The organism is Adhaeribacter aerolatus (assembly GCF_007991635.1).
Taxonomy (GTDB): Bacteria; Bacteroidota; Bacteroidia; order Cytophagales; family Hymenobacteraceae; genus Adhaeribacter; species Adhaeribacter aerolatus.
This window is the reverse complement of record NZ_BJYS01000036.1, coordinates 1-57,671: the sequence shown is the minus strand read 5'-3', so window position 1 is coordinate 57,671 and position 57,671 is coordinate 1. Positions and strand designations below refer to the sequence as shown.

Below are 57,671 nucleotides of genomic sequence, written 5' to 3'. Positions count from 1 at the left end.
CCTTTAGTAAATAAAGCGGTGGACCACGGCGCTGCGCCACCGTTCGGGAAAAATATAGAATATAATATACCATGGCTGCGGTATACTTACGAGAAGAAAAATGCTTTGCAGGGTTTTCAGGCGGAATTAAATTTTGACTTATTACCTACTGATACCACTGCCGGCCTTACCCGCTCCGGTCAGAACGTTCTGGCAGGCAAATTATCGCTGGCCTTTGAACGTTATTACGCGGCGAAGAAACGTTTGGCCATAAGGGTGTTCGGGGGTAACTTTTTCGGAAACGCCAGTACAATACCGCCTTGGTTCCAGTTAGGGATGAGCAGCAGCCTCGATTACAAAAAAGAAACAATATTCCTGGATCGGTCGCAGCGACAAGATAATCTGGCGGCTTTTATCCGGCAAACCGATGGGCGCGATGGCGGCTTCCGCCATTTTATTCCGGTATTCTCCAGCCGCTGGCTTACCGCCGTTAACTTAGATGCTGATATTCCGGTGGTGCCTGTAACCGCGTTCCTCGATTTAGGTACCGCTCATGGTGCCAAAGAGCTGCTTTACGGAACCGGATTAAGTGTATCTTTGGCAAAAAAATTCCTGCAGATTTACTTTCCGGTAGCCGGTAGCAATTATGCGCAAAATATTCCTCAGAACCTTAAAGAATTCCAGCACAACATCCGTTTCCAGTTGCAACTCAACGCACTTAACCCATTCCGGCAAGTGGCCGACGCCTTGCGTTAAGCCTCGCCTAAATTATACGAGCCTGGTATGGGTGTTGCTTTTTTTGGTTGCGGGCTGCAAAACCGATTACCAGCATTTACCAACTTTTTCGGAGCAGAAGCAATTACAGGTAGTAATTTTAACGCCGGCTGGCAGTAATCACCCGCAGGCCTACGACGCTCAAAAAAAGACTTTTGTAAATATGCAGGATGCCGGTTTACCCGCCAGCATTAAGTTTTTACCAGCTCCGGCCAACCTCGGGTTTATTCCTTCTACCGCTTTAAAAAACGCTGAGACCGCCGAAAGTTATCCCCTACAGGCCCTGGTTCTCGCCGAAAGTGTGGCCACCGGCACAGTAGTAGAAGTTATTCCCATCGGAACCTTAACTTTACAGATTGCCGATGAAACCAATTACGTAATAGTTACCATTCCGGCCAAGCCCAGCGAGCAGGTAGTAGCGGCCGCAACCTTAGCCGAATTAAAAACAAAATACCCGGCCGCTAAAGAAATAATTCAGCAGTGGTTTTTGCATCATAACCCCAATCAAAAAGCCCGTTTGGGCGGTTGGCACGACGAAAAATATACCGAAGATTTAATCCGGCGGTGGTTGGAATAAAGAACAAATATTACCGGAGGTGTTCCTGGCCCGAAACAGTTTACCCGTCCTTATCTTAATTATTAATCTTTTCGGATACAGCTTAATTTAGGAATAAAACGTATCTTAAAATCCTTGTAGCAGTAGGTATTAAAGGTTCTTTAAACTGCTAAAGAAAAATTTAATATCTTTTAGAATTCGCCCATTTGACTTAAGCCTTATCTGTACATACGGCTTTAAATTTAAAACTCAGAACATTAATTCACCTCCGCTTGTTAAATCGTTATGAAGGTTACAGTTTGTAGAAAAGAACACTTTAATGCGGCCCACCGCTTGTACAATCCTGCCTGGAGCAAATCTAAAAACAACGATTTTTTTGGTAAGTGCAGCAATGAGAATTTCCATGGGCATAATTACGAATTAATCGTAAAGTTAACCGGTAGCATCAACCCCGAAACGGGGTACGTGTACGACATGAAGCAACTAAGCGAACTGATTAAGAAGGAAATTCTCCGTAAATTTGACCACCGGAATTTGAACCTCGACACCGAAGAATTTAAGGATTTAAACCCAACGGCCGAAAATATTGCCATGGTTATCTGGAACCGGCTGCGGGAACGCATTTCGCCGGAGTACGCCTTAGCTGTAACTTTATTTGAAACCGAACGCAACTTTGTAGAATATAATGGACAAATATAATTTAGACGCGGAAGATCTCGAACACGAAAATTCTTCGTTGCATACGCCACTGCGCGAAGATGCTTTTAAAATGACCAATGATTTAAAAATCGAACTCATTGAAAAGCATTTCCGGGAAATAATGCACATTCTGGGCCTGGACCTAACTGATGATAGTTTGCAGGGCACACCGCACCGGGTGGCTAAAATGTACGTAAACGAAATTTTCCGGGGTTTAGACCCGGAAAACAAGCCGCACGCCAAGCTTTTTCAAAATCGCTTTGCTTATAACCAAATGCTGGTAGAGCGCGATATTACCCTTTATTCTTACTGCGAGCATCACTTTGTGCCTATTATTGGCAAAGCTCACGTAGCTTACATTCCGGATAAGCACGTGGTAGGCCTCTCTAAACTAAACCGCATTGTGCAATATTACGCCAAACGCCCCCAGGTACAAGAACGGCTTACCATGCAAATTGCTGATGAACTTAAGTCGACGCTATTTACGGATAATGTAGCCGTATATATTGAGGCCGATCATTTGTGTGTGATGAGCCGGGGCGTGAACGACGTAAGCAGCAGCACCATTACCACCGAATATTCAGGTTTGTTTCAGCAGGATCAGTACCGGAATGAGTTTCTGACTTATATCCGGAAATAAGACTTTTATATAATACTAAGCCCGTACCTTAATTTTAAGCTGTACCTTTTGGCTTTTTGCACGTAAAAACCTCTTTGTATCAGATACCTGGAGTATTATACCTAAATAACTACATGTCCGGAAGAATACTAATTACGGGAGGCACCGGTTTAATAGGCAGCCGCCTCTCAGAACTGCTCATAGACCAGGGCTACGAAGTAGCCCATTTAAGCCGGCAAGCCAACCCGCACGCCCGTTATAAAACTTTCCGGTGGGATATCCAAAATCAGTTTATAGACGACAACGTTCTGGGCTATGCCGATTATATCGTTAATCTGGCCGGTACCAGTGTTGCCGAAGGCAAATGGACCCCGCAGCGCAAAAAAGAAATTCTGGAGAGCCGGGTCCAGGGCACCCAATTATTAAGAACCTGCCTGAGTAAAACCAAACACCACGTTAAAGCTTTTATTTCGGCCTCGGCAGTTGGTATTTATGGCGATACCCACGACCGCCTGGTAACCGAGGAAAGTGCCTACGGTGATGATTTTTTAGCCAACGTAACCAAACAATGGGAAGCTGCCGCCTGGCAAATTCACGAATTAAATATTCGTACCTGTATTCTCCGGATTGGCGTGGTGCTCAGCGATAAGGGTGGTGCCCTGCCCCAGATGGCCCGGCCGGTAAAACTAATGGCGGGGGCTCCTTTGGGCTCCGGCAAACAATATATGTCCTGGATTCATATCGATGATTTGTGCCGGTTGTTTATTCAGGCAATAGAAAACACCAGCTACCAGGGGGTGTTTAATGCCGTAGCGCCCAATCCGGTTACGAACAAAGAATTTACCCAGGCTCTGGCCGATGTAATGCACAGACCGCTTACCGGCTTAAAAGTACCAGCTTTTGGGCTAAAAATGGTACTGGGCGAAATGAGCGAAGTGGTGCTGGAAGGCCAGCGCGTTAGTTGCGATAAATTAACTAAACAAGGTTTTACCTTTGAGTACAATACCATTCACGAAGCCTTGGAATCTTTTTATACCACCCAAAAAGCCGAATAAAATCCACAATTACCACTTATACAAAGGCCTTTCTAATAACTCAGAAAGGCTTTTGTATGATAAGGCTATCAGAATTGCCGTTCAGCTTATAACTGAGCGGCCCTAACACTCTAAATGCCGGGTAATGGTATGTCGTTTAATTCTTCCAGCATTAAATCGGTACTAATAGAATCTACTACGGGCGGTGGTGGAGCCAGTCTTGGGGTTGGGCAATGATAATTCTTCCGGATTTTTACAGTGGGTTTCGGGAAAGGCCCCATTTTATAGCCTAAATCTTTGCTTTTATAGACTTTCTCCATGTAAGTTCCAAAAATAGGCAGGGCCAATTTAGAGCCTTCACCAGTATCGGAAGTACGGAAGTGGATACTGCGATCTTCGCCGCCAACCCAAACGCCCGACACTAAATCTTTGGTAATACCCATATACCAGGCATCGGAATAATTAGAAGTAGTACCGGTTTTGCCGCCAATCTGATTGCCGTTTTTCCAGAGGTCGTATTCCCACAGCGCCTGCGAGGTTCCGCCGGGCTCTTCCATGCCGCCTTTCAGCATGTGTACCATTAAAAACGCCGCTTCTTCGCTGATTACCCGCTTTTGCTTAGGCGTAAAGCTTTGAATTATATTTCCGTTCCGGTCTTCTATCCGGGTTACAAACATGGGTTCGCTATGGAAACCATTGTTCACGAAAGTAGCGTAAGCCCCCACCATATCGTAAACCGAAACATCGCCGCCCGATCCCAGGCCAATGGATGGTACTGCTTGTAACGGGCTGGTAATACCTAGCTTTTTGCCGTATTCCGCTACTTTCTCCCAGCCTACTCTTTCGGTTAGCTGGGCTGTTACAGAGTTTACCGAACGGGCCATGGCTTGCCGCAGGGTCATGTTAATACCGGTGTACGAACGGGTAACATTATCGGGCTGCCAGTTCATGGGTTTACCATTCTCCACATAATCAATGCTAACCCGCTGGTCGCGGATGCGATCGCAGGGCGTATAACCATTATCGATGGCCGTTAAATAAACAAAGGGTTTAAACGTAGAACCGGGCTGCCGACGGGCTTGCCGCACGTGGTCGTATTTAAAGTATTTAAAGTTAATACCGCCTACCCAAGCTTTAATGTGGCCGGTAAACGGATCCATGCTCATCATGCCGGCGTGCAGAAAATGCTTGTAATACCGCAGCGAATCCAATGGGCTTAAGGTTGTATCTTTCTCACCCTGCCAGGTAAACACCCGCATCTTACGCGGGGTATTCATTAACGTATCTATTTTCTGCTGGTCGTCGCCGTAAGCCCTTTTCAGCTTTTTATAGTATTCCGTGCGCCTGGCAATATTTTCAATGAAGTTCGGAATCTCATTATGCTTCTCGTCGGTCCAGGGATTCTTACCCCGCCAATGGCGGTAAAACTTGGCCTGCAGGCTCTTCATTTTCTCTTGCACCGCTTCCTCGGCTAGTTCCTGCATTCGCGAATCTATAGTAGTATATATTTTCAGGCCGCTGCTGTAAACATCGTATTTATCGTAACCTGCTTTTTCGTTTTCTTTTTCGCACCATTCTTTCACAAATTCGTTTACCGCTCCCCTGAAATAAGTTGCCGGGCCGTCGTAATGGTTTTCCACGTGATACTTCAACGTAATGGGTAACTGGCTAAGTGAATCGGCCTCGGCCTTGCTGAGAATATTGTACTTGGCTAACTTAGCTAAAACAAAATTCCGTTTTTCTAAAGCCGCTTTGGGGCGAAAACGGGGGCTGTAACGCGTAGGGGCATTTACCAAACCCACCAGCATCGCGGCCTCTTCGGTTTTGAGACTATCCGGCGACACGCTAAAAAAAGTTTTAGCCGCCACTTTTACCCCAAAAGCATTTGATCCAAACTCCACGGTATTTAAATACATAGTCAGGATTTCTTCTTTGGTGTATTGGCGCTCCAGCCGGATGGCCGTAAGCCACTCTTTGGTTTTGGCAATAATGGTACTCACTACGGGTATATACCCCAGCAAACCTGTGGTTTCTTTCCGGCGGGTTTTGTATAAATTTTTGGCTAACTGCTGCGTAAGCGTACTACCGCCCCGTTTATCGCCCTGTAACGTAAAATAAAAAACCGATAAAAGTGCTTTGGGATCAATACCGGCGTGTTCGTAAAACCGGACATCTTCGGTAGCTACCAATGCTTGTATGAGCATGGGCGATATTTTCTGGTAAGTAACCGGGCTGCGGTTTTCGGTGAAATATTTACCAATTAAAACGCCATCGGCAGTATATAATTCCGAAGCTAATTCGGTGCTGGGGTTTTCCAGTTTTTCGGTACTGGGTGTATCGCCGAAAAGAAAAAGAAAGTTAGTGGAAACACAAAAAATATAGATAAAAACGGCCGCTAGCCCTACCGCAAATATTCGCCACATACCCCGGATAAAGGTCCGGTACCCTGTTTGTTTTTTTACCTGTGCTTTTACGGACATTCCTGCAAACTAAACCTGTAAGAACCAAACCAGTGGCTCTTTAAAACTTTACAAATATAACCTATGAGAATTATTTTAAGTTAAGATGCACTTAAATAAAATAGTTCCCAAAATACCTTACCTAAACCCGGCAACTTAATATTTTAGCTTAATAATTAAGTTGTTACGAATATTTTTGAGCCAAATCATCCTTCCTGAACGTAAAAAAGTTAAAAATATTCTTTCCTTTACCATTTGTGACGAAACGATATCAATTATTCGAATTTGAGGATCAGCCCTGGTTCCCGGACTTTTTGCGGCAAAATATGATGGATTTTTTACGCTTCTCCATCAGCAAGTTGGGGGTGTATGAACCCATTGTACCTTTATTAAGAGAATTACTCATCAAAAGCGAACAAACCACAATTTTAGACTTGTGCTCGGGGGGCGGTGGCGGCATTAAAGGAATACAGCAGCTATTGGCAGACCAAATGCAACAACCTGTTCAGGTGATCCTCAGCGATAAATTCCCGAATATTCCGGCTTTTGAGCTGATTCGGCAAGAATCAGGCGGTGCCATTGATTTTGTGCCGGAACCCATCGATGCCACAGATGTACCGGGTGAACTAGCCGGATGCCGGACTATCTTTTCCGCATTTCACCACTTTAATCCCACCCTGAGTCGCTCTATATTAACGGATGCCGCCCAAAAACGCGTGCCTATCGGTATTTTTGAAGGTGCCGGCAAAAGCTACCTCGAAATATTAGCTGCTCTGTTATTTTTCCCGGTAATATTTTTCTTTATTACCCCGTTTATGCGTCCGTTCCGGTGGAGCCGGTTGTTCTTTACGTACCTGGTGCCGCTAATTCCACTTTGTACTCTATGGGATGGTTGTGTTTCAATATTGCGTTTGTATACGCCGCAACACCTGTTGCAACTTACGGCTGCTATACCGGTAAAGAATTATACCTGGCGAGCCGGTAAAGTAAAACATAAAACCGGACTCAAAATAATTTACCTCATCGGCTACCCCGTAAACACTGAGCAGTGATCAGTTAGCAGTTACGAGTAAACAGTTATATTTAACTAGGCGTGTTTATGCCTAGCTGGCTTTAATTAAAGAAAATAGAATGGAATAATAATTTAGATGGGTGAATGCTTTTAAGCTTCTTCATCCCAACGTATCTTTAAAACTACTCTTATTTAATGATTATTAACTGTTCACTGGTTTTTGTTTACTGATAACTGTTTATTGTTAACTGTTCATGCGTGATGCGCTAAAATTAATGCGAATACCTTTTTCGGTGTACCTGATGCCGGTGTTCTGGTTTGCGCTGAGCGTAGTTACTGATTATTCGGTGGGTAAAGTGGTTGCTGTATTTCTGATAATTCATTTGCTGGTTTACCCGGCCAGCAACGGTTATAACTGTTACTTCGACCGCGACGAAAGTAGCATTGGGGGCTTGAAACATCCCCCCAGAGTTACTAAAAGTCTTTTCTGGTTGGTCTCGTTATTCGACGGGCTGGCTATTTTAGGAGCCTTGTTTGTTTCTATACCTTTTGCCGTTTGTATTGCTGTTTACCTGCTGGTTTCAAAAGCTTATAGTTATGATAAAATACGCCTCAAAAAATACCCTTTTATCAGCACAATAGTTGTCATCATTTTTCAAGGCGCTTTTACTTTTCTAATGGTGCAACTGGGCATTGGTGTTGGTACGGCAATAATTACCAGCCCTACTAATTTAATATTTGCCGCCGTTAGCTCTTTATTTTTATGTGGTTCTTACCCGCTCACCCAGGTTTACCAGCACACCGAAGACGCCCAACGGGGCGATAAAACCATTAGTTTGTTATTAGGTATCCAGGGCACTTTTATTTTTTCCGGTCTCAGTTTATTTGCCGGTACCGCCTTGCTGCTATATGCTTTCTTCTCTACTAATCAGCAAATAAATATTCTTATTTTTCTGCTTTGCACGGCTCCCGTAGTGTTTTTCTTTAACCGGTGGTTTTGGCGGGTCCGACAGAACCGCGCCGAAGCTAACTTCGAAAACACCATGCTGATGAACAAAATCTCTTCGCTGTCTATCAGCCTGGCTTTTATTCTGATGATAATATTTTAAGGTTGCCCACTATGTTGCGGAGGTTACTTCCGTACCTTCCATAAATAGCAAAGCGAGCACGGAAGTAACCTCCGCGCTAGAAAAACCCTATAAAATTGGATTGACTAAACAGTTGAGTAAAATAAATAAAAAAGCCCGGCTGCATTGCTACAACCGGGCATCCATAAATATTTGAAAATATTAACTATTCATCGAAATCAGGAACTCATCGTTGTCTTTGGTGCCTTTCATGCGGTCTTTCAGGAACTCCATGGCCTCTACCGAGTTCATATCCGACATAAACTTACGCAGAATCCAAACGCGGTTCAGTTCGTCTTTGTCCATCAGCAAGTCTTCGCGACGGGTACCCGAAGCCGGCACATCAATAGCTGGATAAATACGACGGTTCGCCAGCTTGCGATCCAGTTGTAATTCCATGTTACCGGTACCTTTAAATTCTTCAAAGATAACTTCATCCATTTTAGAACCGGTATCAATCAGGGCCGTGGCAATAATGGTTAAAGAACCACCATTTTCTACGTTACGGGCCGCACCAAAGAAACGCTTGGGCTTGTGTAAAGCATTGGCATCTACCCCACCCGATAATATTTTACCGGAACTAGGTACTACAGTATTATACGCACGGGCTAATCGGGTAATCGAATCCAACAAAATTACCACATCGTGCCCGCACTCTACCATGCGCTTGGCTTTATCTAATACAATGCTGGATATTTTAACGTGGCGCTCGGCCGTTTCGTCAAAGGTAGAAGCTATTACTTCGGCCTTCACGTTCCGCGACATATCGGTTACTTCTTCCGGACGCTCATCAATTAACAAAATCATGAGGTAAACTTCCGGGTGGTTTTCTGAAATAGCGTTAGCAATTTCCTGTAATAACACCGTTTTACCGGTTTTAGGCTGCGCCACAATCATACCACGCTGGCCTTTACCAATAGGGGCAAATAAATCCAGTATACGGGTTGATAACAGCGAAGATTTGGTGCTCAGGTTTAAGCGTTCTTCCGGGAACAAAGGCGTTAAGTGCTGGAACGGAATCCGGTCCCGGATTTCTTCGGTGGTCCGGCCGTTGATCGATTCCACTTTTAACAAAGCAAAATATTTCTCACCTTCTTTGGGTGGACGAATCTGGCCTTTAACGGTATCGCCGGTTTTTAAGGCAAATAATTTAATCTGCGACGGCGACACATAAATATCATCGGGGCTAGCCAGGTAGTTATAATAGGTAGAACGCAGGAAGCCGTAGCCGTCCTGCATCAGTTCCAGTACCCCTTCGTTAATAATTACGCCATCGAATTCTTTAAAAGTAGCAGCATTAGGACCGCCAGCCTGGCCGCTTGCATTGCTTTGGTTAGCACCACCTTGGGGTTGGTTAGGCCGCCGTTGCTGAAAATTAGGATCCCGGTTTTCGCGGGGTTGCTGGACTTGCTCCCGTACCGGCTGGTTTTGTTCGCGTCCGTTCTCCCGGGTTGGTACTGGTGCCTGGGCTGGCACTTCCCGGGGTGCCTGGGGCTCCCGTAACTGCTGGGGTTCGCGTGGTGCCTGGGCCTCCCGGTTTGGTTGCGGTTCGCGGGGTGCCTGGTTTTGCTCCCGCACCGGTGGTTGTGAGGTCGTCTCCCGCGGCTCCCGTAGTTCCCGGGCCCGTGGTTCCCGGGCTGGGCGGGCTTCGTTCGTATCGCGGCGCGGCTCTGGTTGCCGGCGAACCGGCGGGCGGCTGGGTGCTTCGGCTGGTATTTCCGGCGCCGTTACAACTCTTGCCGGTTCCGCTACCCGGGGTTCTTCATCAAATATAACCGAGGTTTGCACGGGGGTAGCCGCGGCTGCAACAGGTTCGGGCGCTGCTTCTACGGGTTCAGGTTTACGGGCAGGAGAGCGGTATTTTTTGGGCAGTTTTTCGGGAGGGGTAATGGCCTGCTGATCCAGGATTTTATATATTAAGTCTTGCTTGCTGAGTTTGTTGAAATTGGTTACACCAAGGTCTTCAGCAATTTCTTTAAGTTCTGAAAGCAATCTGTCTTTCAATTCTTCAATATTGTACATACAGAAATTAGGTAGTTATAAATATTTTGTTCACAGGATTGCAGGAGGCAACAGGAGTGAATGTTTCAGGAAAAGTGGTTATAGTTCGTTAGGATGAACCAGGAAAGACGGTTCGTTCATTATTAGCACTACAATGTTATAGTAATGCAACCTAATTACCAAATAATACGCTTACTTTTATCTAAAATGTTTCAATTTTTTATTTAATATTTTCAGCGTGCAGCGGCACTATATAAAAAAGTATATTTTTGCACGCTTAAAAGTGTTATACCATGTTACAGATAGCGGTAATACGAGAACAAACCGACCAGGTTATTGCGGGCCTGCTGAAGAAAAATTATAAAAATGCGGCCGACGAGGTAGCTGCCATTTTAGAACTGGACCAGCGCCGGCGCACCACCCAGGCCGAGCACGACGAAGTGCAGGCCCGGGCCAATGTTTTGGCGCGCGAAATTGGCGGCTTAATGAAAAGCGGCGACAAAGCCGGGGCTGAAACCCTGAAGTCCGAAACAGCTGAATTAAAAAATAAAGCCAAACAATACCTGGAAGAACTCTCGTCTATTGAAGAAAGCTTACAAGCCGCCCTTTTAAAATTACCCAATACCCCGCATGCCAGCGTACCCGAAGGTAAAACACCCGAAGATAACGAGGTAGTGTTAGAACACGGCTCAATTCCCAATTTACCCGAAACTGCACTACCCCATTGGGAGCTGATTAGAAAATACGATATCATCGACTTTGAACTCGGCAACAAGATTACCGGGGCCGGCTTCCCGGTTTATAAAAACAAAGGCGCCCGTTTGCAAAGAGCTTTAATCAATTTTTTTCTGGATGAAGCCACTAAAGCGGGTTATACTGAAGTGCAACCTCCTATTCTGGTAAACGAAGCATCGGGCTACGGCACCGGGCAGTTGCCCGATAAAGATGGCCAGATGTACCACGCCACCGCCGACAATTATTACCTGATACCTACGGCCGAGGTGCCTATTACCAATATGTACCGCGACGAAATAATTCCGCGCGAACAATTACCCATTAAAAATGCCGGGTATACGCCGTGCTTCCGGCGCGAAGCTGGTTCGTGGGGCGCGGATGTGCGCGGCCTGAATCGCCTGCACCAGTTCGATAAAGTAGAAATTGTGCAGATTCAGGAGCCGGAAAAATCGTACGAGGCGCTGGAACAAATGAGCCAGCACATTCAAAGCTTGCTGCAAAAACTGGAGTTACCGTACCGGGTTTTACGCTTATGCGGCGGCGATATGAGCTTTACCTCGGCTATAACCTACGACATGGAGGTTTATTCGGCGGCCCAAAAGCGGTGGCTGGAAGTTAGCTCCTGCAGCAATTTTGAAACGTACCAAGCCAACCGCTTAAAGTTGCGTTACAAAGGCGAAAACGGCAAAACGCAGTTATTGCACACGCTTAACGGTAGCGCACTGGCTTTGCCCCGAATTGTAGCGGCCATCCTGGAAAACAACCAGACCTCCGAAGGCATTAAATTACCCCAAGTGTTGCATTCTTACTGCGGATTTGATAGGATATAATTTAAAAATATTCATAGCTCATCTTAAAGCAAAAACGCCGTTGGGTTGTACCAGCGGCGTTTTTATTTTAGTACATTTTATAACGGTACCCCTGAACTGAATATTTTTAAAATTAGGGCAAGGTAAACTCAAACTTAATTTCCCGCATACATTTAAAATGCCCCTGCGGACAGGCTGCATAGCCAATTTTAGAACAAGGACGACACAGAATATTGCGGTTTTCCAGCACGGTAAAATCGGTGCGGTACGGGTACATGCCAAATTCCGGTACGGTATTGCCCCAAATACTGAATATTTTCTTCTTAAAAGCGGCGGCAATGTGCATCAGACCGGTGTCATGGCTAAAAACGAATTCGGCTTGCCGCACCAAAGAGGCCGATTGGTTTAAATTATATCTCCCGCAGGCGTTGAAGATCGTTGTTCGTTGTCCGTTGCTCGTTAATCGAGAAGATTGTTCGAAATATTGCCGGATAGCCTCGCCGGTAGCACCGTCTTCTTTGCCGCCTAATAAAATAATGGGGCGGTTAATTTTCTCGCAGAGTTCTATTATACGCGCTACGGGTAAGCGCTTAGTGGCGTGCTGGGCACCAATGGCCAACGCTACGTAGCCGGTTTGGTGGCTGAGCGGCAACGAGGATTTAGTTACTTCATCCGCAGCCGGGATAAAATAATCTAACCCTAAGCCATCGTTCTTAACACCTAATTTAGCGGCGGCGGCTAAGTACCGATCTACAATGTGGACATCGGGTAACAGGTATATTTTTAGATTTACCAGCAGCCATTTCTGAATATTCAGTTTATCGAAGCCTTTGGCCGGCACGCCAAGTTTAAACCGGATGAGGCGCGTACGTAAATTATTGTGCAGATCTACAACGTAATCAAACTTTTCGGCCTTTAACTCGGATACTAAATCGTTCAGCTTTTCGGGCAGGTAGTGTATTTTATCTATATAAGGGTTGTGCGCTATCAGGGCTTTGAAATTGGGTTTGGTGCAATAATGTACTACAGCGCCGGGTACCTGCTGCTTCAGCGCCCGGATGACGGGCGTGGTCAGCACAATATCGCCAATGGAAGAAAAGCGCAGGATTAATATTTTCATCAGGAAGCCAATATTTCTACGGCTCGTTTTTTCCGGGCTTCAAAATGGCTGGCAACCGCTTCCGCCGACCAGGCATTAAAGGTCATCTCGCGGGTTAAGCCGCCTTTGCGGCCCATAAATACGCCGTAGCGCATATCGTCGTAACCGGCCATACTGTGCGCATCTGGGTTTAAACTTAGTTTTACACCTTTTGCTAAAGCATATTCTACCCAACGCCAATCCAAGTCTAACCGCCACGGGTTCGAATTTATTTCAATGATAACTTCGTGCTCGGCGCAGGCATCAATTACGGCTTTGTGGTCGATGGGGTAACCTTCGCGGCGCAGCAGCAATCGCCCGGTAGGATGCCCCAGAATAGTGGTATACGGATTCTCAATGGCACCTATTAACCGGTTAGTAGCCTTGGTAATATCCATTTTTAAATTGCTGTGAATAGAAGCTACTACAAAATCGAAAGTAGCCAATACCGCATTGTCGTAATCCAGGGAGCCATCGGCCAGAATATCGGATTCAATGCCTTTAAAAATAATGAAGGGCGCTAACTGGCGGTTGAGTTTTTCTATTTCGCGGTGCTGCTCTTTTACCCGGAACTCCTGTAAGCCGTTGGCATAAAAAGCGGACTTAGAATGGTCGCAGATGCCCAGGTAATCGTAGCCTTTATCGCGGCAATGAACCGCCATTTGTTCTAGGGTATGCACGCCATCGCTGTAGGTGCTGTGGTTGTGCAAAATACCCCGCAAATCATCCTCGGTTATTAGTTCGGGCAAAGCATTTTCGCGGGCCAGCAATATTTCGTTGGTGCCTTCGCGCATTTCGGGTTGTACAAACGCCAGGCCGGCTCTTTCGTAAATGGCTGCTTCAGAGGTAAACTTCTCCTTTCGGGTCAGCTGCACCAAACATTCCGATTCGTTGAATAAAGCTGATAAATGCGCTTCGGAACCGGTTTGTAAGAATAATTCGTTCGTAAAACATGCATCCGGCACTATCTTTACTTCCAGTGCCAAGCCAGCGGTATTTTCCCGCCCCCGCCAAATAAATGGTCCCGAGCGGTGTTCCTCGAAGGTTAACTCGGGCACGGCGGCCAAGGCCTGGAATACCGGGTCTGGATTATTTTGGCCAATCACTAACAGCAAAGTCTGAATAATTTCGAGTCGCCGGCGCACTTCGCCGGCTGTTTCTACCAGCTCAGTGTTTAAAGTTTGCCGTAGGTAATCGCGCAGGTGCAGCGCCAGGGGTTCTATTTCGGCGTAAAGCACTTTCCCTTTGCTTTCCTGGGTGTAGAGCAAAGCATTCTTGATAGTTTCCTGGGTTTTAGCGCCAAATCCTTTTAAGGCAGCAATCTGGTTGTTTTCGCAGGCTTCCAGCAAGCCTTCGGTGGTGGTTACCCCTAAATCTTTCCAGATAGCCCGGATTTTTTTAGGCCCAATACCTTTAATGCGCAGCATTTCGACCACGCCCGGCGGGGTGGCTGCTACAAATTTATCCAGATCGGCAAATGAACCCGTTTCAGACAACTCCACAATTTTGCCGGCCAGTGCTTTACCAATACCTTCAATGCGCTCCAGTTGGTCGGCCGTTAAGCCCACCAACGGCGATTCCAGCCTTTCGAGCACGGCTACGGCGTTGGTATAGCTTCTTATTTTAAAGGGGTTTTCGTCGTGCAGCTCCATCAGCGAAGTAGCCAACCGGAAAGCCCGCACTATATCTTTATTTTCCAAGGATGCAGCTTAAATCTTTCTACAAATATAGGCAATTCTGGCTTACTCGCTTATGCTTGTTAGGTTAACCAAGGCTTTCCGGCCCAAGTAAGCGCCGCACCTGCCGCCTGAATAAAATTTAAATTACTTTATTATAATTGTATATTAGCAACAGAAGTTAACTTAAACCAGTTATACTTTTTACGTTTCATGCACACTAAATATATCTCGGGCTTAGTTTTAACTTTATTTTGCTTAATGGGTACTACCTGCCGGCAGGCGCCCGAAGCGTTAGATCCGTTTTACGATAAAACCTGGTTACACGCCGTGGAAGAAGACAGCGCGGAGGTAGAAGTTTACCGGCCCAATACTTACGCTTTTCCGCCTTCGCGGGGCCGTACCGGTTTTAGTTTAAGCGCCGACGGCACTTTCCGGCTTTTTACTATTGCGCCCACCGATGGCCTGGAAGAGCACCCGGGCCGCTGGAAAAAAGTTAAAGACGACGTATTACGCATCCGTTTTGCGGCCGAGCAACCCGAAGGCTTCGACTTACAAATAATTTCGTTAGCCCCCGATTTACTTAAAATTAAAAAAGTACCTACCAAAGCTCCCTGATTATCGGCATATTTGCCACCGTTTAAAAATTAATTTTTACTTAGAGATTTATTTAAAACATGCAATACTGGTTAGTTAAATCAGAACCGGAGGCCTACTCGTGGGCCGATTTAGTAAAAGACGGTAATACTGCCTGGACCGGGGTCCGGAATTATCAGGCCCGCAACAATTTAGGCCAAATGAAAAAAGACGATTTAGTACTTTTTTACCACAGCGTTTCGGAAAAAGCCGTAGTAGGAATAGCCCGGGTGGCACAGGAAGCTTACCCCGATAGCACCACCGACGATGCCCGCTGGGTAGCCGTGGATTTGGCACCCGAAACCAGTTTAAAAAAAGAGGTTACCCTGGACCAGATAAAAAAAGATTCGCGTCTGGAAAATATCTCTTTGCTAAAGCAATCCCGGTTATCGGTAATGCCGTTAAAACCAGAAGAATTTGACTTAATACTGGGAATGAGCAACTAAACGTTTATTAGATAAATAACTCCCGGTTTCTTGTTTCCTGTAAATTTCAGGCCCTGGTATGATAAGATTAGCTTTAAAAAAACTAGCCGCTGCTATTGCCTTTATGGGGTTCCTGCTGCCTTATATCAGTTGGGGGCAGGAGACTGAGGGACCAAACCAGGAACCAGACCAATCGGTACGCTTGGAGTTAGAAGAAAAATCTTTCGAAAAAAATATTCATGTTTTTCCGCTACCCGATAGTACCATTTTGGTTTACAAGCAACCCAATTTTGGTTCTTTTAAAGAAAAGCATTCTTTTCAGCGGTATTCCAAGGGCCTGAAACTTCTCTGGACCAGCGACCTGGAGCTGGAAGACCAACCCGACTTTCACCAGTTTTACGCCAGCGGTAATTCCATTTACCTGTTGTATCTCGAAAATGTGCCGCGGAAGTTTTTCATCCTGAAGATGAATCTTAAAACCGGTGCCCACCAAAAAACTAATTTTAATTTAAAAAAACAGGAAGATTTAGACGCCGATATTAAGCTGGACCATTTTCAGGTACTAAACGGCAACTACTTTATATCAGCCCATAGTTCGCGCAACTCGCTGGTTATTCATATAAACGAAGCGACCAAAGATATTAAAACCATACCGGCTTTGTACGACCAGGAAAATGCGTTGGAAGAGTTTCACATGGATACGCTGGCTAACCGGGCCGAATTTATTTTATCGGAGACCAACGGTATAAAAGGCCGGCTGCAGGTAAAACGCTTTACCCCGGCCGGCAATTTATACAGCAATACTTTGTTACAACCGCCATTTGGCCGCAACCTGGTTTCGGCGCAGCTAACGCCCGGCGACAGCCTGCAAAAATTGGTAATTGGTACTTATAGCCACCGCGATACCCGCTACGCCCAGGGCTTTTTTTCAAGTGCTTTAACCACTCCCGATTCGCTCCGGTACATCGATTTTATTCAGACCAAGCACTTTTTCGATTTTCTGAGTAAACGCGCCCACCGCAAAGTTTACCAAAAAGCCGAACGCTTTAAGAGTCAGGATAAAGACTTACGCCACCGGTACCGCTTGCTTTTTCACAATCTGGTGCAACAGGACGGCGTTTATTATTTATTTTCCGAAGTTTTTCAGCCCCAGGGCGGCAGCAATAATTTGTACCGCTGGCCGGGTTACTACAGCCGCATTTATGGCTTCGACCGCTACTTTCCGTACCCCAACGCTTATGGCCGAAATACCCCGGATGCCAGCGAATACCGGTACTCGCACGCGGTACTGTGTGCTTTTGATAAAAACGGAAAATTACTCTGGGACAACAGCTTTGTTTTAAAAGATGTAGTTCGCAATAATTTGGGGCAAACCACCTACTTTGCTTTTACCGGCGAACAGATAGCCATGGCTTATCTGCACGAAGAAGAAATCCGCTACAAAGTTTTTACCCGCGACAGCACTTCGGCCAACGATTTATCGGTGCCGCTGGCCGGCAATAATCCCCAGGAAAAAGTTACCTCGGTAGAAGACGCTGGTTTTGTGCATTGGTACGGTCCGCATTTCTTAGCTTTTGGTTTTGGGCGCATAAAACCTCCTAAAAGCGCCGCCCGCGAAGTTTTTTTCCTGAACAAAGTATCGTTTTAAATCTTGTCCTTGGTTTCATAACCATATTTAGGATAATAGATTACAGGAACAGTATACGGTACAAGTAGTTATATTATACCGAATGAATATTTCTGGGGGCAATATTTGCCCGACCTTAGCAACAGATTAGTTAAAAGCAGCGCGTTTAATCAATCCGGATTCGGTTAATTTTGAATTTAAATTTTGCCCCTGCTATCTAATATTTATATTTGCGCAAGAATACCGCCATGCAGAAAAGACTTATCGTAAGCGATCAATTGTTGGACATTATGCTCCAGCGGCTGGCCCACCAGCTCATCGAAAACCATGTAGACTTTTCTGAATCTGTTATTCTGGGTCTGCAGCCCCGCGGCATTTACCTGGCCGAGCGTTTAACGCAAAAACTACAGCAAATATTGGGGTTCCCCGCCCGGACCGGCCAGTTAGATATTACTTTCCACCGCGATGATTTTAGGCGGCGCGAAAGCCCGATAACGGCCAATGCTACTAAAATTAATTTCCACATCGAAAACCAGAAGGTAATTCTGGTAGATGATGTTTTATACACGGGCCGCTCGGTGCGGGCGGCACTGGATGCCATGATAGCTTACGGCCGTCCGGCTAAGGTAGAATTGCTGGTGTTAATCGATCGGCGGTATACCCGTCATTTACCCATCGAGGCCATGTACGTGGGCAAATATGTAAACTCACTGCCTTCCGAAAAAGTACTGGTGGAATGGAAAAGTCCGGAAAAGGCAGAAGATAACGTCTGGCTTATTACTAAAAACGAAGAATTGTAAGCATGCAACAATTAAGTGTCCGGCATTTACTCGGAATTAAAGATCTAACCCCGGCCGATATTTCCTTAATATTTGAAACGGCCGACAACTTTAAAGAAGTACTCAGCCGGACCATTAAGAAAGTACCTTCGCTGCGCGATATTACCATTGCCAACGTATTTTTCGAAAACTCTACCCGCACCCGGCTTTCTTTTGAGCTGGCCGAGAAAAGATTATCGGCCGATGTTATTAACTTTTCGGCGAGTGGCAGTTCCGTAAAAAAAGGTGAAACTTTGCTGGATACGGTTAATAATATATTGGCCATGAAGGTAGATATGATTGTGATGCGCCATGCCAGTGCCGGTGCTCCGCATTTTCTATCACGCCACATTAAAGCCAATATTGTAAATGCCGGCGACGGCACCCACGAACATCCCACCCAGGCGCTGCTCGATTCTTTCTCTATCCGTGAAAAGTACGGCGAAGTAGCCGGCAAAAAAGTAGCCATTATTGGCGATATTCTGCACTCGCGGGTTGCCCTGTCTAATATTTTTGCTTTAAAGAAATTAGGGGCCGAAGTAATGGTTTGCGGTCCGATTACTTTGCTGCCGCGCTATATTTCGGAACTGGGGGTAAAGGTAGAACTGGATGTCAGGAAAGCCCTGGCCTGGTGCGATGTGGCCAATGTTTTGCGTATACAGTTGGAGCGGCAGCAAATGAAATATTTTCCTTCGCTCCGGGAATACACCTTATATTATGGCATCGACAAAAAATTACTCGACAGCCTGGATAAAGAAATAACCATCATGCACCCGGGCCCCATTAACCGGGGTGTGGAACTCAGCAGCGATGCCGCCGACTCCCAACATTCTATTATTCTGAACCAGGTAGAAAACGGCGTTGCTATTCGGATGGCGGTATTGTATTTACTAGCTTCACAGGTAGCTTAACTAAATTACCTTTTGTTATCGCAAACAGTACGGTTAAATTTAACTTTATTCCTTTTCGTACTTTATTTCCTATAATTTGGTAGCTTACAAGCTTTCCATATTAAGGATATTTGTCCTTTCTGACACTTACCCCTACCTTCTTCCGGCAATTTTTTTTTGCTGATATTTTCAGGGGCTCTTATTTGCTAGAAACCTTAAATACCGTCTAATTTAAGAAGAAGCCGTTTCGCATTTTAAGAATTAGCTCGTCAGTAGCCCTTGCCGTTTGTTTTCACCGGCAATTAGCCGGGCAAGAGCTTTAAGATTGGCGGTGATAACACCACCAATGCCGACCATTCTTGCTTTTAGTTTAAATAAGACTTTCGCAAAATGGTTTTTAACATTGTAAATCCTCCCCCTTGCCCCCTCCAAAGGGGGACTTTGGATAATTTTGCGAAAGTCCTGTTAAATATTTAACAGCTTCGATAGCAGGTTACGACAAATCTGCGTTTCCCTAAATTTTATTTTTAATCCGTTTCCTGCGCTGGTGTCCTCACCCGTGTTTCTTCTTTTTCGGCTGCTGACCGCAATCCTTCAAATTCTAAATAGCGCTAATAAACTGCTTTATTTCCGGTTCAAAAGGGCACAAACCGAGGAGCGTGCATCTCTATGTAATTACATCAAAACAGAATTATTAGTGCGCGTAACATAATATAGCGCTATTGCCGGTGAAGGTTTCCTGCCGGCCTCTGGCCGCTAACTTAAATTATTAAACAATATTTACGATAGCAGTTTTGCCATAGTATTGGCATGGTCTAAATCTTTCTCATTTCCTACAATGCATCCATATTTTATTTAGGCATTAGCGGCAAAAAAACAAGGCGCATCTACGGACACGAACAGCTGCTACTTCTGTTTTGCCTTAACAAATATTAAAATAAAAAAGAGCCGCCGGAGAATCCTCCGGCGGCTCTTCTGTATTAATCCTTAATATTTTACAGGATTAATTTTAAGGTTATTCAACTACGAGTTCAACTTGTGCTCTTCGGTTCAGCGCTCGACCTTCAGCCGTTTCGTTGTCGGCACGTGGTCTGGACTCACCGTAACCTACCGTAGTTACACGTTCTTTGCCTAGTCGGCCTCTGGCAGTCAGGTAACGGGCTACAGCGGCGGCTCTTCTTTCAGATAAGCCTTGGTTGTATTCGTCGGTACCAGTTGCATCAGCGTGACCAGAAACGTTTACAGTAAACTCAGGGTTAGCTTTCAGGAAGCGAACAACTTGGTCTAAAGTTCTGAAAGAAACTTTTCTTAATACCGCTTTGTCGAATTCGAACTGGATGTAAGTAGTATCTTTCAGGGTTCCACGACCAACACCACGTGGGATTGGTTTACGCAGTGGGCAACCAGTAGAATCTACTTGGGTACCAGCAGGAGTATCTGGGCACTTATCAGCAGCATCAGCTACACCATCAGCATCAGCATCAAGCGGACAACCAGTGGCATCTACTTGGGTTCCGGCTGGAGTGCCTGGGCATTTGTCGTTTTGGTCAGCAACACCGTCGCCGTCAGCATCTGGGCAGCCTTGTAAAGCAGCAGTACCTGGTTGGTCTGGGCACTGATCCTGAGCATCAGCTACACCGTCACCATCTTTATCTGGGCAACCATTCAGGTTAGCAACACCGGCTACATCTGGGCAGTTATCCTGGTAATCTGGCACACCGTCTTTATCGGTATCAACCGGACAACCATTTTCATCAACTTTTACACCAGATGGGGTGTCAGGGCATTTGTCTTTTCTGTCAGGCACACCGTCCATGTCGGTATCTTTTGGTTTACCCAAAGCAAAGGTTAAACCAAAGTTGTGCTGTAAGAAACGGTCCGGACGTTTGTCACCAGCACGTTTGAAACCATCGTACTGGTCGGTGAAGGTATAAATCTGGCCAGTTTGGATAAAAGCACCTAGTCTTTCGGTAATACGTAGACCAATACCGGCAGCGCCAAAGGCAACACCGTGGCTTAAATCACCGTCGGTACCGCGGTTAGCAGGCTGGTTTTCGCCGAACAAGCCGTGCGCACCTTTACCAGATACATCTGAAAATGCACCACCGTAACCTAACATCAGGTAAGGCTGAATAAAGGCATCTTCTTTCAGAATCTTGCCATTGTTCATCTTTAATTTGAAAGCGCCAATAATATTGCGCGTTTCACCGTCGAAGTACATGTTTCTTGGTCGGCCGGCAGCATAAACACCACCTTGTACGTTGTTGTTGTAGTCGATGCGAGCGCCACTGAATTGGGCCACAAAGTCAAACGAAGGGCTTAAATAACGGGAAATGCTTAAACCGCCACCCGTACGACCCTGGCCGAATTCGAACCACTCTGTACCTAAGTTACCTTTGTATTGGTAAACGCTGGCAAAACCTGATACAGCCCATTTATTGTCGGCATTTTGTGCCTGGACAGAGGTAGCCAAAAAGGCACTAAGCAAGAATGCCATTGCTACCATTTTGTTTAGAACTTTCTTCATAGTTTGTAGTTTAGTGTGAAAACTGAAAAAATTAATTAGAGTTATAAATAATAAATATTAAGTTTTGCGTATATACCCCGTTTACAAAAAAATGTTGCCTTTATATAGCAATTTCCTTTTATGGTTTTTATGTACGGGTAAAAAAGCAGTAAGATTTAATAATATTATGCCTTTTCTATTTTAATTTTTAAAACCCGGCTTTACAGTTACGTTCTGTAAAAACTTTCCGGCACTTATTTGCCTCCTTATTTTACTTTTAATGGCCGCAAATATAGAAAGATAATATTTACCCGGTAGTCTTTCTGTTAAGTTCTTCTAAAATTACAACTGCAAAAAAATTTCTCATTCGCTGTTTATTTTTAGTCAGGTATTGAAAATGAACCCTTTATCCGGGAGTAAAAATTTATTAAAGGCTAATCTACTCAGCTATTATTGGTTTATTTAACTCAAAATCGTACAACGTTATTTGCCGCAGGTTATAATAAGCCATCCAGAAATTACGGAGGGCGCTTACATAACTACGTGTAGCCTTGTCTCTTTCTTCGGTAGCTACGTTTAAATCCAGAATGCCAATTTGCCCGTCCAGGTAGCGTTCCTTGGTTAAGGTGTAGCGCTTTTCAGCTATTTCATCGGTGCGTTTGGCCACCGCCATCTGGTTGCGCAGTACCTTAAAGCGCTTTACATTCAAATAAATATCCTGGTCGAAGTTAATCCGCTGCTGCTCTACGTTGGCTTTTACGAGTTCCTGGTTGGCCTTGGCCGTACCCAAACGCGCATCCGAACGGCCCCAATCCATTACCGGAATATTAAAACCAATCCGCAAACGTTGCTGTTCGGAGAGTTGCTGGTAAACATCGGGTATATTTTTGGCTTGCTGGGTAAGGCCAAAAGAGGCAAACAAGCTGGCCGTAGCCCCGGTCTCACCTTTGGCCCGGGCCATGCTCATCTCGGCTTCCAGTAACTCGCGCTTAAAACCAATTATGCGCTGCCGGTACTTATGGGCTTGCTCCAGGGCAAATTTCTCGTCTACCGCAAATTCCGGAATCTCCGAGGGTGGTACCAACATAATGGGTTCATCATCGGTTAAGCCCAGGTATATTTTTAGGCGTAAGGTACTACCTTCCACATCCAAAGTGGTTTGCTCCAGGTTTTGCCGCGAGTTTAATAAACTTAGCTCAATCTGCAGCAACTCATTTTCGGGCATGCTGCCTTTACTAAACCGTTCCTGCGCGTTTTTATACAATATTTCGTTTGTACTGACATTTTTTTCGGCAATCTGGAGACTAATCTGGCTGAGTAATAAACTAAAGAAGTGGCTCGTGGCTTCTTCGGCAATGCCTTCCATGCGTTCCCAGTAATCGCGCCGAGCCTCTTCGTAGCGTAAGGGCTGCACCTTATTCTCCCATTTTAGCCACCGGTACCCAAAAAACGGCTGATTAAAAGTAATGGTAGCCGGCACTGCTGTATAACGCCGGGGAATTCGCTCCTTGCCTTCTATAAAATCATCGAACCGGTTAATATTACTGTTGATGGAAATATAGCCGCCGGTAAACCATACCTCCTGCCCCAGCGATAAAGCCAAAGCAGAAGCCGCGCTATGGTTGGGTTGTGGAATTATGCTCCCGTTTGGCTGCAATACCGGTACAATATTTTTATTATACTCCGGTAAATATCCGTTTAGGTTTAACTGGGGTAAGAAATTAGCTTTAAAAGATTTGTACTGCCATTGCTTGTTCTCGAACAAAACTGAAGTGTACCGGTAACTGGGCGAGTTTTCTTTGGCCTGCCGGACCACCTCCGCCAACGTAAAAAGGCGCATTTCCGGTTTTACCTGACCCAAAGCAGGCAAGGCTCCGAAAAAGAGGAAGAAGCAAACTAAGTAAATAAAAACTTTATACATGTAACTTAGCCGGTAAGCTATCCGAAGGGGGTGAAAATTATTTTGTTAAGTAGGCAGCCCCGAACCTGATAAATAAAACTTTATTCCACCCAAACATTTGCTTTATTTACTCGGTAATCCTAGTTTCTCTAAAGAAACCAGGAATGAGGGGCTGCCCCTAAAAGTTAACAATAATCAATACTTAATAAACCAATATTATAATCTAATTCTGAAGCAATTCTGTAGCTGTTAACTCCCCTAAAATTATTTCAATCCTTACTTGTGCAGCTTATAGTTTGCGGAGCTACCAGCCTAAAATAAAAAGACAGGTATCGCGCGGGGCCATATCTGTCTCGTATTAAAGCATTAAAAAAATTGTTCTCTAAAATCAGCTTTGCATGAGTCGCTCAATCTCTTCGGGTTCCAGCGGAATATTCTGCATTAAATCTACGGGGCCGCTGTGGGTTACCAGAATATCGTTCTCCAGCCGGATTCCCAAGCCTTCTTCGCGGATATAGATGCCGGGCTCGCAGGTAAAAACCATGCCGGGCTCAAATGGCCGGTATTTATTGCCCACATCGTGTACGTCTAAACCCAAATGATGCGAGGTGCCGTGCATAAAATATTTCTTGTACAGCGGCTTATCCGGATCTTGATTTTTAACGTCGCTTTCGTTCAGCAAGCCCAGTTTTATCAGTTCGTTTTCCATAACCGTGCCCACAAACGAATGGTACTGGTCTAAAGTATTACCGGGCACCAGCATGTTGCGGGCCGTTTTGAGTACGTGCAGCACCGAATTATATACCTCTCTCTGGCGCGGCGTAAATTTACCGTTTACCGGTACCGTGCGGGTCAGGTCGGCGGCGTAGTTGGCGTATTCGGCGCCAAAATCCATCAGCACCACATCGCCGTCTTTACATTCGCGGAAGTTATCTACGTAGTGCAGGATGCAGGCGTTAGCGCCGGAAGCAATAATAGAACCGTATGCTGGTCCGCGGGACCGGTTGCGGATAAACTCGTGCACAATCTCCGCTTCAATTTCGTACTCCATCACGCCCGGCTTAATAAATTTAAGCAACCGCAGAAAAGCTTTTTCGGTAATTCTACAAGCTTTTTTAATTAACTCTATTTCAATATCGGATTTAACGGCCCGCAGGTGATGCATAATAGGGGCGCTGCGGTGGTACTGGTGCAGCGGGTAGGTTTCGCGGCACCATTTTAAAAAGCGGGCATCGCGGGTTTCTACCTCTATCACCGCCCGCAAATGTTCGTTGGTGTTCAGGTATACGTTTTCGGCTTCGGCCATTAACGCATTAAAAACCTGTTTAAATTCTGAGGTCCAGTAAATGGTTTTAATACCCGATACTTCCCGGGCTTCATCTTTTGTTAATTTATAGCCTTCCCAGGTTAATATATGGTCGTTGGTTTCGCGCACGAACAGAATCTCGTGGTGCTTTACATCTTTCGCATCCGGAAACAACAGCAAAATACTTTCTTCCTGGTCTACGCCGCTTAAATAAAACAAATCGCTGCTTTGCCGGAAAGCCATGGTTCCGTCGGCGTTGGTGGGCATAATATCGTTCGACTGAAAAACAGCCAGCGAACAGGGCTTTAAACGGCTGCAATATTGCTTGCGGTTCTGGACAAATAAGTCGGCGTTAATACGTTCGTATTTCATAGGAGCATCATAAATTTTAGGCAATTAGCCGGAAAAACCAGCAATTTTTCGGCCAAATAAATACCGGTAAAACTAAGTAACTAAGCAAATATTAGCAGCATCTTTCAGAAATAAAAGTTAAACAACCGGTATAAATATTAAATATCAACCAGTAAGCTTAATTTTGCCCGCTTAACCCCGTAACCTCTATGAGAATAGGCCTGGACGCCAAAAGAGCTTTTAATAATACCTCCGGCCTGGGCAATTACAGCCGTTTTGTTATTTCGGGTTTAGCTGAATATTATCCGCAGGATGAATATTTCTTGTTTACACCCCGCGTTTCCGAAACATTCCGGCAATTTTATGCTACCTCCGACCAGGTAAAAATAATAACACCCACCAACTGGCACAAAGCATTGCCGGCCTTGTGGCGTACCTTTGGTTTAGGAGCCGACCTAAAAAAACAAGATATTAAGCTTTATCACGGCCTGAGCAACGAATTACCGGCTGGCCTGCCGCCTAACTTAAAACAGGTGGTTACCATTCACGATTTAATTTTTATCCGGTACCCCGAGTTGTACAAACCCATCGACCGGCAAGTGTATCATTATAAATTCCGGTACGCCTGCCGCCGGGCAAATAGAATTATTGCTATCAGCGAACAAACCCGTCAGGATATTATGCAGCATTATAATATTCCAGAGGAGAAAATTGAGGTTATTTACCAGGATTGTAACCCCATCTTTCATCAATTATTACCCGCCGAAAACCTGCAATTAATTAAACAGAAATATAAGCTACCCGATACTTTTATATTATGCGTAGGCACTTTGGAGCCGCGGAAAAACCAGTTGCAATTGCTCCGGGCCTGGCACCAGGCCGGTCTTGCTGCTGATTTACCGGTTATATTTATTGGCCGCGCCACCACTTATAAAAAAGAACTAGAGGCTTTTATCGGGCAAAACAATCTAGTCCAACGCGTAATATTTCTGCCTTATATTCCCACCGAAGAATTACCGGCGATTTACCAGTTAGCTTATTTATTTGTATACCCCTCGGTTTTCGAAGGTTTTGGTATTCCAATCCTGGAAGCGTTGAACAGCGGCGTGCCGGTTGTCACCTCTACGGGTTCATGTTTTAGCGAAGCCGGCGGCGAAGCAGCCCTTTACGCCGAACCGAATAATATAAGCCATCTTGCCGATTTATTGAAGCAGGCAGCCCAAGACCAGCAATTAAGAGCCGACATGATCCAAAAAGGTGTAGAACAGGCAACCCGTTTCCGTCCCAGAAAAACCATTACCCAAATCCATCGGCTTTACATAGAACTGCTCGCGGGCAAATAAGCCGGTTTAAACGGTTTTCTCTTTAATATTTCGTACCTTTGCCCTCCCAAATTTATATTGCATGCCTGATTATCAACTGCATACTTTGCCTAACGGCATTCGTATTATTCATAAACAAGTTACCCATACCAAAATTGCCCACAGCGGCTTTATGCTGGATATTGGCAGCCGCGACGAAAAGCCGGAAGAACTGGGTATTGCCCATTTCTGGGAGCACATGGCGTTTAAAGGCACCAAAAAACGCAAATCGTTTCATATTCTCAACCGCCTCGAAACGGTGGGCGGCGAACTAAATGCCTATACCACCAAAGAAAAGCTGTGTTTTTATGCTTCGGTATTGGATAACCATTTCGAAAAAGCCTTCGACCTGCTGACTGATATCACTTTTAACTCCGTTTTTCCGGGCAAAGAAATAGAAAAAGAGCGCGGCGTTATTCTGGAAGAAATGGCCATGTACCTCGACACGCCTGAAGACGCAGTGATAGATGAGTTTGACAATGTTATATTTGGCAATCACAGCCTGGGCAATAATATTTTAGGTACCCGCGAAAGCGTATCGGGCTTTAAAAAAGCTGATTTTCTCAAGTTTATTCAGGACAACATGAGTACCAATCGGCTGGTTTTCTGTTCGGTGAGTAATTTACCTTTCGATAAAGTTTTAAAACTTAGCCAGAAATATTTGGCACCGCTGCCCCGCATCGAGAGCAGTCGCGAGCGGCAACCATTTAGCCAGTACCAGCCCAACCGGGTAAACCTGGAAAAACCCATTACCCAGGCCCATTGTATGATAGGCTGTCCGGCTTATGCCCTTGCGGACGAAAAGCGAATTCCGTTTTTTATGCTCTCTAATATTTTAGGTGGGCCTGGCATGAACTCGCGGTTAAACCTGGCGGTGCGCGAAAAACACGGGTTGGTTTATACCATCGATGCCAACTACACTACTTATATCGATACCGGCTTGTTTGGCATTTACTTTGGCACCGAAAAAAAACAGCTAAACCGAACGACCTCGCTGGTATTAAAGGAACTTAAAATATTGCGCGAAAAGCCTTTAGGCACGGTACAACTACATACCGCCAAAGAACAACTCATGGGCCAACTGGCTATGGCCGAAGAAAGCAATATTGGTTTAATGATGATGCTGGGCAAAAGCATTCTGGACCTGGACAAAGTGGAAACACTGAACGAAATATTCGACCAAATCCGGGGCATAACGGCCAAACAACTGCAGGATATTGCCAACGAGGTTTTGCACGAAGACAATTTAAGCTACCTGAATTACATACCGGCTAATAATTAGACATTAAAATACTTGTTATGGATTTTCTCTCCAAAGAGCTTCAGGAATATGTATTGCAGCACACCAGCCCGGAGCCGGAACTGTTGCAGCGGCTAAACCGCGAAACTTACTTAAAGGTGTTAATGCCCCGTATGCTTTCGGGGCATTACCAGGGCCGGGTGTTGGCTATGTTGTCGCACATGATTAAACCCAAGCAAATATTGGAGATTGGCACTTACACCGGCTACTCGGGTTTGTGTTTGGCGGAAGGTTTAGCCCCGGATGGACAGTTACATACCATAGATATCAACGACGAACTCGAAGACTTGGTCCGGAAGTATGTAGCGGAAGCCGGGCTGGAGAACAGAATAAAATATTACCTCGGCAATGCCCTCGAAATTATTCCTACCCTAGATATTCAATTCGACCTGGTATTTATTGATGCCGATAAAATTAACTACAGCCGCTACTACGACCTGATTCTGGAGAAAACCGTTGCGGGTGGTTTTATCCTGGCCGACAATGTGCTCTGGAGTGGCAAAGTAGTGCAGCAACCGTGTAAAAAAATAGACAAAGACACCCAGGCTATCCTGGATTTTAACCAAAAAATACAGCAGGACGACCGGGTAGAGAACGTGCTTTTGCCGCTCCGCGACGGGCTGTTGCTAATGCGCAAAAAGTAAGGCAATAAGTTTTATAAAGCGCTCGTTCAGAAATATATAAGAAAATTATATTGCTATTTTCAGGCTTTACTTCTTACTTCCTATTCTTCTAATTTTAGCATATTTCAACGGCTTTGCTAAAACAACTACATTTGCAACTTATTCATTCTATGCAATTTGGTGTATCAACCTTAAAGAGTTGCTTTGGATAACTTGTGGATAAATTGTAGATAAGTAATCACCCGAAAAATTCCTGATTCGGCACTAAATCTGCTATTTTGTTCTCCGGTTGCGTCTGTTTTTGCGCCAGTTGCGGCAAAAACCGAAGAACCGATTGCTTTTAATATTATTTCTTAATCCATAATTTATTCACTTAAAGCCTGTTGTTATGCGAAAAGGTACCATTTTGTTCCTCCTAAGCTGTATCAGCTTCCTGGCTAATGCCCAAAATATTATTGTTCCTTCGGATATTTATTTTGCAGACCAGCACCTGCGGGTAAACGATAGGGGCCGGCAGGAAATACAAAGACAAGTAGATGCCTTAACCAAATACCCGACTTATTTCCAGGCTAAAGTAGACCGGGCCGATACGTATTTCCCGATTATTGAGCGCATTTTCCGGGAAGAAGGCTTACCCGATGATTTTAAATATTTGGCCTTGCAGGAAAGCGGCCTGGTTTCGGATGCGGTTTCGACCTCCAACGCCGTAGGTTTCTGGCAATTTAAAAAAGAAGCCGCCTCGGACCAGAAATTGCAGATAAACCAGGATATTGATGAACGTAAGCATATTATAGAATCTACCCGAGGTGCCGCCCGCTACCTGGTAAAGCACAACAATGTATATTATAAAAACTGGCACAACACGTTGCTCTCTTACAACTTGGGGTTAACCGGCGCTAAAGGTTACGCCAAGCCCAACGATGTAAATAAAAAAGAAATGGATATTACGGAAAGAACGCATCCGTATATTCTTACATTTTTAGCGCACAAAGTAGCTTTCAGTAATTACGTGGGCCGCAACCCCGCGCCAATGATTTTATTGCAGGAAATGACGGCTTCGGCGGGCAAAAGCTTCCGCGAAATTGCGATGGAAACCCAAACCGATGAAGCCGAATTACAAAAATATAATAAGTGGCTGCACGGTCGGGCGGTACCTTACGATAAAACCTATACCGTCCTTATTCCGGTTACCAACCCCGATCAGCAGTCGGTAATATATGCCTCTAACCGTACCGGTAGCCAGAATACCTACGCCGAGCAAACCGGCAAACGCGAATTCCGGAAACAAAATAACCTGAAAGTAATTATTGCCCGCCGCGGCGATACCAAAGATAAACTGGCCGCCGAAGCCGATATGCCCGCCCGTCGGTTCCTGATGTACAACGACATGTATAGTTTCGACCCGATTGTACCCGGCGAAGCCTATTATTTAGAGATGAAGCACAGCAAAGCCGATGCGCCCTACCACGTAGTAAAACAAGGCGAAACCATTCAGCAGGTGGCGCAGCAACACGGCGTAAAAGTACGCTCGCTTTTGTTCTACAACCGCTTAAAAGCCACCGAAACCTTGGCCGAAGGCCGGTTGCTGTGGATGCAGCGCCGCCGGCCGGCCAATACGCCGGTTGAGTTCCAGAAAACGTATCCCGACAATGCTCCGGCACCCGCTCAACCAGGTATTCTGGCCCAAAACGACGATCCGGCAAAAGCCAGAACCGAAAACAAATCTGCTGATTCAAACCGCGAAGAAGAAAAGTCGATAGCGTCGGCTTTGGAAAAACGCTTGAATAAATGGTTTGGCGTGAAAAAGAAACCAGCGAAAGTACAGGAAGTGGAAGTACCCGCCACCCCTGAACCAGTAGCTGAACCCCAGCTAGCAACCAGACCAGCACCTGCAACAACACCTGCGGCAGAAACCACCATAAATGAGGCTGCAACTACCAGTGCGACCCCGAGCCCAGCTGAGCCATCGCTGGATGAAGCCATTGCCCAAACCAACGAAGAAGCCGAAGAGACCGATGATTCTTTATCTGCCAATATCGACAAGCAAATTGAGCCGGTAAATAAACCAACCGCGCCTTTGGTTTACAGCAGAACTAAAACGCCCGCTCCGGTAGCCACCACAACTGCAACTGAAATTAATACCCCTACGGCTACCGATTCGAATGCGATAACTGAAACTACTGCGATAGAAACGCCGGCTCCCAAACCAGCCGTAATATTAAAAGAACCGGTAGCTGCCGCGCCTACTAAAACTACCGCTCCGGCCTCCGTTTACAAAGAGCCGGCTAAGGCTTTGGCGCAGCCAGCATCAAACCCCGGTGTACACGTGGTAACCAAAGGCGAAACGTTATATGCTATTTCCAAGATGTACCAGGTTTCTTTAGAGGATCTGAAAACCTGGAATAATTTGGGTGAAATGCCATTAGCGATTGGCCAGAACCTGAAACTGGTTGCCCCGCCGGTAACATCGGCCAGTTACCCGACTTCGACAGTAAATAAACCGCAGGCACAAACCGCCGATGTTGCGCCTACTGTAGCCAGTAATGGCAGTTATGCCGCTGGTCCGGTTTCCCACACCGTCTCGGCCGGCGAATCGATGTACCAGATTTCCCGTCGCTACGGGGTTACCATTAAAGAAATAATGGACTGGAATAACAAAGCAGATTTTAACGTGAGTCCGGGCGAGAAACTAAAAATTAAACCCAAAGGCGCTGCCCGTAATTAAAAATCCCCAGTAGCTTAAAAACAAGAAGGCCGAATATTTAATTATTCGGCCTTTTTGTTTTTATGTGATACCTATTCAGCCTCCCGTTGCTATAGCAGTTAGCAGCTTAATTCTGATTGTTCTACTTTGTGCACCCGCTAACACCAGAACAGCAGTTCATTAGATGAGTTTTTATTTGCAAACAGTCTTAAAAATTCTTATATTAACATACAGTAAAAGGTAGTATATTATTTGGAGAGCATGAATAATTCAAGAATAAAATTCGTCTTCCTCTTCCTCCTTTTTGCGTCTGCCTTTCTTTTTGGCACTACTTCACTTTTGGAACAGCCGCCTGAGTCTTTCCTGGGAACGGAATCACAAGTAGGCTGGAAAGCTGCTGTATCTACGATTTTGTCGCCTATCAAAATTATTTTAATTGGGCCGCTGTTGCCTTTTATTAATTTTTTGCACCAAGATCCGGATACGCCGCCACCTTTTTTTCTGGTCGGATTTGCTTTTTACTGGACTATTCTGGCCCTAATTCTTCATTATTTCCTTAGTAAAGTAAAACACGCTAGCTAATTTTTGCCAACAATTTACCTGCTCGTAAACGCTATTGCTATTATTGGTCTTCCGGCGGCGTAGTTAAAGCAGTAGCCGATTGCAGGCCGGTAGCCACCTGGGGTAAAATACCCAGGCGTTCGTAAATAGGGCGCACCATTTTGCGTAAGTTGGGCAATTGAATGGCAAACGGAATAATACTGAGGAAGCACATAATACCACAGCCTAAAAAAGTATAGGCCACCCCAATTCTATCGGCCACAGCCCCGGCGATTAAACTGCCAAAAGGTGCCATGCCCATAAAAGCCATCGAGTAAAAACTCATTACCCGGCCCCGCTTGTCATCATCCACAATGGTTTGCAAAATGGTATTGTTGGCGGCCATCTGTACAATCATGCCCAGTCCGGTCATAAATATAAAAATTAAGGCCAGCCACAAACTTTGGGTAAACGAAAAACAAATAAGCCCCACACTCATGAGTAAAGTAGCCCCAATTATTATTTTACCCAACCCAATTACTGAAGAGCGCTGCGCCAAATACAATGCGCCCAACAGCGCGCCAATACCGGAAGCCCCCATTAAATAACCCAGCGTATTAGCCCCCCCGTGCAATATATCGCGGGCAAAAACGGGCATCAGCACGCTAAAAGGCATCCCGAACAAACTAATTAAAGCAATTAACAAAATAATGGCCCGGATGGGCGGAAAACCGAAGGCATAGCCAAATCCTTCTTTTAACGAACGCCAAATTTGGGCATCTTTTTTAGACTGCACGAACGGTGTTACTTTTATTAAAAGCAAAGACAAAATAACGGCTACGTAACTAATGGCATTTATTAAGAAACACATGCCTTCGCCTACGGCCGCAATTAAAATACCCGCTATTGAAGGCCCCACCAAACGCGCCATATTAAACATCGAAGAATTTAAAGCGATAGCATTGCTCACGTCTTCGCGTTTTGGAATTAAACTGACCACAAAAGCCTGCCGGGCGCTTACGTCGAAAGCGTTTACAATACCCAAGAAAACACTTAAGCCAATCAGCCAGGTAGTGGTTGCTCTTTCGGTTAGTACCAGGGTCGCCAGCACGGAGGCTTGCACCATTGATAAAGCTTGCGTAAATATTAAAATGCGGTGGCGGTTAAAACGATCTGATACAACACCGGCAAATGGACCGAGTAAAAAAGAAGGAATTTGGCTGGCAAAACCCAGAATACCCAATAAAAAAACCGAGTCGGTAAGCCGGTAAACAAGCCAGCTCATGGCAATCTGCTGCATCCAGGTACCAATCAGCGAGATGCCCTGGCCGCTGAAAAACAAACGATAATTTTTGTATTGCAAAGCCCGGAACATCTCTGAAAGAGGCACTTGTCGGCGGGTAGTGGTATTAGGAAGGGTGGAACTCATCCGGAATATATTCTTGTTAAACAATTACCTGTAGCGTAGTAAATACGGTGCTAAAACAAATCTGGTAGCATAAAATTTTATTATGGTTGTAAGCCAGATACAAACATTATTTAGCTTGGGCCTAAGCCTAATTTTTATTAATTTTAATATCCGGAAGCTTGCCCCACGGCCAGCTTTAATTGCCCAAAAGCAATTCATCATTCATAATTTTAATTATTAATTTAAGAAGCGTGCCTGATTTCTCGCATTTACACTGCCATACCCAATATTCCTTACTCGACGGACAAGCCAGCATTAGTGCCCTGATGAAAAAAGCCCAGGCCGATGGCATGAAAGCCGTTGCCATGACCGACCACGGCAACATGTTCGGGGCTTTTAATTTTGTGGCCGAGGCCAATAAATACAACGTGAAGCCGATTGTGGGCTGCGAATTTTATTTGGTGGAAGACCGTTTTAAAAAGCAGTTCAGTAAAGAGGTTAAAGACAACCGCTTCCACCAGTTGCTGCTGGCCAAAGACCAGGATGGCTACAAAAACCTGGCTAAGTTGTGCTCGCTCAGCTACATCGAAGGCTTGTACAGCAAGTGGCCCCGCATCGATAAAGAACTTTTGCAGAAATATTCAAAAGGTTTGATTGCTACTTCTTGCTGCATCGGGGCCGAGGTGCCGCAAGCCATTCTTTGGAAAACCGAAGAAGAAGCCGAAGAAATATTCCGGTGGTGGCTCGATTTGTTTGGCGAAGATTATTACATCGAAATTCAGCGCCACGGCCTGCAAAATATTGATAACACCGGTAAAAGCCAGGAAGATATCAACCAGGTTTTACTAAAGTGGGCCAAGAAATACAACGTAAAAACCATTGCTACCAACGACTCGCACTACGTGGAGCAGGACGACTGGAGTCCGCACGATATTTTATTGTGCGTAAACACCGGCGAAGACCAGAGTATGCCCGTTGGCGATTTCTCTACCAAATATTACCGCTTCCTGACTGACAGCAACGAGGTAATTTACGATACCCTGGATAACGTCCGGAGCAAATATTCCAATTACGCTTCGGTGCGGAGCGCTTTAAATAAAATTGACGAAATGGGTACTAAAACCCGTTTTGGTTTCCCGAATGACCAGTTTTATTTCAAGAACCAGGCCGAGATGAATAAATTATTCATCGACGTACCCGAAGCCATTGACAACACCAACGAGATTATAGATAAAATAACGCCGCCCAAACTACAGCGCGATATTTTATTACCCAACTTCCCGATTCCGGCGGACCACGCCGGGCCCGATGCCTTTTTGCGCCACCTAACCTTTGAAGGCGCCAAAAAACGGTACGGCGACATAACCCCCGAAATTGAGGAACGGCTTAACTACGAGTTGCAGATTATTGAAACCATGGGCTTTGCGGGTTACTTCCTCATCGTGCAGGATTTTATTAACAAAGGCCGCAGCATGGGCGTAGCCGTGGGTCCGGGCCGGGGTTCGGCGGCTGGTTCGGCGGTAGCTTACTGCGTGGGGATTACCAATATCGACCCCATAAAATATTCCCTGCTCTTTGAGCGGTTCCTGAATCCGGAACGGGTAAGTATGCCCGATATTGATATTGACTTCGACGACGAAAACCGCCAGCGGGTAATCGACTATGTGGTTGATAAATACGGTAAAACGCAGGTAGCCCAGATTATTACCTTTGGTACCATGGCAGCCAAATCGAGTATTAAAGATGTGGCCCGGGCCTTGGAATTGCCTTTATCCGATGCGAACGAACTGGCTAAAATGGTACCGGATGCGCCGGGCACTACGTTGGCCAAAGCCTTTGAAGAAAGCCCTGAACTTAAAGCTATCCGGGACGGTAACGACTTACGCGCTAAAACCCTGAAGCTGGCCGAAAAACTAGAAGGCTCGGTGCGCAACACTGGTATTCACGCGGCCGGGGTAATTATTGCCCCCGACGATATCACCAACTACATTCCGGTTTCAACTTCCAAGGATTCTGATTTATTAGTTACTCAATTTGACGGGAAGGTAATCGAGTCGGCGGGCATGCTGAAGATGGACTTCCTGGGGCTTAAAACCCTGACCATTATTAAGGATGCGCTGGCGTTGATCAAACGAAACCACGGCGTAGACATTGATATTGATGCCATTCCGATGGACGATGAGAAAACGTACGAACTCTATCAGCGCGGCGATACCATCGGAACTTTCCAGTTTGAATCGGAGGGCATGCGCATGTACCTGAAAGATTTAAAGCCGACCAATATTGAAGATTTAATTGCCATGAACGCCCTTTACCGGCCGGGCCCGATGCAGTTCATTCCGAACTTTATTAACCGGAAACACGGCCGCGAAGAGGTAGATTACCCGCACGAACTCCTGGAACCCATCCTGAATTATTCGCAGGGCATTATGGTGTACCAGGAGCAGATTATGCAAACCGCGCAAATCCTGGCCGGTTACTCACTCGGGGGCGCCGACTTGCTGCGCCGCGCGATGGGTAAGAAGGACATGAAAAAAATGGCCCAGGAGCGGGAGAAATTTATTAAGGGTGCCAAGGAAATACATAAAATACCAGAGAAAAAAGCCTCCGAGGTATTTGATGTAATGGAGAAGTTTGCCCAGTACGGGTTTAACCGCTCCCACTCCGCTGCTTACTCCGTGGTAGCTTACCAAACCGGTTACTTAAAAGCGCATTACCCCGCCGAATACATGGCCTCGGTGCTGACGCACAACATGAACGACATTAAAAAGGTGACGTTCTTTATTGAGGAAGCGCGCAAGCAAGGCGTACAGGTGCTGGGGCCGGACGTAAATGAATCCATTTATAAATTTAACGTCAACCAGGAAGGCGCTATCCGTTTTGGTTTGGGCGCTATAAAAGGCACCGGCGAAGCGGCGGTAGAAGCTATTCTGGAAGAACGGGAGAAGAACGGCCCTTACCAGGATATTTTTGATTTTGCCAAACGGGTAAACCTGCGGGCGGTAAACAAGAAAACCTTCGAGAGCATGGCCCAGGCCGGCGCTTTCGATTCTTTCGAGAAATACCACCGTGCCCAATATTTAGATTTGGCCGAAGGCGAAACCCAAAACCTGATTGAAAAAGCCGTTCGGTTTGGCAATAACCACCAGGCCGAAGCCAGTGCTGCCCAGCAATCGTTGTTTGGCGGTGGCGCTGCGGTAGCCGCTCCGCTGCCCAAAGTACCCGAAGTTGCCCCCTGGACACCGACCGAAAAACTGCGCCGCGAAAAAGAAGTAGTAGGTTTCTATATTTCGGGTCACCCCTTGGACCAGTTCAGCCTGGAAATTGATTCGTACTGCACCTGCTCTTTAGATAAAGTAACGGAGTACAAGGGCAAAGACGTGAACGTAGCGGGTATTGTGTCGAATGTGGTAATCCGGACCTCTGCCAAAAACGGCAACCCGTTTGCCCTGTTTACCCTCGAAGATTACGACTCTACCCTGAACATGGCTTTGTTTGGCGAAGACTTTGTAAAGTTTGCCCAGTACCTGCGCGAAGGCATGTTTGTGTTTATAAAAGGCAAAGTGCAGTTGCGCTACAAAACCGAAGACCAGTGGGAATTAAAACCTGTAAATATTCAGTTGTTAGGCGATTTAACCGATAAAATGGCCAACGGCGTCCGCCTGGATATTGATATTCGAACGCTGAATGATTTGCTGATTGATCGGATTGAGGAAGCCGCTCAAACTTCGCCGGGCGGCAAAAAATTCGAACTCATGCTAAGCGACCCCACCGAACGTATTTCCATCGAAATGTTCTCCCGCAAGTACCGCATCGACCCGAAAACCTTTATTCAGAAGATTAAAGAAAATAATATCGGGACTTGTAAGTTGTTGTAGAATTTGGTGCTGCCAGTAAGTGTCAGGTGAAAAACACCTGACACGGCGGGAAGCTAAGAAGAGTAATATTAATGATTGTAGGTATTTGTATTTTTTTCTACTGTTTAGTGTCAGGTAAAAAACACTTAACATGGCAGGAATTCATAAAATTTTCTTCATAGTTAAAAATTAATTTGGAGATATGATGAATGGTTCTAAAAAGCAAATTCCCCTTAAGAGTAAAATGAATTCAAATTGTTAATAATACTCAATTACTCGTTCTTCTATACTAACAGGATAAGTAGATTCTTCTGGTACAGTAACAGTAAGTTTTGTCCAATTGCCTTTTTCATCATATTTATATTTTACTTCTTTTACTGTTGCAGGTTCTTTTACTTCAACTATACTACCATTATCATCAGTTTTAAATTTTGTACTTAGCTCAGAAATTTCAATACAATTATTTTTATCATCGTATTTAAATTTACTTATATAAGCACTTTCGTTATCTTTAATATATCTTTCTTTTACATTCCCTTTTTCATCATATGTAAATGTTGCTTTATAGTTAAGGCTTTTACCATCTAATTCATATGATAATTCTTCAATCCTATTTCCATTAGTATCATATTTGAAAACAGATTTACCATCAGGGCTACCATTGCCATCGAATACACTTTCTTCTACTAGGTTATTATTATCATCATAACGTTTAATCCATTTAAAAGTGTTTTTAATATCGTTCCCATTTTTTTCAAAAAATAAACGTTCTAATACATTGCCATTATTATCATATTTAGATTCAGCGTAAGCAATAAGTTTATCACCATTGTATCTTTTTTCCTCTTCAATATTACCATTTTTATCATATTTTAAAATTATCTTAACAGTTGAATCAGTAGATTCAGTAATGTATCCATCCTGATTATATTTAACTTTTCTTACATGTTTAGTATATGCACCAGGTGTATCTTCAAGTTTTTGATTAGTGCTAGTGGTCTTTATTGATTTTACTTGTCCTATAATATTATACTTTTGTAAATCATTTTCTTTTTCAGGTTCTGAATTAAGTTCCATTTTGACATTAGAACAATTGAAAAATAATGTTGTTAATAAAAGGAGTAATAAGTTTTTCATAGGATTTCATATAGCTTTAAAAACAATATAGAAAAAAAAACTTAAATTCCAATATGCTCCACCCATGCCGCAAGTTTGACCGGAGCGATAACTTGTGGCTTTTATTCGGCCAGTTTGAAACTGACGAGAGTTGAAAAGTGGCCTATATCGCTGTTCCAAGTTACCGCTACGCTTAAACTTGAAGCATGTGGAGGCATTTAATGTTAACATTTAGATTATAGATACCGGAACATAAAACAGGACTTATGATTTTTCGTTATATCAGAAAAACCCCTTGACCATGATTGGATTAACTTTAGTAATTGAGAAAACAGAAACAGGTTTGGTGGGGCAAATTAAAGAAATGCCTGATGTGCTAACGCAGGGCGCTACCATAGAAGAAGTAAAAGAAAATATTAAGGATGCCTTAGAACTTTACCTCGATTATGTGCGGGATAAGAATTCTAACACCGGCAATATTGTGTATCAGGAACCGCTTGAGTTGGTTTAGGTGAAGCGCGCTAAACTAATTAAGCATCTGGAAGAACAAGGTTGTTATTTGGCCAGGCATGGCGCAGAAACATGATATTTACGCCAACGATACTTTAAATACCCAAACTACCGTTCCTTGCCATCCGGATATAATTGATTTATTAGCTAAAGCAATTTGCAAGCAACTGCAGATTCCTAAAATATAAGATCTCTTCCATAGTATGGCGCGGAAGTTACTTCCGTGACTTTTTAGACTGGCTTATTTCTTGTTATTGAAAAATAAGCCAGAAATATTATGAATGATGTTAGAGCTAGATTATTGAGAGGCACGGAAGTAACTTCCGCGCCATACTGTGCAGCCTATTATTATACTGAGGATTAAGTAACTCTTGGTCGTATAGTTTATGCACAAGCCACAACAAGGGTTAATGTATAACAACCTGTGTTTCCGGTTCTGCCTCTTTTGATTTTTCAAGACAGTTAAATACAAGTCTGTAAAATTCAGGGTGCGACTGCCACGTTTTCCCGGTAATAATTTTTCCGTCCTGTACCGCCTGGTCTGGTGTAACATAAATACCACCACATACTTCAACTTCAAACTTTACATGTTCATAACAAGCTATCTTTCGCCCATCTACCAGGCCTGCGGTTACCAATATCTGAACGCCATGGCAAATAGCAAAAATATATTTATTGCTGTCATTAAATGCTTTAACAATGTTTATTACTCGTTGGTCGTTTCGTAAAAATTCGGGTGCCCTGCCACCAGGAATAAGAAGGGAATGGTATTCAGCAGGATTTACATCATCAAACGAAAGGTCAGATTCCATCAGGTAACCGGGCCGTTCTATATAGGTATCCCAACCCGGTTCAAAATCATGCATCACCAGGTTCATTCGCTTTACAGCAGGTGCTGCAATTACTGGTTGGTACCCAGCCTCCAACAGGCGGTGCGATGCATACAGTATTTCAAAACTTTCACCTGCATCACCGGTTATAATAAGAATCTTTTTATTGTAATTCATAAAACTTATTTAGAAAAAAACTTTAATTATCTGCAATATGGTTTAATTAAAAAAACTACCAAATCAGAACATTAACATTTTTTTCAAATATTTTGTACCGTTTCAGGTATTATCACCCGAAACTATAATTAAGATTTATCTTATTGGTTTAAAAACGAAACATGTGTTAGAAGAGATAGGCAATATCCGGCTCCACAATCAGCAAATTAGCGGTACCAACTTTACAACCGCTCAGGAACTGGTAAGCTGGATGGGTGCCATGCAAGCCCAGGATTTCGCGATGGCTAAATGGGCTCTGGGCGTCCGGCTACCTAATTCCAATGAAACCGAAATAGAAGCCGCTATAAACCAAGGTAAAATTCTCCGAACGCATATTTTGAGGCCAACCTGGCATTTTGTTTCGGCGGAAGATATTTACCCGCTGCTGGCCTTATCGGCACCCCAAATTAAAAGTGCCCTGAAACCATGGCTTAAAAAGCTGGAACTAACAGAATCCCTGATTACTAAAAGCAATGCCGTCATGGAAAAAGCCTTAGCCCAGCCGGAATGTTTAACCCGCGAAGCTTTAGCAACTGAGTTGCGTCAATCCGGAATAATTACCGATAACAACCGGACTTCGCTCCTGCTAATGCACGCTGAGCAGGACGCTATTATTTGCAGCGGCCCGGTTCAAAAAAGCAAACAGACTTACGCGCTGCTAGCCAAACGAGTACCCCACAAGATAACCTTAACCCGCGAAGAAGCTTTGGCAAAATTGGCACACACCTATTTCCAGAGCCACGGCCCGGCCACTTTACAAGACTTTACCTGGTGGTCTGGTTTATCCGTTACCGATGCGCGGAAAGCTTTAGAATTGGTGAAAGCCAATTTTATTTCCGAAACGGTTAACGCTGCTACTTATTGGTTTAATCCGGACCCTGCCAGTTTCACCAACAAACCAACCAGCCCCTATTTTTTACCCGCCTTCGACGAATTAATCATTAGCTACAAAGACCGGACGGCGGCGTTACTGTCAGAACATCATAAAAATGCTATTTCGAATAACGGTTTATTCCGGCCAATGGTGGTTAAAGATGGCAAAGTAATTGGCTTATGGAAGCGCACTATCAAAAAAGATGCTGTCATAATAGAAACCGAATTCTTTGGAACACCCCTTAACGTTACCCTCCCGTTTTTGCAGGAAGCAGCAAAAAAATACAGTAGCTTTCTGCAGAAGAACCCGGATATACGGTTTTAATTTAAAAACCAGATTCAGCAATGTCCGGTGAAAGGATTACGATAAAGCCAGGCAAGCGGACAATTATACCCATCAGGCTAACGGCAATTGCTTTTAACTTAAATCGGTTGTTTCCCTTCTTGCTTATTACTACTTTTCGGGTTCAATGGTATCAATCAGCATCCTTTTAACCGCCACCAACCCATGGGCAAATTTCACGATTCTATTAAGGCAGCGCACCAGGAATTTATTCAGCAGCAGCATATCTTTTTTGTAAGCTCGGCACCTTTAAACCCGGAAGGGCATGTTAATCTATCGCCAAAAGGGCTGGACTGTTTCCGGGTGTTTTCGGAGAGCCAGGTAGGTTATATGGATTTAATCAGCAGTGGCAACGAAACCTCGGCGCATACTTTAGAAAATGGCCGCATTACCTTTATGTTTTGCTCCTTTGCGGGGGCACCACTAATTTTAAGATTGTACGGCAAAGGCAAAACGGTGCTGCCGGGTTCCGACGAATGGGATATTTTTGCCCCGCATTTTAAAATTTACCCAAGCACCCGCCAGTTAATTATTGCCGATATACATTTGGTGCAAACTTCCTGCGGTTTTGGCGTACCCTTGTTCCGCTACGAAGGCGAACGCGACATTCATTTCGACTGGGCCGAGAAAAAAGGCCCGGCCGGATTGGAAGCTTACGTACAGGAAAAGAACCTGGTTAGCCTGGACGGATTACCCACCAACCTGGGCTTACCAGGTTAAATAGTTATCCTAGGCAAGCTGTAATACTTGGTTGGGCAAGGCCCTGTATTTACCATTACCATCACCCCTGAATAATTACAATCGCAACCAGGCCAACCGCTTACAAGCTACTTTACAGCACTTTAGCTTATCCTACCCAAAAGAAATAATACCTTAGCCTCTACATAGGCTTATTTGGCCGGGATTTTGTTAAGTTTGTATTGTGCTGCTAAGAGCGTATACTTGAAGTTTGCATAGGCAAAACTTAGTTTAGGGATTTTAATATAAAAGCTGGCAAAAAATAATTGTTATCGCCGGCACAGGTTTAGCCAACTGCGAGAAAGGCGGTAATTTAGCCTGGCAAAAAATAGAACCGGCAGCGAAATGCATCGGAACTTATGCTAAACAACCCAACCTGCGCGTTTAGCTAGTTAAAGCAAATAACAGGAGTTATTTAGTTGGGCAAGAAAATAATAAAGAGACTGGCAAACGCCGGCATTAAGACAGATTGGCAGGAAATTAAAGTTGGCGGCGTTTTTGTATAAATTGTAAAAGTTAAAAGTAAAATGGTAAAACTATTTCAAACAAAAGGTAAAAAGGCAGGTTTAGTAATTGTATTGTTGGCAATTAGCGTTAGTCTGGTTTGGGCGCAGAATTTTTCACGGCAAGGCATTTCGTTTATGCTGTATGATAAAACCGGCAAACCCTTAACCGATGCGGTCATTAAAAACTTCCAATACCGCGTTTATTCGTTGCGTGACCCCAAAACAGTAACCGACCCGCACCTGAGTTTTGAAAAAGATACCAATCTGTTTACTTTTACCGAATCGGCAGTATCGCCGGGCATTAGCCTGGCTTTTATTAGCCCTACCGATACCATGTATGTTCAGGTGTTTGGCCGTTCGAAGCCAGACAAAGTAATAGATGGTATTACGGTACAAAAAGGTAGTTATGTATTAACGTCGAATGAGTTTTCTGGTAACAAACGACTAAAAGTTGAGAACTGGAGTGACTTTCTGGAAGACGAAGAATCGGTAGATAAACAGGATTTGAATAAGTTTTCTCATATTCTGCGTGACAAAAAACCCGTTTCTATCGTAAAACATAATCATTAATTTAAATCTTGGGCCCTGGCGCCCAAGTTTTTTATATTTAGTTAATAAACTTTAAACTGTAAATGTCATGGGACACAAAGCAATCGAAATAACCGATGCTAATTTCGAAGAAATAATAAATTCTGATAAACCGGTTTTAGTTGACTTCTGGGCAGAGTGGTGCGGACCTTGCCGCATGGTTGGTCCGGTAGTAGAAGAACTGGCCGGCGATTACGAAGGCCGGGTAGTAGTGGGTAAGGTTGACGTTGATGCCAACCCCCAAACTTCTGCTAAATTCGGTATCCGCAGCATCCCTACCCTGCTGGTTTTCAAAAACGGCCAGGTAGTAGATAAGCAAGTGGGCGCCGTTCCTAAAAATGCCTTGGCGCAAAAACTGGAAGCTCAGTTAGCTTAATAATTGTTGCATATTTTATAAAAAAGCCCTTTTGGCGTAAGCCGAAAGGGCTTTTTTATGTCCGGTCTGTGCGCCAGGCCGGATAGGTCTGGCTTAAAAACATACCTGTTTTGTTTGCGGCGAAAAATATTTACCTTATCCAGCAGAATTCCGCCTAACATCTATTCACCCCTAAATGAAGCCTGTATGCCTTATTCTACCCACCACCTGTTATTATGCTTCCTGCTTTCTTTTTTGTTGCTGATACCGGCTGTGATTGGCCTGGCCCAGAAGCCCACAAACCGCACCTACGCCGAAAAACTCGGCTGGAAAAAAGGCGACCGGGTGCTAATCCTGCACATCGACGATGCCGGCATGTCTTACGACTCGAATATTGGCACCATTAAGGCGTTGGAAGAAGGGGTAGCCAATTCGGTAAGCGTTATGATGCCTTGCCCCTGGGTGCCGGACTTTGTAAAATACCTGAAGAAAAATCCGCAAACTGATGCCGGCCTGCACCTGACCCTCACTTCCGAATGGCAGAATTACCGCTGGGGGCCGCTTACCGGTCAGCAAGCCGCACCGGGTTTGGTAGATGCCGAAGGCGCTTTGTGGCCATCGGTAAACGAAGTAACCCGGCACGCCAGCCCCGACGAAGTAGAAGCCGAAATCCGGGCGCAGTTGGCGCGGGCCCGCCGCATGGGCTTCGAGCCTACCCACCTCGATTCGCACATGGGTACTTTATTTGCCCACCCCCAGTTTACAGAACGTTACCTGCGGGTAGGTATTCAGGAGCGCATACCCGTTATGCTGCCGGCCGGCCATAATACCCTGCTCATTCGGGAAATGGAAGAAGAAACAAAAGAACGCCTGGTGCGCGAAGGCAAATGGAAGCCCGGCATGACAATTCCTACTCTGGCCGGCGGTACAGAAATTAAACAATTGGGGCAGCAAGTTTGGGATGCCGGCTTACCGGTACTCGACGATTTGCATAACACCAGTTACGGCTGGAACTTGCCGGCCAACGTACCACCCACCGACGAAAACCTGCGGGCTTTAAAAGTAAAAAACTACGTGGCCGCCATCAAATCTTTAAAACCCGGCGTTACCATGATGATTATGCACTGCACCGATCCCACCGAAGTTTTCCCGCATATTTCTACCTCGGGGCCTACGCGCAAAGGCGACTTATTGGCCATGCTAGACCCAGCCGTGCGGCAAGCCCTCCGGGACGAAAAAATAATTTTAACTACCTGGCGGGAATTAAAAGAACGCCGCACCAAGGTAGCAACCCAAGCCCCAATGCAAAAAGCTAAAAACTAACTAATCGGGTTTTTTCGTGCTAAACAGTTAAATTTTTTACCCCTGATAATGAGACACAAAGCCTCAGCCTGCCTTACATAACTCTTGCAAGGCCAATTAATATTTATAAATGGCCTCATTTTTGAATATTCGTAAAACACAATATTAATTAATAAGAATATTTAAAAACGTGCTGCTTCAGGCATATTCAATTTAACTGTTAAAAGAATGAAAAAACTTATTCTGGCCGCTTCCCTGCTTGCGCTTTGCTGGGAAACCACTCAGGCCCAAAATTTGAATTTAGGTATTAAAGGTGGTTTCAATTACACCAACGTTAATGGCAACACGGGTAACTACCAGGAATTTGACAAAGCCTACAAACCCGGATTTCAGGCGGGCATTTTTACCAACATTGGCATTTCGCCTCTATTGGCTATTCAACCCGAAATTAGTTATTCTACCAAAGGGTTCCGGATTGATGATGAACGCACCAGCGGCAACACCACTACTAAAACCGAAATAAATAACCGGGTTAATTACCTGGATGTGCCGGTGCTGGTGCAGGTAAAAACCGGTACCCTCTATTTCGAAGCCGGTCCGCAGGTTGGATTCTTATTGAATCAGGAAACCGAGCAACGGCGCACCCTTACCCAAACCGGGTTAATCACCGAAAACACCACCAAAGAACCGGTAATCCGCGAGAAGAGCACCAACCATTACCGGAGCACCGATTTGGGTTATGCGGTTGGCATCGGCTTCCAGGCCCCGGAAAGTCCGCTTAGCTTAAACTTCCGGTACGCCAACAGCATTAATCCTTACCTGAAAGACAGCAGCACCGATGCCCGGCATTCAGTTTTCCAGGTTTCGTTAAGCACCTGGCTTCCGTTGGGTAAATAGTATTTAAATTAAAGTAATAAAAAAGCCGGCTGTAAATATTTGCAGCCGGCTTTTTTCTAAAGGTTGCACAGGTTTAGCCACTGTAGCAGCCGCACAGGTTTTTCTCGCTCGTACAAATCTCGTTAAAGCCGTCTTCAATCTGCTTCATCAGCACTTCCAGGCGGTTGTTGTAATCCGTAATATTTTCGAGTTTTTCGCCTTTGAAGCCTTCTTTTAAGAAGGCATTCAGTTCTTCGGTTTGTTTGCCCAGGTCGTTATTTTTCTCACTGAAACGGGCCACAAAAGCCGGCACTGCCTCGGCCGGGAAACTGCTCTTTATATTATTATCAATGCAATATTTCTTTTTCAGGAACTCGGTAACTTTTGCATCGGCGAGCTTCCGGAGTTCCTCGGTTTTCTTGCGTGCTTCCTGGGTTTTGGAGGCCTCGTAGCGTTTGTTAAAACTCAGCACCGCTTCCCGGACCTGTTCCCGGCATCGCACGCATTTGGTAGCACCGGCTCTTTCCATCAGGCTGTTCCGGAAGGCCAGGTTCTCGTCGGTACCAGCCAAAGTAGCCAGCTTATTTACATCTTTCTCAAACAGCTCTTTGTACTGCATGTCTTCGAGCAGAGTAATGTACCGGTTAATGGCTTCGCCCTCGATGGTAGTGGCTAAATATTCTTTGTTGGGCAGCTCCACTGCGTTTAGTTTGGCCAGGTAGGCCTCGCGCTTGGCGGCATTCAAATTATTTTTTATTTCGGTATCGAGTTCCAGTAAGGTAAGTACCAGTTCTTTCGAATTTTTCAGGTTGTGATCGCCTTCCAGGTACAAATCGGCACTGGCGGCCACGGCCTGGTACTCGGGTTTAAATATTGTCTGGAAAGTGCTGTTTTTGGCAAATTCTTTCTCGCGCTGCCGCTGCAAACTTTTGATGTTGCGGTAACTTTGGATAATCGAGAACAAGGTTTTGGAATTAGCCTCTGAAATATTGTTGCGGTAATTCAGCTTGTAGTGGTTTAGGTTTTGCTTCAGCTCGGCAAAGGTGCGCAGGTACTCGATGTAAAACATTTCCTGCTTAAAGGTTTCGTCTTTTACCAGGCCGGCATCGTGGGCATTGGTTATTTTCTGCTTGCGCTTTTCAATCAGTTCGGTGTTTATTTCGTTGCCGCTGAGTACATCGGTTTTGTATAACGATTTGTAATTGGCAATAATCAGGAAAGGATAATCTTTGTAATTAACCAGTTCTTCTATTTTCCGGCGATCGAGGTTGGCGTGGCCGCCGCCTAAATATTCGGCAAAGCGGGCCATGCGCAGCGTGGGCTGTTTGGCATCGGGCGGAACCAGTACGTACATGCGTACCGAGTGCAGGCGCGTATCAAAATCCTGGCCTTCGTAGAGCCGAATGGTAGAACTGAACCGGTACTCTTTCTTTTTAGAAGTAGTTCCCAATAAATTACCAAACTCCCCTACCAGCGACAACAGCGCCCCGGAAGGGTTGGTTAGCTTCGAAATATTCAGCAACTGCGACGACACAATATTAAACATATCGCCGGTTTCGTCGTTGGTAATGGCTTTGGCCTGAATAGTGGCTTCAATATTTTTGCTTTCGTCGGAAACCGGCAGCTTATCTATAATCCGGATGACCTCTATATTATCACTTACCTCGGTGGTATACTCTTTTTTATCGGTGCTGATATTAAAATTATACAGCGGATAAATAACGTTTTCGTTACCGAATATTTTAATATTTTTTAGCTGGGCCGAAATAAACATGTACTCCAGGTCTTTGCGGTAATTCTTTTTGTCGCGGCCGGCCCCGTTCTCCAGCTCGTTTACCACCCGGGTAAATTTGCTGCCGTTAAACAAATAGATGTCCGTAGACAGGTACTGCCACTCATCCGAAAAAGTGAATTTATCCGTGAAATTGTACGCCAGCCGGGTCTGTACTGCGTTTTGCGCCAATGCCCCATAACAGAGCAGCCAGAACAGGAAAAACGGAGTAAAACGTTTGAATTGCATAATTTAAATAGCGATAGCGGCATTACTACCTGAAGCGATACAAAAATATGGTATATTTTAGATTATATAAAGAAAACCTGCATAATTTATTACATAAAAAAACCAGGTACCGGCAAACTACCGCTGCACCTGGTTTTGCACTTTTCTGTATAGTATTTTATTTATATATCAGTACTTCACTTTTGCCGTCGGCTTTTATATAACCGCGGTACATTCCCGCCGAATTGAAAGGCATGGCAAAATTACCGTTCTGGTCCAGAGCAATCACGCCGCCTTCGCCGCCCAGTTTTACCAGTTTTTTCATTACCACCTCTTCCGCGGCATTTTTTACCGATAAACCTTTATACGCCATTAAAGCGGCAATATCGTGCGCGACCACCGACCGGATAAAATATTCGCCGTGGCCGGTAGCCGATACCGCGCAAGTCGCATTATCGGCGTAAGTACCGGCTCCTATAATGGGCGCATCGCCTACCCGGCCGTAGCGTTTGTTCGTCATGCCCCCTGTAGAAGTAGCCGCCGCCAGGTTACCAAACTGATCCAGGGCTATGGCACCTACGGTACCAAATTTCTCACCTTCGGTAAATATTAGTTCGGCCAGCGCATCCGGGTCTTTTACTTTGGGCGTACGGATGCTACCGCTACCACCCGAATGGTCGAGTTTCGTCTTTTCTTCGTTCCGGATTTTTTCTAACTGTTGGTAGCGCGTTTCGGTGCGAAAATAAGTGGGATCTACTAGCTCTAGGCCTTTCTCTTTCGCAAACTGCTCGGCGCCTTTACCAATCATTATTACGTGCTCCGATTTTCCCATTACAGCCCGGGCAGCCGAAATGGGATTTTTAATGGTGGTTACACTGGCTACGGCGCCGGCTTTTAAGGTTTTGCCATCCATAATAGCCGCATCCAGTTCGTTCTTGCCTTCGTTTGTAAAAACTGCGCCTTTACCCGCATTAAACAACGGCGAATCTTCCATTACCCTAATGGCAGCCTCCACGGCATCCAGGCTGGTACCACCTTTCTTTAAAATAGCATAACCCGCCTGCAAAGCCTGGTTCAGCGCTTCGTTGTAAGCTTTTTCCTTTTCGAAGGTCATGTTCTGCCTGGTAATGGTACCGGCCCCACCGTGGATAACCAAAGATATTTTATTTTTATCAAGGGTAGCATTTGGTTTGGTTTGTCCGGTTGCTATGAAACTAACCAAATAAAAAATAAAGAGCAGGCAATTTTTGAGAAGAGTCATAAGATAAGTGCCAGGGTAAAAAATCATATGAAGATAAGAATATCACCACCCCTACCCCTCCTAAAACAGGAGGGGAGCTTTCTGTATATTTTAAGATGTATTTATTGGTCTGGGAATATTTTATTTAAGCGCCGAAATATTGCCGTTGGTTGCCATTTTCTGCTGATACTGTTTTTTACCTGCGTCTAAAAAATTGGCAAACTCCTGTACGTTCAGGTTGTAAGCCATGGGTTGCACCAAGGGTTTTTCGGTGGCCGGATCCATTAAAATATAAAAAGGCTGGGCATTATTCTGAAAACGGGTAATCTGGTAATCGGCATTTTTCTTGCCAATGGTGCGCTTTTCTTTTTTGTCGTAGGTAGATACGTACCACTCGTCTTGCGGCAGTTCGGCTTTATCATCTACGTACAGTGCTACTACCACATAATCGTTTTGCAGGCGTTTGAGCACCTCCGGGTCCGACCACACATTGGCTTCCATTTCGCGGCAGTTTACGCAAGCATGGCCGGTAAAATCAATAAATATTGGTTTGTTCTGCGCAGTGGCACAGCGCTTGGCTTGTTCTAAATCGAAGTAGCCTTGCAAGCCGTGGGGCAAATGCAGGAAATCGGCGTATTTGGGTTTCTCGCACAACTCGTTCGCCGGCGCGTTTGTCACGGCTCCGCCCTGGTTGTTCTGCCGGATTATGGCGTTTAAATCAAAATCGTGCGACGACTGCGGCGGCAGATAACCGGCTAAACCCTTTAGCGGCGCCCCGAACAAACCCGGAATTAAATACACCACAAACGAGAAAACCAGAATAGCCAGCAAAATGCGCGGCACACTAATAAATTTCAGGTCGGAATCGTGCGAAAATTTAAGCTTGCCTAACAGGTAAAAACCCATCAGGGTGAACAATACAATCCAGATAGCAATGTAAATATCGCGGTCCAGCAAACCCCAGTGGTACGCCTGGTCGGCCATGCTCAAAAATTTAAGTGCCAATGCCAACTCAATAAAACCAAGACAAACCTTAATACTGTTGAGCCACCCACCCGAACGGGGTAAGCTTTTGAGCCATGATGGGAAAGCCGCAAACAAAGTAAACGGCAAAGCAAAAGCCGTAGAATACGCCAACATGCCCGCAATCGGCTTTAAAGTTTCGCCGCCAGCCGAGGATACCAATATACTGCCCACTAACGGTCCGGTGCACGAAAAGGATACCAGCACCAGGGTAAAAGCCATAAAAAACACCCCGTACCAGCCACCTTTATCGGCCTGGGCATCGGCTTTATTCACGAGTGAACTGGGCAATGTAATCTCGAACATCCCCAAAAAAGACATGCCGAACAGCAGGAAAACCAGAAAAAACAAAATATTTGGCAGCCAGTGCGTGGAAATAAAATTAGCCGCCTCCGGTCCCGCCAGTTTCGAGAAGATAGTGCCGATTAAGGTATAAATAACCACAATGGACAAGCCGTAAATAAAAGCTTTAAAAATAGCCTGCGCCCGGTTGTTGCTGTTGCCGGTAAAGAAAGAAACGGTCATGGGCACCATCGGGAACACACAGGGCGTAAGCAAAGCCAGCAAACCGGTAAAAAAAGCCAGCACCATAAAGCTACTCAGGTCCGAACCGGCATTTGGCACGCTGCCCACCGCTAGCAGGGGCGCTGTTTCGGCAGTAGCGGGCAGGTTAGTGTCGGCCGGAGAAACGGCTAAAGTTCCGGCTTTCCGCGTCGAATCAACCCGGGCCGAATCTACTTCGGCAATCAAACCCTGAAACGTAGGATCATCCATCAGAATACCCGTTTCTTCGGCGGGGCGGGGCGTTTGATTATTTATAACGGGTGCTTCTGTCGGCGTAGTGGTGCCCACAGCAGGTGCTGCCGGCTCGGGCTGGGCAACACCACTCACGCTTATCTGGTTAAATGTAAACGTATCGTCAAAAGGGATGCACTTGCCGTCTACATCGGAACAAACCTGGTATTCGTAAGCACCTTTAATATTTAAATTCGGGCTTAAGACCTTGATGCGCTGCCGGAACTGGGCATTTTTAATAAAATAAGTATATTCGCCGTCGAATATTTTATCGTACTTCTTTTTGGGGTTAATGGGTTTTATTTTGCCTACCAGGGCGTACGAAGGATCTTTCTGAAAAGTGAAAGTAGTAACCATGGGCCCTAAATCCGGATCGAAATCGCTGGAATATAAATACCAGTCGGGCATAATATTTACGTTAAACACCAGCTCTACTTCTTCGCCCACCTTTACTTCTTTGCTGCTGACCTCATAGCTCCAGCGCGCCGGCTTCAGGATCTGGGCCTGCCCGGCCTGCCACCCGAACGCCATAACCAGGAGCAACCCTATTATTTTTATATATTTCATCTGAAATTCTGACCTGATTAATATTTACTAAATCTTTACAAAATTAGCACAATTAGTCGCACAATCTTTAAAAAAGGTAAACCTACCTATTCAGCGCTTTAAGTGCCGGTATATTCAGGCAACGATTTCTAAAATCTATAACTTATTTTTCCTGTTTACATATAATAGTACCACGGGTAAAATAAGGCAAAACTTAGGTGCCTTGCTTTGATAATAGGGCCTTACTTTTATCTTTGAGGCATATTACGCAAAGCTTACCAGCGTTTGTAAGCAACAACTATGATCCTAAACATCTTATTAACCATTTTTCTGGTATTCCTGAATGGTTTTTTTGTGGCTGCCGAATTTGCCATTGTTAAAGTGCGGGCTTCACAGGTAGAACTCCGGGCTCAGGCCGGCAGCCAGTTAGCCAAAGTAGCCTTGGTAATGATTAATAATCTGGATGCTTATTTATCGGCCACCCAACTGGGTATTACCCTGGCCAGCTTAGGGCTGGGCTGGATTGGCGAAAGCGTAGTGTCCGAGATAATTATTAATATTATGCACGCCTTTGGGTTTGCCGGCGACGAAGCGCTAGCCCATAAAATTGCCTTACCGGTTTCTTTTGCCGTTATTACCATTCTGCACATTGTTTTCGGCGAGCTGGCTCCCAAATCGCTGGCCATTCAGCGGCCCGAGTCTACTAGTTTAGCCTTGTCGCTGCCCTTGCGGTTTTTCTACCTGCTCTTTAAACCCGCCATCTGGTTTTTAAACGGTTTTTCAAATCTTATATTACGCGGCATTGGCATTACGCCCATGCACGGCTCCGAAGTGCACAGCTCGGAAGAGTTGCGGCTTATTTTTGAGCAAAGCAAGGAAAGCGGGGCCATGCAGGATTCGCAGCACGAACTCATCGAGAACGTGTTTGAGTTCAACGACCGCATGGTGAAGCAAATAATGGTGCCCCGCACCAAGCTGGCTGCTCTGAATATAGACTCTACCGAAGATGAAATTCTGGATATGGTGTTTAAAGAAGGATATTCCCGGATTCCGGTTTATAAAGATACCATTGATAATATTGTGGGCATTTTGTACGTAAAGGATTTGCTCGTTGTCATCCGGCGGGGTGAGCCCATTAATCTCGAAAAATTAATCCGGCCGGCTTACTTTGTACCCGAAACCAAAAAAATAAACCGTCTGCTGCAACACTTCCAGCGCAGTCACCTGCACATGGCTATTGTTTCGGATGAATTTGGTGGTGTTTCGGGCATTGTTACCATGGAAGATATTATGGAAGAACTCGTCGGTGAAATTCAGGACGAGTACGATGAAGAAGTGCCCATTGTAGAAAAGCTATCGGACTTCCAGTTTAAGGTAGATACCGCCGCTTCTATTCTGGATGTTAACGATTACCTGCCCTACCCGCTTCCGGAAGGCGAAGATTACGAAACAGTAGGGGGTTTGATAAACGTTATTTACGGCACTATTCCGGAAATTGGCGACACCGCGGTTTACAATGAATACGAGTTTAAAGTGCTGGAGAAATCGCAGCGCAACATAGAAATGGTTTTACTAACCGTTACCGATGATAAAAAGGACGATGTTTTGTAATAATATTTAATCTTACCCTTGCGCTTCAACTTCTGCCCTGGCCGTGTCTGCTGACCGGCCAGTTGCGTTTTTAAAATAATTACTGCGGGCAATATTTAAAGGCTACTTAAGTCCGTCTTTAAAACAAGGTTGCCGAATCAAATACATTATTTACCCGGCGGCAAATTTTAATACGGCGAAGGACTGATAGAGGTCCAGCCACCATCGATAACCAAACACTGACCAGTAACATGACGGGCTTTGTCTGATACAAGAAACAGGGCGGCTTGCGCAATATCGGCCGGGGTAGCGGGCCGGCCCAGCGGCGTTAACCGCGACCAGATTTTTTCATAATCTTCATCCTGTGCCGTTCTTTCGGTGAGGGTAGCACCTGGCGCCAGGGCATTAACCGTAATACCGAACGGCGATAATTCGATTACCAGATTTTTAGCCAGCATTTGCAAAGCCGCTTTGGTCATGGCGTAGGCCGCCAGATTTTTATGCGCCTGCACGCCCGTTACCGACGACATAAACAAAATGCGGCCGCCACTTTGCTGCGCTATAAATTGCCGGGACGCCGCCTGGGCTAGAAAAAAGCTCCCGCCAATATTGGTTTCCGTTACTTTGTGCAGGGCTTCCGGCGTATAAGTCAGAAAATCGCCGAACAACGTTATACCGGCGTTGGCAATAGCAATGGTTAATTGCCCAAATTCCCGCACGGCCGCGGCTACCATTTCCTGAATAAAGTTTAAATCGGCCGCATTGCCGGCCATGCCGTAACAACGGCCGCCCTGCTCCTGGTTAATTTTCCCAGCTGCATTGGCGGTTAATTCGGGGTCAACGTCGTTTAGGATAACGGATGCCCCTTGGCGGGTTAATTGCCGGCATATTTCGAAACCGATGCCCTGGCCAGCCCCGGTTACAATGGCAACCTGGTTTTGAAATTCTCCTGAAATCATAAATTTATGTGGTGGATAAATATTGCTTCAAGTAAGCACAATGCTTTTCTATTTTTTGCTCCGGTGTAAGTTATAGAAAATTACCGAAGTATCGGTAAAGGCCTTTACTTTCTTATTTTGGGCATCTACCGGGTATAAAATGCCATCGGCCCGCAGCTTTTCCAGGGCTTGCCGGTAATTACTTTTAATATAATTAGTACCCACGCTGTGCTCTTCGTAAATGGCCTGCAGGTTTTTGTAATGAAACTGGCTGCGGCTTCGGGCCAGATCTTCGGTGAGGTTGTCCAGGGTATACTTACTCAGGTACCTGAAAAAACCCGGCAGCAGCGGTACGGGCGGATTGTTTGTAACCCGAAATAAGGGCACGCCATCTTCCTGGTACTCGCTGTAAACCTGCATGAAATCTTTCATGCCCAAATAGGCCGGCAACGATTGGGTAAGGAACAGCAAATATTGGCTGACCGGATTTTTACCCGGCGCCAGCATATTAAACGCAAAGGTGTAAAAACCGGCATCTTTAAAAACAGCCGCCAAAGACTGCATAAAACAACTTTCCCGCTTCTTGGCACTGGCTTCGGTCCGATTAATTTCTGTAACTTCCGCCAAGCGGCGACCCCAGAAATCGGCTTCCCAGTCGCCCGTTTCATCAGCCAGTAAAGCTTGCCGTAATTTATTAAAGTTAAAAATTAGCAGCACATCGGTAGCGGCGCCTTGCCGGGCTTTTAACAGCAATTGCCGGGTTAACCCAGGCCGGCTGGGATCCAGAAAAATTAAAGTTGGTTCATCGGTTGGTAAGGCATTCATATATTCCGCCTGAAAAGCAATTTCGGTCCGGACCACGGGTGCTACCGGCAGCGCCGGCAGATACGGCAACTGCTCCAGGTTAGCGTTTAATTTATCGGCTAAGGCTTGGGTAGGGTTAACAAAAAAAGTTTTTACCGGCACGTCCGGTGGTATTTCTGACGAAGTGTTTTGGTGAATATTTTCCAGGATGGCCAAAGGGGCCGTTGGTTGCCCTGCAGCGGTATTACCTTCGCCGGCGTTTACATCTATAAAATATAAAGCTTTCGACGACTGGCTACTCAGCGCTTTTAAATAAATAGTGCCCCAGGTTCTAAAGTACGCGGGCAATATTTCGTCTTTTATTTCGGATGTAGTACGTTTTTGTTTAAAAAAAATATCCGGTTCTGCCGCCGCCATTAGTACTTAATATTCGAATAGGGGTACAAGTTATAACAATTGCCTGGTTTTAGAAAGTACCGGTTCCGGTTGCTTTGCCTCCCAAAATCAGATCAGGCCATTTACTACCAACTGAACCAGTCAGCGGGTGTTATAACTGTTTATTCTTTAATTTCGTTTATTTTGCATGAAACAAGCAACCGTCAACCTGAACAATTATTTGTCCGCAAAGGTTATATAAATAGTCTGTTTGCTTATTTAAATTTATGAAGATGAATACCGGAGAAATAAAATATAATAAACTAACGCCCGAGGAAGAACGGGTTATTCTGCGCAAAGGCACAGAGTTTCCTTTTACTGGAAAATTTAACAAACACAAAGAGCCCGGCACGTACGTATGTCGCCAGTGCAATACCCCGCTGTATCGCTCCGCCGATAAATTCGACTCGCACTGCGGCTGGCCCAGCTTCGACGACGAAATACCCGGCGCCGTTAAACACGTGCCGGATGCCGACGGACACCGCGTAGAAATAGTTTGCGCCCATTGCGGCGGGCACCTGGGTCACGTATTTGAAGGCGAACGCTTCACGCCCAAAAACACCCGCCACTGCGTTAACTCGGTTTCCCTGGATTTTATTCCGGATGCGCAGTAACTAAAGAAAATCAAACCCATAGAAAGGATGGCCACCAGGTCATCCTTATTGTTTTTATGCCTGAATGATTCAGCTACCCGCAGGCTTTTAAAAAGTGCTAACCTGATTAAAATCACCGGATAAGTTAATTATCGTCATTCTCCAGACAAAGCTGCTCCTGTAATTTTGCCACACTAAACTTCCTGATTACCTGATAAACAAACAACATTGGGGTTTAGAAATAATAATTACCGAAACAGCGGTAAATAATTCGGGCAAAAACATGAGCTTAACCAACGAATATTTAATCCAGAAATACAACGTACCGGCTCCCCGGTATACCAGCTACCCCACCGTTCCGTACTGGGACACCGACCGACCGGCCGCCAGCCAATGGTTTGAGGTAGTAAAACGCACCTTTACCGAATCGAACCAGCAGAAAGGTATCAGCTTGTATATTCATTTGCCCTTTTGTGAGGTGCTTTGTACGTACTGCGGCTGTAACACCCGCATTACCAAAAACCACGGTGTAGAAGCCGGTTATATTAATACGTTGCTACTGGAGTGGGAGCAATATCTGCAGCATTTTCCGGAGAAACCAATTATCCGGGAATTGCACCTGGGGGGCGGCACGCCTACGTTCTTTAGTCCTGAAAACCTGAGGTTATTACTCGAAGGAATATTTGCCCAGGCCGAAATTCATCCGGAACGGGAATTTAGCTTTGAAGGACACCCGAATAATACCACCACCGAACACCTGCAGGCTTTGTACGATTTAGGTTTCCGGCGGGTAAGCTACGGCATTCAGGATTTCGACGAAAAAGTGCAGCGCACCATTAACCGCATTCAGCCCTTTGCCAACGTAGAAAGAGCAACTTTAGAAGCCCGCCGCATTGGCTACGAATCGGTAAATTTTGATTTGATTTACGGTTTGCCTTACCAGACCTTAGAAAGTGTGGGCAGCACCATTGATAAAGTAAATTTACTACGGCCCGACCGGATTGCTTTTTACTCTTACGCGCACGTGCCCTGGCTAAAACCCGGCCAGCGCAGCTACACCGATAAAGATTTACCCGATAGTGCTGCTAAACGCGCCTTGTACGAACTGGGCCTGGAAAAATTTAAAGCGCTGGGTTATACCGATATTGGCATGGACCATTTTGCTTTACCCAAAGACCCCTTGTATACTGCCCTGCAAAACAAAACCCTGCACCGCAACTTTATGGGCTACACCACTTGCCACACCGATTTGTTAATTGGCTTGGGTTGTTCTTCTATCAGCGATGCCAAGTACGCCTATTTACAAAACCAGAAAAAGGTAGAAGATTATAAGCTGAATTTGCAAACCGGTGAGCTACCCATTTTAAAAGGTCATTTTTTAACCGATGAAGATTTGCTGGTAAAAGAAGCTATTCTGGCAATTGCCTGCAAGGGCGAGTTAGTTTTTACGGATGCGTTGCTGGAAATTTTACCAGCCGATGCCTGGGTTAGTTTATTAAACATGGAAACGGAAGGCTTGCTGCTACTACACGACACTGGTTTAACCGTTACAGATTTAGGCAAAGCTTTTATCCGCAATATTTGTATGGTTTTCGACCGCCGTCATCAGGCCCAGGCTACTGCCGGTCAGCAGGTGTTTAGCAAAGCAATATAATATAGGCAAAGCCGTAGATAAAGGGCCAGTGAATAATATTAAAACTATAATGCTTTACGCCCAGGTTAGTCTATATAGTTGAGGTAATAATTTAGGTCTAACAACTCCCGGTCTTCGGCCAGGGCTTCTACATCTTTCGTAAAATTATAATGCAGGTGCCGGACAATATAAGTATGGCTGTTTTCTTTAAGTAACTGGCAGATTTGTTCTAAATGGTGCAAAAACGGATTTTGCTGCGTCCGGTCAATCGGAATATGAATTATCTTATCCTGTAGCTCCTGCAATTCCGGAAATTTTTTTTGGTTTACAATAATGGTTCTTTGCAGCTTTCCGGCAATATGAATATACTTGGCAATAGTTTCTACACTCTTTGGACGCATAAATAACCCTAACAGGTTTAAGAATTATTTTTTAGGTAAAATTAAATAATTTACCTCATCATACTCATTCGTTTTGCAGGCTTGGGCTTTAATTATTTTTAAATAATATTCAAACTCCTGTAGTACCTGGTCCGGAATAAACAATTTTTTAGATTTACGCAGATCGAGGACTACAATATACGCCTTTGTTTCCATCACCTTTATAACCTGCTTCAGAAACAAGTGAGACGGCTGAATTAAATAATTATATACTTGCTCTTTTGTCCTCATTCTAATAATCTCCCAACCCATAACAAAGTAATTACAATACAACTGTTCTCTTTCAAGCGCATGCACTTCGCCTTTTTATACTTACAATATAAATTTTATGTTATACCAGATTTATATTTTTTCTCATAAGGAACTTACCATAAGCCATATATAAAATATAAAAAGCAGCACAATTATATAAAATACAATTTTATTCTCATACCCTTTACACTACTCAGGAGACATTATCGGGTATAAAGTCAATAATTTCGGCAGGAAAAAATAAACTCCCCGGCCGTTCA

47 protein-coding genes (1 of these 47 running past the window's edge) are annotated in these 57,671 nt (G+C 45.0%); 30 read left to right on the top strand and 17 right to left on the bottom strand.

The window, feature by feature from the left end:
• From AAE02nite_RS20575 to AAE02nite_RS20555, 5 genes are all read left to right on the top strand, one after another.
• Positions 1–735, top strand: the end of a protein-coding gene (locus AAE02nite_RS20575) for a M1 family metallopeptidase (protein WP_146902418.1). 2,226 nt of this gene lie to the left of the window's left edge; only the last 735 of its 2,961 coding nucleotides appear in the window; its start codon lies beyond the left edge, outside the window; it ends in the stop codon at positions 733–735.
• 31 nt (positions 736–766) lie between these two features.
• The gene (locus AAE02nite_RS20570; protein WP_170252655.1) at positions 767–1,330 is read left to right on the top strand and encodes an inorganic diphosphatase; all 564 of its coding nucleotides are present in this window, start codon (positions 767–769) and stop codon (positions 1,328–1,330) included.
• A gap of 264 nt (positions 1,331–1,594) precedes the next feature.
• Positions 1,595–2,008, top strand: coding sequence for a 6-pyruvoyl trahydropterin synthase family protein (locus tag AAE02nite_RS20565; RefSeq protein WP_146902412.1), 414 nt, complete (start codon positions 1,595–1,597; stop codon positions 2,006–2,008).
• A complete protein-coding gene (folE, locus tag AAE02nite_RS20560) occupies positions 1,995–2,648 on the top strand; it encodes a GTP cyclohydrolase I FolE (protein ID WP_146902408.1) in 654 nt (217 codons plus the stop codon). The genes AAE02nite_RS20565 and folE overlap by 14 nt, the downstream gene beginning before the upstream one ends.
• 113 nt (positions 2,649–2,761) lie before the next feature.
• Positions 2,762–3,682, top strand: coding sequence for a TIGR01777 family oxidoreductase (locus AAE02nite_RS20555; RefSeq protein WP_146902405.1), 921 nt, complete (start codon positions 2,762–2,764; stop codon positions 3,680–3,682).
• 110 nt (positions 3,683–3,792) lie between these two features.
• Here the strand turns inward: AAE02nite_RS20555 and AAE02nite_RS20550 are convergent, their stop codons facing one another.
• Complete coding sequence (locus AAE02nite_RS20550; RefSeq protein WP_146902402.1) at positions 3,793–6,141, bottom strand: penicillin-binding protein 1A; 2,349 nt, start codon at positions 6,139–6,141, stop codon at positions 3,793–3,795.
• A 236-nt stretch (positions 6,142–6,377) separates the two neighbouring features.
• Between AAE02nite_RS20550 and AAE02nite_RS20545 the strand changes: the two genes are divergently transcribed.
• Positions 6,378–7,172, top strand: coding sequence for a class I SAM-dependent methyltransferase (locus AAE02nite_RS20545; protein ID WP_146902399.1), 795 nt, complete (start codon positions 6,378–6,380; stop codon positions 7,170–7,172).
• Positions 7,173–7,407: 235 nt separating this feature from the next.
• Entirely contained in the window at positions 7,408–8,241 is an 834-nt protein-coding gene (locus tag AAE02nite_RS20540; RefSeq protein WP_246151204.1) for a UbiA family prenyltransferase, read from the top strand.
• A 180-nt stretch (positions 8,242–8,421) separates the two neighbouring features.
• On the opposite strand, the gene rho is transcribed toward AAE02nite_RS20540, so the two are convergent.
• On the bottom strand, positions 8,422–10,281 hold the full coding sequence (rho, locus tag AAE02nite_RS20535; RefSeq protein ID WP_146902393.1) for a transcription termination factor Rho: 1,860 nt from the start codon (positions 10,279–10,281) through the stop codon (positions 8,422–8,424).
• A gap of 272 nt (positions 10,282–10,553) precedes the next feature.
• Between rho and serS the strand changes: the two genes are divergently transcribed.
• The gene (gene serS, locus AAE02nite_RS20530; protein WP_146902389.1) at positions 10,554–11,825 is read left to right on the top strand and encodes a serine--tRNA ligase; all 1,272 of its coding nucleotides are present in this window, start codon (positions 10,554–10,556) and stop codon (positions 11,823–11,825) included.
• A 112-nt stretch (positions 11,826–11,937) separates the two neighbouring features.
• On the opposite strand, the gene AAE02nite_RS20525 is transcribed toward serS, so the two are convergent.
• Together AAE02nite_RS20525 and polX are read right to left on the bottom strand one after the other, a co-directional pair.
• Positions 11,938–12,924: a glycosyltransferase family 9 protein gene (locus AAE02nite_RS20525; RefSeq protein WP_146902386.1), complete on the bottom strand. Its 987-nt coding sequence runs from the start codon at positions 12,922–12,924 to the stop codon at positions 11,938–11,940.
• On the bottom strand, positions 12,924–14,642 hold the full coding sequence (gene polX / locus AAE02nite_RS20520) for a DNA polymerase/3'-5' exonuclease PolX (RefSeq protein WP_146902383.1): 1,719 nt from the start codon (positions 14,640–14,642) through the stop codon (positions 12,924–12,926). The genes AAE02nite_RS20525 and polX overlap by 1 nt, the downstream gene beginning before the upstream one ends.
• Positions 14,643–14,831: 189 nt before the next feature.
• Here polX and AAE02nite_RS20515 point away from each other — a divergent pair, with 189 nt between their 5' ends.
• The 5 genes from AAE02nite_RS20515 to AAE02nite_RS20495 all read left to right on the top strand — a co-directional run bounded on the left by AAE02nite_RS20515 (position 14,832) and on the right by AAE02nite_RS20495 (position 19,035).
• The gene (locus AAE02nite_RS20515) at positions 14,832–15,236 is read left to right on the top strand and encodes a hypothetical protein (RefSeq protein WP_146902380.1); all 405 of its coding nucleotides are present in this window, start codon (positions 14,832–14,834) and stop codon (positions 15,234–15,236) included.
• A gap of 59 nt (positions 15,237–15,295) precedes the next feature.
• Positions 15,296–15,700 (top strand): EVE domain-containing protein, encoded by a 405-nt coding sequence (locus tag AAE02nite_RS20510; protein WP_146902377.1) that lies wholly within the window; start codon positions 15,296–15,298, stop codon positions 15,698–15,700.
• Positions 15,701–15,758: 58 nt separating this feature from the next.
• Complete coding sequence (locus AAE02nite_RS20505; RefSeq protein ID WP_146902374.1) at positions 15,759–17,327, top strand: hypothetical protein; 1,569 nt, start codon at positions 15,759–15,761, stop codon at positions 17,325–17,327.
• 227 nt (positions 17,328–17,554) lie between these two features.
• Positions 17,555–18,106 carry a bifunctional pyr operon transcriptional regulator/uracil phosphoribosyltransferase PyrR gene (gene pyrR, locus AAE02nite_RS20500; RefSeq protein WP_146902371.1) on the top strand — a complete coding sequence of 184 codons (552 nt, stop codon included), beginning with the start codon at positions 17,555–17,557 and terminating at the stop codon, positions 18,104–18,106.
• Between the two features lie 2 nt (positions 18,107–18,108).
• A complete protein-coding gene (locus AAE02nite_RS20495; RefSeq protein WP_146902368.1) occupies positions 18,109–19,035 on the top strand; it encodes an aspartate carbamoyltransferase catalytic subunit in 927 nt (308 codons plus the stop codon).
• 994 nt (positions 19,036–20,029) lie between these two features.
• On the opposite strand, the gene AAE02nite_RS26970 is transcribed toward AAE02nite_RS20495, so the two are convergent.
• The 3 genes from AAE02nite_RS26970 to AAE02nite_RS20480 form a co-directional block, all read right to left on the bottom strand.
• Positions 20,030–21,541: an OmpA family protein gene (locus tag AAE02nite_RS26970; RefSeq protein ID WP_146902365.1), complete on the bottom strand. Its 1,512-nt coding sequence runs from the start codon at positions 21,539–21,541 to the stop codon at positions 20,030–20,032.
• A 418-nt stretch (positions 21,542–21,959) separates the two neighbouring features.
• A complete protein-coding gene (locus tag AAE02nite_RS20485; protein ID WP_146902363.1) occupies positions 21,960–23,441 on the bottom strand; it encodes a TolC family protein in 1,482 nt (493 codons plus the stop codon).
• Between the two features lie 367 nt (positions 23,442–23,808).
• The gene (locus AAE02nite_RS20480) at positions 23,809–25,098 is read right to left on the bottom strand and encodes an aminopeptidase P N-terminal domain-containing protein (RefSeq protein WP_146902360.1); all 1,290 of its coding nucleotides are present in this window, start codon (positions 25,096–25,098) and stop codon (positions 23,809–23,811) included.
• A gap of 188 nt (positions 25,099–25,286) precedes the next feature.
• Between AAE02nite_RS20480 and AAE02nite_RS20475 the strand changes: the two genes are divergently transcribed.
• The 5 genes from AAE02nite_RS20475 (at position 25,287) to AAE02nite_RS20455 (ending at position 31,647) form a co-directional block, all read left to right on the top strand.
• Positions 25,287–26,420: a glycosyltransferase family 4 protein gene (locus AAE02nite_RS20475; protein WP_146902356.1), complete on the top strand. Its 1,134-nt coding sequence runs from the start codon at positions 25,287–25,289 to the stop codon at positions 26,418–26,420.
• 61 nt (positions 26,421–26,481) lie between these two features.
• Positions 26,482–27,720 (top strand): M16 family metallopeptidase, encoded by a 1,239-nt coding sequence (locus AAE02nite_RS20470; protein ID WP_146902353.1) that lies wholly within the window; start codon positions 26,482–26,484, stop codon positions 27,718–27,720.
• A gap of 17 nt (positions 27,721–27,737) precedes the next feature.
• Positions 27,738–28,382: an O-methyltransferase gene (locus tag AAE02nite_RS20465; protein WP_146902349.1), complete on the top strand. Its 645-nt coding sequence runs from the start codon at positions 27,738–27,740 to the stop codon at positions 28,380–28,382.
• 367 nt (positions 28,383–28,749) lie between these two features.
• Positions 28,750–31,086, top strand: a complete 2,337-nt coding sequence (locus AAE02nite_RS20460) for a LysM peptidoglycan-binding domain-containing protein (protein ID WP_146902346.1) — start codon at positions 28,750–28,752, stop codon at positions 31,084–31,086.
• Positions 31,087–31,326: 240 nt separating this feature from the next.
• Positions 31,327–31,647, top strand: a complete 321-nt coding sequence (locus AAE02nite_RS20455; protein ID WP_146902343.1) for a hypothetical protein — start codon at positions 31,327–31,329, stop codon at positions 31,645–31,647.
• A gap of 40 nt (positions 31,648–31,687) precedes the next feature.
• Here AAE02nite_RS20455 and AAE02nite_RS20450 read toward each other — a convergent pair whose 3' ends face one another.
• The gene (locus AAE02nite_RS20450; RefSeq protein ID WP_246151203.1) at positions 31,688–33,034 is read right to left on the bottom strand and encodes an MFS transporter; all 1,347 of its coding nucleotides are present in this window, start codon (positions 33,032–33,034) and stop codon (positions 31,688–31,690) included.
• A 230-nt stretch (positions 33,035–33,264) separates the two neighbouring features.
• On the opposite strand from AAE02nite_RS20450, the gene dnaE reads away from it, so the two are divergent.
• Positions 33,265–36,891, top strand: coding sequence for a DNA polymerase III subunit alpha (gene dnaE / locus AAE02nite_RS20445; protein WP_146902340.1), 3,627 nt, complete (start codon positions 33,265–33,267; stop codon positions 36,889–36,891).
• A gap of 237 nt (positions 36,892–37,128) precedes the next feature.
• Here the strand turns inward: dnaE and AAE02nite_RS20440 are convergent, their stop codons facing one another.
• On the bottom strand, positions 37,129–38,007 hold the full coding sequence (locus tag AAE02nite_RS20440) for an RHS repeat domain-containing protein (RefSeq protein ID WP_146902338.1): 879 nt from the start codon (positions 38,005–38,007) through the stop codon (positions 37,129–37,131).
• Positions 38,008–38,287: 280 nt separating this feature from the next.
• On the opposite strand from AAE02nite_RS20440, the gene AAE02nite_RS20435 reads away from it, so the two are divergent.
• Entirely contained in the window at positions 38,288–38,497 is a 210-nt protein-coding gene (locus AAE02nite_RS20435) for a type II toxin-antitoxin system HicB family antitoxin (protein WP_146902335.1), read from the top strand.
• 58 nt (positions 38,498–38,555) lie between these two features.
• Complete coding sequence (locus AAE02nite_RS26870; RefSeq protein WP_262713472.1) at positions 38,556–38,684, top strand: hypothetical protein; 129 nt, start codon at positions 38,556–38,558, stop codon at positions 38,682–38,684.
• Between the two features lie 219 nt (positions 38,685–38,903).
• Here AAE02nite_RS26870 and AAE02nite_RS20425 read toward each other — a convergent pair whose 3' ends face one another.
• The gene (locus tag AAE02nite_RS20425) at positions 38,904–39,503 is read right to left on the bottom strand and encodes a DJ-1/PfpI family protein (protein ID WP_146902332.1); all 600 of its coding nucleotides are present in this window, start codon (positions 39,501–39,503) and stop codon (positions 38,904–38,906) included.
• A gap of 163 nt (positions 39,504–39,666) precedes the next feature.
• Between AAE02nite_RS20425 and AAE02nite_RS20420 the strand changes: the two genes are divergently transcribed.
• The 6 genes from AAE02nite_RS20420 to AAE02nite_RS20395 all read left to right on the top strand — a co-directional run bounded on the left by AAE02nite_RS20420 (position 39,667) and on the right by AAE02nite_RS20395 (position 45,144).
• Positions 39,667–40,740, top strand: coding sequence for a winged helix DNA-binding domain-containing protein (locus AAE02nite_RS20420; RefSeq protein WP_146902329.1), 1,074 nt, complete (start codon positions 39,667–39,669; stop codon positions 40,738–40,740).
• Between the two features lie 183 nt (positions 40,741–40,923).
• On the top strand, positions 40,924–41,478 hold the full coding sequence (locus AAE02nite_RS20415) for a pyridoxamine 5'-phosphate oxidase family protein (RefSeq protein WP_146902326.1): 555 nt from the start codon (positions 40,924–40,926) through the stop codon (positions 41,476–41,478).
• Between the two features lie 545 nt (positions 41,479–42,023).
• The gene (locus AAE02nite_RS20410) at positions 42,024–42,572 is read left to right on the top strand and encodes a hypothetical protein (RefSeq protein WP_146902323.1); all 549 of its coding nucleotides are present in this window, start codon (positions 42,024–42,026) and stop codon (positions 42,570–42,572) included.
• Positions 42,573–42,639: 67 nt separating this feature from the next.
• A complete protein-coding gene (gene trxA, locus AAE02nite_RS20405; protein ID WP_026461941.1) occupies positions 42,640–42,966 on the top strand; it encodes a thioredoxin in 327 nt (108 codons plus the stop codon).
• A 186-nt stretch (positions 42,967–43,152) separates the two neighbouring features.
• Positions 43,153–44,268: a polysaccharide deacetylase family protein gene (locus tag AAE02nite_RS20400; protein ID WP_146902320.1), complete on the top strand. Its 1,116-nt coding sequence runs from the start codon at positions 43,153–43,155 to the stop codon at positions 44,266–44,268.
• 207 nt (positions 44,269–44,475) lie between these two features.
• A complete protein-coding gene (locus tag AAE02nite_RS20395) occupies positions 44,476–45,144 on the top strand; it encodes a porin family protein (protein WP_146902317.1) in 669 nt (222 codons plus the stop codon).
• Between the two features lie 73 nt (positions 45,145–45,217).
• Here the strand turns inward: AAE02nite_RS20395 and AAE02nite_RS20390 are convergent, their stop codons facing one another.
• The 3 genes from AAE02nite_RS20390 to AAE02nite_RS20380 all read right to left on the bottom strand — a co-directional run bounded on the left by AAE02nite_RS20390 (position 45,218) and on the right by AAE02nite_RS20380 (position 50,747).
• Positions 45,218–47,143, bottom strand: a complete 1,926-nt coding sequence (locus AAE02nite_RS20390; RefSeq protein WP_146902314.1) for a hypothetical protein — start codon at positions 47,141–47,143, stop codon at positions 45,218–45,220.
• A 157-nt stretch (positions 47,144–47,300) separates the two neighbouring features.
• Positions 47,301–48,383: an isoaspartyl peptidase/L-asparaginase family protein gene (locus AAE02nite_RS20385; protein ID WP_146902311.1), complete on the bottom strand. Its 1,083-nt coding sequence runs from the start codon at positions 48,381–48,383 to the stop codon at positions 47,301–47,303.
• A 120-nt stretch (positions 48,384–48,503) separates the two neighbouring features.
• Positions 48,504–50,747 (bottom strand): protein-disulfide reductase DsbD family protein, encoded by a 2,244-nt coding sequence (locus tag AAE02nite_RS20380; protein WP_146902308.1) that lies wholly within the window; start codon positions 50,745–50,747, stop codon positions 48,504–48,506.
• A 279-nt stretch (positions 50,748–51,026) separates the two neighbouring features.
• Here AAE02nite_RS20380 and AAE02nite_RS20375 point away from each other — a divergent pair, with 279 nt between their 5' ends.
• Entirely contained in the window at positions 51,027–52,337 is a 1,311-nt protein-coding gene (locus AAE02nite_RS20375; RefSeq protein WP_146902305.1) for a hemolysin family protein, read from the top strand.
• 167 nt (positions 52,338–52,504) lie between these two features.
• Here the strand turns inward: AAE02nite_RS20375 and AAE02nite_RS20370 are convergent, their stop codons facing one another.
• On the bottom strand, positions 52,505–53,275 hold the full coding sequence (locus AAE02nite_RS20370; protein ID WP_146902302.1) for an SDR family NAD(P)-dependent oxidoreductase: 771 nt from the start codon (positions 53,273–53,275) through the stop codon (positions 52,505–52,507).
• A 48-nt stretch (positions 53,276–53,323) separates the two neighbouring features.
• On the bottom strand, positions 53,324–54,475 hold the full coding sequence (gene tcmP, locus AAE02nite_RS20365) for a three-Cys-motif partner protein TcmP (protein WP_146902299.1): 1,152 nt from the start codon (positions 54,473–54,475) through the stop codon (positions 53,324–53,326).
• Positions 54,476–54,726: 251 nt separating this feature from the next.
• On the opposite strand from tcmP, the gene AAE02nite_RS20360 reads away from it, so the two are divergent.
• Together AAE02nite_RS20360 and hemN are read left to right on the top strand one after the other, a co-directional pair.
• Positions 54,727–55,107 carry a methionine-R-sulfoxide reductase gene (locus AAE02nite_RS20360; RefSeq protein ID WP_218033531.1) on the top strand — a complete coding sequence of 127 codons (381 nt, stop codon included), beginning with the start codon at positions 54,727–54,729 and terminating at the stop codon, positions 55,105–55,107.
• Positions 55,108–55,369: 262 nt separating this feature from the next.
• Positions 55,370–56,740 (top strand): oxygen-independent coproporphyrinogen III oxidase, encoded by a 1,371-nt coding sequence (hemN, locus tag AAE02nite_RS20355; protein ID WP_146902292.1) that lies wholly within the window; start codon positions 55,370–55,372, stop codon positions 56,738–56,740.
• A gap of 65 nt (positions 56,741–56,805) precedes the next feature.
• Here the strand turns inward: hemN and AAE02nite_RS20350 are convergent, their stop codons facing one another.
• Both AAE02nite_RS20350 and AAE02nite_RS26395 read right to left on the bottom strand, forming a co-directional pair.
• Positions 56,806–57,120, bottom strand: coding sequence for a hypothetical protein (locus AAE02nite_RS20350; RefSeq protein WP_146902289.1), 315 nt, complete (start codon positions 57,118–57,120; stop codon positions 56,806–56,808).
• 24 nt (positions 57,121–57,144) lie between these two features.
• Positions 57,145–57,315 carry a hypothetical protein gene (locus tag AAE02nite_RS26395; protein ID WP_170252654.1) on the bottom strand — a complete coding sequence of 57 codons (171 nt, stop codon included), beginning with the start codon at positions 57,313–57,315 and terminating at the stop codon, positions 57,145–57,147.
• Positions 57,316–57,671: the final 356 nt, after the last annotated feature.

Coding starts and splice junctions, on each gene's coding strand:
- AAE02nite_RS20565 (WP_146902412.1), top strand. CDS start 1,595: ATGAAGGTTACAGTTTGTAGAAAAGAACACTTTAATGCGGCCCACCGC.
- folE (WP_146902408.1), top strand. CDS start 1,995: ATGGACAAATATAATTTAGACGCGGAAGATCTCGAACACGAAAATTCT.
- AAE02nite_RS20555 (WP_146902405.1), top strand. CDS start 2,762: ATGTCCGGAAGAATACTAATTACGGGAGGCACCGGTTTAATAGGCAGC.
- AAE02nite_RS20550 (WP_146902402.1), bottom strand. CDS start 6,141: ATGTCCGTAAAAGCACAGGTAAAAAAACAAACAGGGTACCGGACCTTT.
- AAE02nite_RS20540 (WP_246151204.1), top strand. CDS start 7,408: ATGCGAATACCTTTTTCGGTGTACCTGATGCCGGTGTTCTGGTTTGCG.
- rho (WP_146902393.1), bottom strand. CDS start 10,281: ATGTACAATATTGAAGAATTGAAAGACAGATTGCTTTCAGAACTTAAA.
- serS (WP_146902389.1), top strand. CDS start 10,554: ATGTTACAGATAGCGGTAATACGAGAACAAACCGACCAGGTTATTGCG.
- AAE02nite_RS20525 (WP_146902386.1), bottom strand. CDS start 12,924: ATGAAAATATTAATCCTGCGCTTTTCTTCCATTGGCGATATTGTGCTG.
- AAE02nite_RS20515 (WP_146902380.1), top strand. CDS start 14,832: ATGCACACTAAATATATCTCGGGCTTAGTTTTAACTTTATTTTGCTTA.
- AAE02nite_RS20510 (WP_146902377.1), top strand. CDS start 15,296: ATGCAATACTGGTTAGTTAAATCAGAACCGGAGGCCTACTCGTGGGCC.
- AAE02nite_RS20505 (WP_146902374.1), top strand. CDS start 15,759: ATGATAAGATTAGCTTTAAAAAAACTAGCCGCTGCTATTGCCTTTATG.
- pyrR (WP_146902371.1), top strand. CDS start 17,555: ATGCAGAAAAGACTTATCGTAAGCGATCAATTGTTGGACATTATGCTC.
- AAE02nite_RS20495 (WP_146902368.1), top strand. CDS start 18,109: ATGCAACAATTAAGTGTCCGGCATTTACTCGGAATTAAAGATCTAACC.
- AAE02nite_RS26970 (WP_146902365.1), bottom strand. CDS start 21,541: ATGAAGAAAGTTCTAAACAAAATGGTAGCAATGGCATTCTTGCTTAGT.
- AAE02nite_RS20485 (WP_146902363.1), bottom strand. CDS start 23,441: ATGTATAAAGTTTTTATTTACTTAGTTTGCTTCTTCCTCTTTTTCGGA.
- AAE02nite_RS20480 (WP_146902360.1), bottom strand. CDS start 25,098: ATGAAATACGAACGTATTAACGCCGACTTATTTGTCCAGAACCGCAAG.
- AAE02nite_RS20475 (WP_146902356.1), top strand. CDS start 25,287: ATGAGAATAGGCCTGGACGCCAAAAGAGCTTTTAATAATACCTCCGGC.
- AAE02nite_RS20470 (WP_146902353.1), top strand. CDS start 26,482: ATGCCTGATTATCAACTGCATACTTTGCCTAACGGCATTCGTATTATT.
- AAE02nite_RS20465 (WP_146902349.1), top strand. CDS start 27,738: ATGGATTTTCTCTCCAAAGAGCTTCAGGAATATGTATTGCAGCACACC.
- AAE02nite_RS20460 (WP_146902346.1), top strand. CDS start 28,750: ATGCGAAAAGGTACCATTTTGTTCCTCCTAAGCTGTATCAGCTTCCTG.
- AAE02nite_RS20455 (WP_146902343.1), top strand. CDS start 31,327: ATGAATAATTCAAGAATAAAATTCGTCTTCCTCTTCCTCCTTTTTGCG.
- AAE02nite_RS20450 (WP_246151203.1), bottom strand. CDS start 33,034: ATGAGTTCCACCCTTCCTAATACCACTACCCGCCGACAAGTGCCTCTT.
- AAE02nite_RS20440 (WP_146902338.1), bottom strand. CDS start 38,007: ATGAAAAACTTATTACTCCTTTTATTAACAACATTATTTTTCAATTGT.
- AAE02nite_RS20435 (WP_146902335.1), top strand. CDS start 38,288: ATGATTGGATTAACTTTAGTAATTGAGAAAACAGAAACAGGTTTGGTG.
- AAE02nite_RS26870 (WP_262713472.1), top strand. CDS start 38,556: ATGGCGCAGAAACATGATATTTACGCCAACGATACTTTAAATACCCAA.
- AAE02nite_RS20425 (WP_146902332.1), bottom strand. CDS start 39,503: ATGAATTACAATAAAAAGATTCTTATTATAACCGGTGATGCAGGTGAA.
- AAE02nite_RS20415 (WP_146902326.1), top strand. CDS start 40,924: ATGGGCAAATTTCACGATTCTATTAAGGCAGCGCACCAGGAATTTATT.
- AAE02nite_RS20410 (WP_146902323.1), top strand. CDS start 42,024: ATGGTAAAACTATTTCAAACAAAAGGTAAAAAGGCAGGTTTAGTAATT.
- trxA (WP_026461941.1), top strand. CDS start 42,640: ATGGGACACAAAGCAATCGAAATAACCGATGCTAATTTCGAAGAAATA.
- AAE02nite_RS20400 (WP_146902320.1), top strand. CDS start 43,153: ATGCCTTATTCTACCCACCACCTGTTATTATGCTTCCTGCTTTCTTTT.
- AAE02nite_RS20395 (WP_146902317.1), top strand. CDS start 44,476: ATGAAAAAACTTATTCTGGCCGCTTCCCTGCTTGCGCTTTGCTGGGAA.
- AAE02nite_RS20390 (WP_146902314.1), bottom strand. CDS start 47,143: ATGCAATTCAAACGTTTTACTCCGTTTTTCCTGTTCTGGCTGCTCTGT.
- AAE02nite_RS20385 (WP_146902311.1), bottom strand. CDS start 48,383: ATGACTCTTCTCAAAAATTGCCTGCTCTTTATTTTTTATTTGGTTAGT.
- AAE02nite_RS20380 (WP_146902308.1), bottom strand. CDS start 50,747: ATGAAATATATAAAAATAATAGGGTTGCTCCTGGTTATGGCGTTCGGG.
- AAE02nite_RS20375 (WP_146902305.1), top strand. CDS start 51,027: ATGATCCTAAACATCTTATTAACCATTTTTCTGGTATTCCTGAATGGT.
- AAE02nite_RS20370 (WP_146902302.1), bottom strand. CDS start 53,275: ATGATTTCAGGAGAATTTCAAAACCAGGTTGCCATTGTAACCGGGGCT.
- tcmP (WP_146902299.1), bottom strand. CDS start 54,475: ATGGCGGCGGCAGAACCGGATATTTTTTTTAAACAAAAACGTACTACA.
- AAE02nite_RS20360 (WP_218033531.1), top strand. CDS start 54,727: ATGAATACCGGAGAAATAAAATATAATAAACTAACGCCCGAGGAAGAA.
- hemN (WP_146902292.1), top strand. CDS start 55,370: ATGAGCTTAACCAACGAATATTTAATCCAGAAATACAACGTACCGGCT.
- AAE02nite_RS20350 (WP_146902289.1), bottom strand. CDS start 57,120: ATGCGTCCAAAGAGTGTAGAAACTATTGCCAAGTATATTCATATTGCC.
- AAE02nite_RS26395 (WP_170252654.1), bottom strand. CDS start 57,315: ATGGAAACAAAGGCGTATATTGTAGTCCTCGATCTGCGTAAATCTAAA.